Source organism: Microbacterium sp. TS-1 (genome assembly GCF_000509385.1).
GTDB classification, from domain to species: domain Bacteria; phylum Actinomycetota; class Actinomycetes; order Actinomycetales; family Microbacteriaceae; genus Microbacterium; species Microbacterium arborescens.
Genome location: NZ_BASQ01000001.1, coordinates 2,386,232 through 2,441,280 on the forward strand (window position 1 = coordinate 2,386,232; position 55,049 = coordinate 2,441,280).

Sequence of the window (55,049 nt, forward strand, 5' to 3'; positions counted from 1 at the left end):
CGAGGAGATCCCATGGCGCTCACCGCCCCTCTGCCCGACCTGCCGGAGGCGTCGCGACCCGACCTGGGACTCCTCGCGGCCCGAGTGGCCGAGAGCGGGCGCGTCTTCGTCGTCCTCGACGACGACCCGACCGGGACGCAGTCCGTCGCCGATCTGCCCGTCCTCGGGGCGTGGGATGTCGCCGACCTCGCCTGGGCGCTGTCATCGGGGGCACCCGCGGTATACGTGCTGACCAATTCGCGCAGCCTCGCGCCGGCCGACGCCGAGCGCATCAACCGCGAGGTCGTGCGCGCGGCTCTCGCGGCGGCCGAGACCGCCGGCGTCCGCGTCGATTTCGTCAGCCGCAGCGACTCGACGCTCCGCGGGCATTTCCCTCTCGAACCGGACACGATCGCCCACGAGATCGCTCGGTCGGGCTCGCCTGCGCCGACGAACGTCGTCGTGGTGCCCGCCTTCCCGGATGCCGGACGCGTCACGGTGCGCGGTGTGCACGGCATCCTGTCGGACGAGGGCTTCACCCCGATCGGCGAGACGGAGTTCGCCCGTGACTCCACGTTCGGCTTCCGCTCGTCGCGGCTTGCGGACTGGGTGGCGGAGAAGACCGACGGCGCGATCGCCGCCGCCGATGTCGTCGAGGTGACCGTCGACCACCTCCGGGCGGGAGTCGCCGCGGTCGCCGCCGTGCTGCGCGCCGCACCGGCTGGTGCGCCGATCGTCGTCGACGCCGTCGTGGAGGAGGACCTCGTGGAGCTGGCCCTCGGGCTCGAAGCGGTCGAGGCGGAGGGCCGCTCGTTCGTCTACCGGGTGGGGCCGCCGTTCGTACGCGCGCGCATCGGTCAGCGACGGCGGCCGCCCGTCGATGTCGCCGAGCTCGGCGTCGATCGCGCGGCGCGCGGCGGGCTGGTCGTCGTGGGGTCGCACGTCGGCCTGACGAGCCGTCAGCTCGCGGACCTCGTTCGTCACCGTCCCCTCGAAGCCGTCGTCGAGCTCGACGTGCCGCGGCTGCTCGATCCCGCGCAGCGCGCCGCCGAGCTCGATCGAGCCGGGGCGACCATCGCGACGGCTCTGCTGCGCGGCGACGTCGTGCTCCATACGAGCCGGACCCTCGTGCGAACCGACGACCCCGACGAGAGCCTCGACATCTCGCGCCGCGTCTCGGAAGCCGTCGTCGAGGTCGTCCGCGGGGTCGTCGCGGGGGTCACGCCCCGCTTCGTCATCGCGAAGGGCGGCATCACCTCGTCCGACGTGGCCACGCGGGGGCTCGAGATCCGCCGAGCCCGCGTGCGCGGCTCGCTCTTCCCCGGGATCGTGTCGGTCTGGGAGGCCGCCGACGGCCCGGCATCCGGAATCCCCTACATCGTCTTCGCCGGGAACGTCGGCGACGACGGTTCGCTGACCGCCGCGGTCGAACGGCTCTCCCTGACCCCCGCACATCCCGCTCGAGACCGAGGAGAACCGCAGGAATGAACGAGAACCCGAGCGTCGCCGTCCTGGGACTGGGGGCGATGGGCCTGCCGATGGCCGAGCGTCTCGCAGAGACCTTCACCGTCCGCGGCTTCGACATCGCCCCCGCCCGGCTCGGGCTGGCCGCCGAGTCCGGGATCGCCCCTGCTGGTTCCGCCGCCGAGGCCGCCACGGGCGCGCAGGTCGTCCTGGTGGCGGTGCGTGACTCCGCGCAGCTCGCGGATGTCCTGTTCGGGGATGCCGGCATCGCCGACTCTCTCGCGGAGGGGGCGGTCGTCGTCCTCACGAGCACCGTCGGAACCGAGGGCGTCGCGGATGTCGCGGTCTCGCTCGCGCAACGGGGCATCGGTCTCGTCGACGCCCCGCTGAGCGGTGGTCCGGCCCGGGCGAGGGAGGGCGATCTGCTGATCGTCGTCGGGGCGCACCCCGCCGCCCTCGCCGTCGCGAGGCCCGTCCTGGAGGTGCTCGCGTCGACCCTCACGATCGTCGGGGAGCGGGCGGGTGATGGTCAGGCGCTGAAGACCGTCAACCAGCTGCTGTGCGGCGTGCACATCGCGGCCGCCGCCGAAGCGCTCGCGCTCGCCGACCGGCTCGGGCTCGACCTCGACCGGACGCTGGAGGCGCTGCAGGCGGGCGCCGCGGCGTCGTTCATGCTCGGAAACCGCGGCCCGCGCATGCTGCAGGCCTGGGACGACGAGGGCGCCGAGGTGCTCAGCCGCCTCGACATCTTCGTCAAGGACATGGGGATCGTCGGGGCCGCGGCGCGGCGCGCGGGCCTCCCGGCGCCGCTGGCGGCGGCCGCCGAGCAGAGCTACCTGCTCGCGCAGGCCCAGGGCCTGGGTGAGAGCGACGACTCCTCCGTGATCCGCATCTCCGCCCCCGCGCGCCGCACCTGAGCTCCGATCTTGCGGATTCCTTGAGGTTGCTCGGTAGGCGCGTTGCGCATTCCTTGCGGTGCGTCGCCGAAGATCGAAGAACACCCGGCCACGGGGACGCTGCCCGAACGGCGTCACCGGGCCGGGTTCTCTCGTTGAGGGCTTTTCGCGGAACGCGCAAGTGCCTCGGCTTCTCGGGACGGTCGGCATAGCGTCGAGGCATGACCGACCAGAGCATCCCCACTCCCGACGAGCCGACTTTCCCGGCGCCCGCCGAACCGACCGTCCCCGTACCCACGGAACCGACCGCGCCGGCGCCCGGTGAGCCGTCGGCCCCGACCCCGCCCGCCTCGGCCGCGTTTGCAGCCGACAGCCTCGGCAGCGCCGACACCCCGGACAGCGCCGACACGCTGGGCGGAACCGACGGCGGTGGCCAGGGGTCGCCCGTGAAGGATCCCGAGAACTGGGTCACCGGCGACGAGCCCATGACGGGGCCGCAGCGGAGCTACCTCGACACCCTCGCTCGCGAGGCCGGCGAGGAACTCCCCGGCAACCTCACCAAGGCCGAGGCCTCGGAGCAGATCGACCGTCTGCAGGACGCGACCGGCCGCGGCGAGTGACTACGACCCGGCCGCCGTGTCCCGCGGCGGCCGGGACGATCGCACACGGAACCACAGGCTCAGCTCTCGGGCGGCGCGCAACGTCGCACTCGGGTCGTCCGAGCCCTCGAGGTCGTCGAAGGTGTCGCGGAACCCCGCGGGGGCGTCGCCGGTCGTCTCCGCAATCGGCTGATAGCCCATCGTCCACTCGCGGAACTCGCGCTGGGCGATGGGTTGCTCGATGAGCACCCGCATGTCGAAGTGACGTGGGTCCCGGTCGATCGTGGCGAGGAGCTCGCGCACCGTCCGCTCGGGGCCCTCGAGCACCTGGACGAACCGGCCGCCGCGGTACAGCAGCATCCCGGTCAGGTCTCGCGCCGCGTTCGATGCGCGGCTCTGCGCCAGGAGCTCGGCGAGATCGTCGTCGCCGAACGGGGTGCGTGCGTTGCTGGTGTAGAGGACCGACAGCAGGTCGTCGGAGGTCGAGGTCATCGGATCTCCCGGAGTTCGATGGGCGGCGTCTCGTCGGGGGTGTCGGGAGTCGCGCGGGCAGCGAGCGCGCGCATGGCCGCGGTCAGCTCGACGAAGGCCCCGGCGCAGGCGGACCGGGAGTCGTAGGCGAGATACCGCCCGTCGGGCTGGCGGTCGATGTAGCCGACGAACTCGCCGGTGCGGCTCCCGACGTGGAAGCCGTCCTCGACGCGGGCCCAGACGATTCCGGTTCCGGTCATCGGGCGGCCTGCGCGCGGGGCACCCACACGAGGGTGCCGGCGGCGATGAACGTCGCTGCGCCGATGACGTGGGCGGCCAGCCAGACCGGCTGGTCGAGCGAGAACGGATACACCGGGTTCCACAGCACCGCGATCGCCGCCATCGGGACGGCCCACCACCACTGTCGCGCCTGGATCGCGAACCACGCGATGATCAAAGCCAGGATCGCCGCGATGAACGAGATCACGATCGCGAACTCCCCGCCGATGAGCGGGATGCCGGCCACGAGGGCGGCGGCCCCCAGGATGCCGGGTGCGAGCGCGTTGCGCTGCCGCTGCGGCGGCTCGACGGGGCGGGAGGATCTGGATGCCATGCGGACGTTTCTCTCGGGACGGATGCCGCGGCGCTGCGCGACCGTTCGATCGTACGAGTTCAGCGTGCGGCGACGGCGGCGCTTGACGCGGCGGTCGAATCGGTCATGGGTGTGCCGGAGCCGGTCATGACCGGGACCGGGTCGGAGAGGAGGGCGGCGAACGCGGTCTCGGCGGCGCCCACGAGGAGCCGGTCGTCGCCCAGCTCCGCCGTGCGCATGAGCGGTGCGTGGCCGGAGATCGTCTGTCGCGCGACCGCCTCGGCGAACGCGTCGACGTCGCTCTCGACGAGCGGGGCGAGGAAGCCGCCGAGCACGACCACGGCCGGATCGAGGACGTTGACCGCGCTCGCGACGGCGGAGGCGAGGATGCGGCGCTGCCGCTGCACCTCGGCTCGGGCGGCGGGGTTCGCGGCGCCGTGGACGGCCGCGCGCAGCTCGGCGCCGTCCGCGCCGGGGAGCCCCAGCGAGGCGATCAGGCGGTGCTGGCTGACCTCGTCCTCGAGTGCGGCGTGCTCGCCGGAGCGGCGGTCGGCAGCGTCCTCGACGATCGCGGGATTGTGTCCGAACTCGCCGGCGAGACCGCGTGCGCCCCCGACCAGGGCGCCTCCGACGACGAGCCCGCCGCCGATGCCGCTCGCGCCGCCGTTGAGATAGATCACGTCCGCGACACCTCGCGCGGCGCCGAAGAGGTACTCGGCGTGCGCGCCGTAGGACGCGTCGTTGCCGACGGTCGTCGGGGTTCGCGTCGCGGCCGACACGAGGTCGGCGAGCGGCGCGTCCGTCCAGCGCAGGTGCGGGGCATGCACGACGAGGCCCGCGGCCGGCTCGACGAGACCGGGGACGGCGACGCCGATCCCGATGACCGTCGTCGTGGCGAGCGGCCCCGCGCGCCATTCCTCGATGGTCTCCGCGACGAGCGAGGCGAGCTCCTGCGGCGTGATGAGGCTGGTCGTGACGGCGCGCCGACGGGCCTGCACGCGGCGGTCGAGTCCGACCGCCGCGAGTGTCACGGCGTCGACCTCGGGGTTCACGGCGACGGCGACGACGTCGGGGCGCGCGGTGATGACGGGGGAGGGGCGGCCGATGCGTCCCTCGGCGGCGCCGGCGGTCTCGGTCACGAGGCCGAGGCGAGCGAGCTCCGCCGTGAGCGCGCCGATGGTCGAGCGGTTGAGTCCCAGCTCGGCGGTGAGCGCGGCGCGCGAGATCGGGCCGTCGCGATGCACGGCGACGAGCATCCGGGCGAGATTCACACGCCGGACGAGTTCGGCGGTTCCCGGCGCGACACTCACGGGATCAGCCTACGAGAACACAGTTTGTTGACGTAATAGACAAACCGACTTACGCTGAGGTCGCAGCAATCGAAGCGAAGGAGCACGCATGCGCACCCCGACCCCGGCCGACAAGTTCACGTTCGGCCTCTGGACCATCGGCTACAACGGCACCGACCCGTTCGGCGGTCCGACCCGGCCGCCCCTCGACGTCGTCCACGCGGTCGAGAAGCTCGCCGAGCTCGGGGCCGCGGGACTGACGTTCCACGACGACGACCTCTTCGCGTTCGGATCGAGCGAGAGCGAGCGCCAGACGCAGATCGACCGCCTCAAGGGCGCGCTCGCCGACACCGGGCTGACCGTGCCGATGGTGACCACCAACCTCTTCAGCGCGCCGGTCTTCAAGGACGGCGGGTTCACCTCGAACGACCGCGCGGTGCGGCGCTTCGCGATCCGCAAGGCGCTGCGTCAGATCGACCTGGGCGCCGAGCTCGGCGCCGAGACCTTCGTCATGTGGGGCGGCCGCGAGGGCGCCGAGTACGACTCCGCGAAGGACGTCCGTCAGGCGCTGGAGCGCTACCGCGAGGCGGTGAACTTCCTCGGCGACTACGTCGTCGAGAAGGGGTACAACCTGCGTTTCGCGATCGAGCCGAAGCCGAACGAGCCGCGCGGCGACATCCTGCTTCCGACCGTCGGTCACGCCCTCGCCTTCATCGAGTCGCTCGAGCGCCCCGAGCTCGTCGGACTGAACCCCGAGGTCGGGCACGAGCAGATGGCGGGCCTGAACTTCGCGGCCGGCATCGCACAGGCCCTGTACCACGGCAAGCTCTTCCACATCGACCTCAACGGCCAGCGCGGCATCAAGTACGACCAGGACCTCGTGTTCGGACACGGCGACCTGCACAACGCCTTCGCGCTCGTCGACCTGCTCGAGAACGGCGGCCCGAACGGCGGACCGGCCTATGACGGCCCCCGCCACTTCGACTACAAGCCGAGCCGCACCGAGGACGAGACCGGCGTCTGGGACTCCGCCGCCGCGAACATGCGCACTTACCTGCTGCTCAAGGAGCGGGCCGCGGCGTTCCGCGCCGACCCGGAGGTGCAGGAGGCGCTCGAGGCGGCCCGCGTTCCCGAGCTCGCCCAGCCGACGTTCGGCGAGGGGGAGAGCTACGACGACTTCGTCGGCGACCGCTCCGCCTACGAGGACTTCGACGCCGACGCGTACCTCGGGGGCAAGGGCTTCGGATTCGTCCGTCTGCAGCAGCTCGCGACCGAGCACCTGCTCGGCGCACGCTGACACCGGCGCCGCGAGAAGCCCCGTAACGCGAGAGAAGAGGATGCCGGCATGACGCTGGTCATGGGTGTCGACTCGTCGACCCAATCGTGCAAGGTCGTGATCGTCGATGCCGACACCGGTCGGGTCGTCCGGGAGGGGCGCGCGCCCCACCCGGACGGCACGAGCGTCGACCCCGAGTCGTGGTGGACCGCACTGCAGGCGGCGATCGAGCTGGCGGGCGGGATGGCGGACGTCGCGGCCTGGTCGATCGGCGGGCAGCAGCACGGCCTCGTCGCGCTCGACGAGCGGGGGGCCGTCGTGCGCGACGCGCTGCTGTGGAACGACACGAGATCGGCGCAGGCGGCATCCGATCTCGTCGCCGAATACGGCGCCGACCGGCTCGCCGAGCGCACCGGGCTCGTGCCCGTCGCCTCGTTCACCATCAGCAAGCTGCGGTGGCTGCGCGACCACGAGCCGGAGAACGCCGCACGCACGGCGGCCGTGGCTCTGCCGCACGACTGGCTGACCTGGCGCCTGCGCGGCTTCGGCCCGGTCGCCGACCGTGCGGCCGGGGCCGCCGCTCTGGCCGAGCTCGTCACGGATCGCTCCGACGCCTCGGGGACCGGCTACTGGAGCGCTGTCACGGGCGAGTACGACCGCGAGCTGCTCGTGTCCGCTCTCGGGCACGATGCCGTGGTTCCGCGGGTCCTCGCCGCCGACGAGTGGGTGGAGGACCGGGACGGCCGCCGAGTCGCGGCGGGCGCCGGCGACAACGCGGCATCCGCTCTCGGCGTCGGCGCGGGCGTCGGCGACGTCGTCGTCTCGATCGGCACGTCGGGCACGGTCTTCGCCGTGAGCGAGACGCCCGCGGTCGACGCGACCGGGACCGTGGCGGGCTTCGCGTCAGCCGACGGGCATCACCTGCCGCTCGTGTGCACGCTCAATGCCGCACGGGTGCTCGATGTCGTCGCCGCTCTGCTGGGGGTCGACCACGACGGCCTGTCGCGCCTCGCGCTGTCGGCCGAGCCCGGGGCGGGAGGGCTGACGCTCGTGCCGTACTTCGAGGGCGAACGCACGCCCAATCTGCCGGACGCGACGGCCTCGCTGACCGGGTTGACGCTCGCCTCGACCACGCGCGAGAACCTCGCCCGTGGCGCGGTCGAGGGGATGCTGGCAGGTCTCGGTGCCGGGCTCGACGCGCTGCGCGACCAGGGCGTGCCGCTGCGGCGCGTGCTGCTGGTCGGCGGGGGGGCGCGATCGGCCGCCGTGCAGCAGATCGCCCCCGCGGTGTTCGGTCTCGACGTCGAGGTGCCCGCGCCGGGCGAGTACGTCGCGCTCGGCGCGGCTGAGCAGGCCCGCCGCGTCGCCGCGGCGGGTGCCCGTTAGATCGCCTCAGACGTGGTCGCGCCAGGAGTGCTTCGGCTCGTAGCCCAGAAGCCTGCGCGCCTTCTCGGTGGAGAAGAGCGACTCGTTCGTTCCGAGGTCGCCGCGGATCTCGACGTCGGGGAACACCTCGGCCACGAGCTCCGCGTTCGGGCGTGACATGACGGTGTCGGCGGCGGCGATGAGGAACCGGTCGAAGCCCGTCGGCGCGTTCTCGAGCGCACGCAGAACCGCTTGGGCACCGTCGCGCGCGTCGATATAGCTCCACACGTTCCACTTGCGGCGCATCGGGTCGGCGTCGAACGAGGGGAACTCGGCGTAGTCCTCGGGCACCATGACGTTCGAGAATCGCAGCGCCGTGATCGACAGTCCGGGGTGCCAGCGTACGAGCTCGATCGCGAGCTGCTCCTCGAGATGCTTCACGAGCGAGTACACCGACTCGGGGCGGGCGGGATACTCCTCGTCGACGGGGATGTACGGCGGCGGCACATCGAAGGGCAGCCCCTGCACCGTCTCGCTCGAGGCGTAGACGATCCGGTCGATGCCGAGCCGGGTCGCGGCGTGGAAGACGTTGAAGGTCGCGGCCATGTTGTTGTGGAACGTCGCGATGTCGGGCCGGACGCCGGGCGCGGGGACGGCGCCGAGGTGCACGATCGCGTCGACGCCGTCGTGGCGGTCGCCGACCGAGCCGAAAGCGTCGACGACCTGGCCGTAGTCGGTCAGGTCGATCTGCACGAACGCGGGGCCGCGCCTGCCGATCACGTCGAAGCCGATGACCTCGTGGCCTGCCGCCGTGAGCTCACGAGCGACGACCGTGCCGAGTTTTCCCGATGATCCCGTCAGTGCGATCCGCATGAGAACAGCGTCGCACACGGCGGTGCCACCGGGGGCGGCTAGGCTCGTTCCTCATGGCTGCCGGGGCGACGATCCACACGTTCGATGCGACGCTCGCCGACGTCGACCGCGGCGTGTACGAGTCGTTCGCCCTGCGCGTCGCGCGGCATCCCTCCGAGACCGACGCCTTCATGCTGACCCGGTTGCTGGCGTACTGCCTCGAGTACGAGGAGGGCATCGACTTCACCGAGGGCATCGCCGCGAAGGACGAGCCCGCCGTGCTCGTGCGCGACCTGACGGGATCGATCGTCGCCTGGATCGAGGTGGGGGCGCCGGATGCCGCGCGCCTGCACCTCGGCAGCAAGCAGGCCGATCGCGTCGCCGTCTACACGCAGCGCAATCCCGGTCCGATCGTGGCCGCGTGGGCGGGGAAGAAGATCCACCGCGTCTCGGAGATCACCCTCCACAGCTTCGAGCCGGGTTTCATCGACACCCTCGTCTCGGCGCTCGACCGCCGCAACACCGTGACGGTCTCGGTCACCGAGCGCCACCTCTACGTCGAGCTCAACGGCGTCACCGCCGAGTCCGACGTCATCACTCAGCCCGCGGGCTGACTCGCCGCTTCGCCGGGCGCCTCCGGTGCGGCGGAGGACGCCGGCGCCTCCGACACGAAGACGTCGACGCCGGCATCCGTCAGCACGAACTGCAGCCCGGTGCCGAGGGGATATCGCTCGAGGAGCTCGTCGGGCTGATCCTCCCAGACGACGAAAGAGACGGCCGCGGGGAACGCGCCGGCGGAGCAGCCTTGGTAGAACGCCCCGCTGCGCGAGCCGTCACCGGATGTCTCATCGTCGATGCGCGCGACGGAGAGGCAGACGTCGTCGTTTCCCCGCCAGGTGTCGGTGGAGCGGAACACCGACAGGCCGAGGAACTTCTCGAACGACCCCGGCTCGACCCCGCCACTGTACGGCCGCATGAATGCGGGGATCTCCTCGCCCGTGGGCAGCAGCGTGGTGACGTGGGAGATTCTCGCATCCGGCGGCAACGCGGTCGCGGTCGATGCGCTGCGGGCCGTCGCGAACGCGGTGATCCCCACCGAGAGGGCGGCCACCGCGACGAGCGAACCGGCCCACAAGAGGATCGAGCGCAGCGGCCGCGCGCGGCGCGCCGTCGGTTCCGCGACGCCATCCCCCGGCTCGTCATGCCGCGGCTCGTCGGATCGGGCCGTTGGCAGGTCCGTGAGCGTGTCGATGGTCGACGGACGCACGGGCTCCGGATCGGGCTCGCGTGCGTGCGTGCGCGGTATCCGTTCCGCGCGTTCGCGCTGTTCGAGCTCCGTCAGTCGAGCCAGCGCAGCGGGATCGTCGGCGATGTCACCGCCCGGCGCGTAGGCGCGGAGGCGGAGCGCGCGGAGCTCGGCGGCCACACCCTCGTCCATCCCTGCATCGTGGCACATCCCGACATCGGTGGGGGCCTCGGCCGTTGGCCTCGGCCGTTGTCAAGCGTTCAGCGCATCCCGAGCAGATGCCGCTATTTTTGTGCGATGACGCATCGAGCCTCGAAGGCCTCCGACTCCGACAGTCCCGGCGCCCGGGTGACCCCGGGCGCGTCCCGTCTCGCGAGCGAGGTCCGCCGGTGAACGGCGACCTGCTCCTCAACATCGTCCTCGTCGTCGTCTTCGTGCTGATCGGTGGTGTGTTCGCCGCCACCGAGATGGCCCTCGTCACGTTGCGCGAGAGCCAGGTCAACGCGCTCGCCCTCCGCGGCAAACGGGGCGAGAAGGTGGCCGCGCTCGCGCGGAACCCCAACACGTTCCTCTCCGCCGTGCAGATCGGTGTGACGGTCGCGGGCTTCGCCTCGGCGGCGTACGGCGCCTCGTCGATCGCGCCCTCGCTCGCCCCGCTGCTGGTGTCGTGGGGGCTGTCCGATGCCGCCGCGATGACCGTGGCGACGATCGTGCTGACCCTGATCATCGCCTACCTCTCGCTCGTGCTCGGCGAGCTGGTGCCCAAGCGCCTCGCGATCCAGCGCAACGCCGCCTTCGCGTACGGTGTCGCTCCGGTGCTCAACGGCTTCGCGAAGCTCATGCGCCCGGTGATCTGGCTGCTCTCGCTCTCGACCAACCTGCTCGTGCGGCTGCTGGGGGGCGACCCGAACAAGACCGGCGAGGAGCTCAGCGACGAGGAGCTCCGCGACATCGTGTCGAGTCACGAGGGCCTTCCCGAGGACGAGCGGCGCATCCTCGACGACGTGCTGTCGCTGCGCGACCGTCAGCTGAGCGAGGTGATGCGTCCGCGACCCGAAGTGGTCTCGCTGCCGGGCGGCGAGACCGTCGGCGCGGCCGCCGCGCTCGTTCGCGATCTGCCGTACTCGCGGTACCCGATCATCGATCAGACCATCGACGATGTGGCCGGATTCGTCCACGTGCGCGACGTCCTGGATGCCGCGGGCACCGACGACACGCAGTCCCTCCAGTCGATCGTGCGACCGATCCGCTACTTTCCCTCGACCGCGCGGCTGCTGCCGACCCTCACGTCGATGCGCGCCGAGGGCAGCCAGATCGCGGTCGTCGTCGACGAGTACGGCGGCACCGACGGCATCGTCACCCTCGAGGACCTCGTCGAGGAGGTCGTCGGCGAGATCGTCGACGAATACGACACCGAGGCGATGCCGCATCCGCTCGCCGGCGACGGCGGACCGGTGGACGGGCGGCTGAACCTGCAGGACTTCGAGGAGGCCACCGGCATCTCGATCCCGCGCGGGACGTCCGACACCGTGGCCGGCTTCGTGATCGAGCAGCTCGGGCGCCTCGCGCGGGTCGGCGATCGCATCGAGGTCGACGGCGCGACGATCGAGGTGACGCGACTGGACCGTCGTCGCATCGCGGAGCTGCACGTCGCGCGCGCGTCGACGGAGGGCCCCGCGGTCGCATCGCCCGAAGAGTAAACTGGCGGTCGGCGTGTCGGGAAGTCTGGTCGACAAGGCCGGTGTCGAACGCCGGCGAAGGACGAGAGGTCTCCCCGCATGTACGACGCTTTGCCCCGCCGAGCCCGCCTGCGCCGCTGGCTGTCCCGTGAGACGACGGGCGGCGCGCTGCTTCTCGCGGCCGCGGCCCTCGCGCTGATCTGGGCGAACTCGCCCCTCGCCGCCTCCTACACCGCGTTGTCGGAGTTCACGATCGGGCCCGCGGCGCTGCACCTCGACCTCTCGCTGTCGACGTGGGCCGCGGACGGCCTGCTCGCGCTGTTCTTCTTCGTCGTGGGCGTCGAGCTCAAGCACGAGTTCGTCGCGGGCAGTCTCCGCCGCCCGCGCGAGGCGGCGGTGCCGGTGCTGGCGGCGGTGGGCGGGATGCTGCTGCCCGCGATCCTCTTCACCGCCGTGATCCTCGTCACGGGCGACACCGAGGCGCTGCGCGGGTGGGCGATCCCGACCGCGACCGACATCGCGTTCGCACTCGCGGTGCTGGCGATCTTCGGGCGCGGTCTCCCGCCGGGGCTGCGTACGTTCCTGCTGACCCTCGCCGTCGTCGACGATCTGCTCGCGATCCTGATCATCGCGATCTTCTACACCGCGACGATCCACATCGTGGCGCTCGCGGTGGCGCTCGCGACCGCGGCGGTGTTCGCCGTCGTCGTCCGGCAGCGATGGGCCCGGTGGTGGATGCTGCTGCCGCTCGGGCTCGTCGTCTGGGGCTTCCTCCACGCCTCCGGCGTCCATGCCACGATCGCGGGGGTGCTGCTCGGGTTCGCCGTCCCCGCCCGGCCGGTGCACGGCGAGAGCGTGGCGCGCACCGACACGTACGACGACCTCGTGCGTCCCTTCTCCTCGGGTATCGCTCTCCCCGTGTTCGCGTTCTTCGCGGCCGGGGTCAGCGTGGTCGGGACCAGCGATCCGCTCGCGGTCGTCGCGCAGCCCGTCGTGCTCGCGATCATCGTCGGCCTGGTCGTCGGCAAGGCGGCCGGCGTGCTGGGGACCACCGCGCTCGTCACCCGGACGACGCCGCTCCGGCTGCCGGACGGCGTCGGGATGCGCGATCTTCTGCCCATCGGGCTGCTCTGCGGGATCGGGTTCACGGTGTCGCTGCTCATCACGGGGTTGTCCTTCGCCGACGGCGTCCACACCGACGGCGCCCGGCTCGGCGTGCTACTCGGAACGCTGCTGTCCGCCGCGGGAGCCGCCGTGCTGCTCAGCCGGAGTGCTCGACGCGCCCGGGCGGCCGCCGCGGACGCGCCCGCCGGGCACACCATCGATGGCGACGGACCTGCGCTGGGGTACGACCGCGACGAGTGACCGACGGCGCAGACGTTCGTGTTCCGGATCATCCCCTCTCATGGATGGGCGAGCGCGTCAATCCCTCGGCGTGCGACGTGCGCGAGGCCCCGCCCGCGTCTTAGGATGCCGAGGTGCCCGATGTCCCGACGCCCACGCATTACTGGTACCCGTCGGACTCGGACGACCCCGGCACTCCTCGCGAGCGCGGCATCGCCGTGCTCCAGGCGTTCCGGCTCTATCGCGCCGCGGAAGCTGCCATGCGCCGCCGCACGCGGGATTCCATGTCGATGGGCGAGAACGAGCTGCTCGTGCTCCGCTATCTCATCAAGGCGCACGGCGAGGGGCGTCTCGTCGGGCCGACCGAGCTCTCCCGCTACCTCGGCATCTCGACGGCTTCGACGACGGCGCTGATCGACCGGCTGCAGAAGTCCGGCCACGTCACCCGTCAGGCCCACCCCAGCGACCGGCGCAGCGTCCATGTGGTCGCCACGGAGAAGTCGGACGAAGAGGTGCGCGAGACCCTCGGGCGGATGCACGAGCGCATGATCGCCGCCGTCGACGGCATGTCGGCGGAGGAGGCGCGCATCGTCATCGCGTGTCTCGGACGCCTGCAGCAGGCCGTCGACGAGGTCGACGCCCACGCGCCCGATCCGCGCGCCGTTCAGGCCCGCAGCGACCGCGCCTGACAGGTAGCTAGTCACCGGAGAAAGCCCGCGAATTGACATTCGTCAAGCGGGGAACCGCGTGACACCATGAGAACATGTGTTCCCTTCCGGTGACCCCGACCGAGGAGCGCTTCACCATCGAGGGCCAGGTGGTGACGTCGTTCTCGGGCGTGGTCTCGCGCCTGGCCGCCGCGCATCCGTCCCTCGCCGTCGTCGACATCGAGCGGGTCGTGCTGCGCGAGTGGGAGGCGTTCAGCGCCAGCCGTCCGGTGGTGGTTCCGATCGGCGTCGAAGAGGGTGCCGCCGAGATGCTTGCAGTCGAGACCTCGGCTCAGATCGACGGCTGACGGCCCCCGCGCCCACGGTCCGTCGTTTATCGGACCGTCTGTTGCGCGTTAGGCTCACTGCGTGGGCCGATTCATCTACGACACGCTGGGGAACTCCGTCGAGATCGACGACCGGACTCTGGCGCACCTGCGCATCGTCATCATGAACAAGCTGCGCCGTTCCGAGCCGTTTATGTTCGACATCGATCTGCCTCGCGGGGGTGAGCGTCGCAGCTACTGGATCCACCCGTCCGTGCCGCTGCAGTTCCACTTCTCGGGCAGCAGGCAGCCGCGCATCAACCGCCACTGGGTCGAAGAGCTCATGCAGGTCGCCAGCGGGCCGGCAGGCCTGACGATCGTCCCCGAGCCGGCCGAGGACGGCGCGCCCGAAGTCGGCTGAGCGGCGTTGCCCGCTCTGCGCTGCGGCCGGTCAGGATGCGGCGTCGTTGCCCGTCGGGGCGACCGTGTCGGGGTCGTCGACGTGCTCGGTGACCACCATGATGCCGCCGGACGAGTTCGCGGAGTTCGCCATCTCCTCGACCCACTCGCGGCTGAGCGTCGTCGGCTCGGGGTCGTCGAAGGCGAACCGGAGCGGGATCGAGGGGTGCAGCCAGATCGTGCTGCGTCCCGTGGGCTCGCCGTCGGGGTGTCGCCATGAGAGCGTGAAGCTCTCGCCGCGACGCAGCTTGGTGGCGATGACCACCTTGAGGTGCGCCAGCGTGCGGTCTTCGATGTGGATCGGCGATGCGCCGTCTCCGTAATAGATGGTGCCCACGAGCACCACATTAAACGTCCGCGGGACGAAGCCCAATCTCATTGTCAAGGGCTCGACGCTCCGTGGATCGCGGATGAAAGTGGGAGCCGATGATGATTGATCCGCGCCCCGATGACGAGCTCGAGCCCAAGCCCACCGGCTCGCTCGACGAGGACGTGTTCGCGGATCTGCCGGCTTTCGATGTCGTCGATGGTGAACTGATGCCGCGCGCTCCGAAGCGCGGTCGGTAACAATGGCGGGATGACGGCGAACGGGGCGCATACCGACGGCGGTGCGGGCGACGAGTTCGACGCGGCGGCCGCTGAACTGCTGGTCGTGGCGCCCGCCGACTTCGTCGCCGCCCGCAACGCTCGCGCGACGGAGGCGCCCGGGGCGCTCGGCACGCGCATCCGCGGGTTGCGCAAGCCGACGGTGGCGGCGTGGGCGGTCAACCTGCTGAGCCGCGACCCGTCCTTCCGCGAGGCGCTCGAACTCTCCGGGGCGCTGCGTGAGGCGCAAGACGACCTCGACGCGGCTGAGCTCGCCCGACTCGGCAAGCAGCGGCGCGCCCTGGTCGCGGCGCTCGCGCGCCGCTCCGCCGACCTGGCTGACGAGGCCGGTGTCGCGCTGTCGGCGGCGGCGCGCGACGAGGTGGAGCGCACCATCAATGCGGCCATCGTCGATGCCGTCGCGGGCGCGGTGGTGGGAGCGGGCCGGCTCGTGCGCACCCTCGAGCCGGGGTCGCTCGACTCCGAGACGCTGGCTGACCGCGTCGCGGGTTCGATTCCCGGTGTTGCCGAGGCGCCCGCGAGGCCGCGAGACGATCTCGCCGAACGGCGCGCGCGACGTGAGGCGGAGAAGCGCCGGCGCGAGGCGCAGCGCGAGGCGAGCGAAGCAGGCCGGGCGCTGGCCCGCGCGGAGGAACGCCGGTCGAGCGCGCGGGAACGGGCTGACCGGCTGCACGAGCGGGCCGAAGAGCTTCGGCGGGACCTCGCGCGGGTGTCCGAGGACGCCGAGCGGGCCGATGCCGCGGTCGACGACCTCGACGACGCCGTCGCGTCGGCGCGCGAGTCACTGGCGGCGGCGGAGCGCAAGGTGCGCGCGGCGGACGGCGACGGTCAATAGCATCGAGGGGTGCCGGAAGCTGCGACCGAACTCATCGCCGACGCCCGTCGTCGGCTGATCGGAGTTCCCCGGGAACGACTCGGGGTCCGCAGCGAGGGGCGGCGTCTGCTCGGCTTCGGCCGCGCCGCCCGCATCCTGCCGGTCGGGGATGCGTGGCATCTCGGGGTCCTGCTCATCGCCGATGATGAGGTGTTCGCGACAGGGGAGCTGCTGCGAGCCCGAGCCGAGGCGATCCGCGGCTACACCGCCGAAGCGCAGCGGGCTCGGTCCGAGCGTGCGGCAGCGGCGTTCCGCGGTGGTTTCGCCGAAGGCGAGCCGGTGCACCTGGACTGGTCCCCGATCGATCTCGACGTCGTCGATGCTGGCGGGGCTTCGGGGCCGCTCGCGCGCAGCCACGATGGGGTCGTCACCGTTGCGTTCGCGGCGGGAGCCCGCATGCCGCTGGCTTCGTACCTCGACGACCGGATCGCGCTGCTGCCCTGACGCGGTCGCGGCCGGGCAGCAGCGCGGTGACGGGCCTCAGTCGTCCGACGCGCCTCCCGTCGCGCGCAGGCGCTGCGCTTCGGCGCGCTCCTCGGACTCCTGCTTCCGAGTCTTCTCGATGCGGGTGGTGTCGCGAGGCGGCAGCTGGATGGTCTCCTCGGCGGGCATCCCCGCCTGCAGCTCGCGTCCGCGCTCGAGCTCGGCGTCGAACTCCGCGCCGAACAGGAGGGCGAGGTTCGTGATCCACAGCCACAGCAGGAACACGATCACGCCGGCGAACGACCCGTAGGTGCGCTCGTAGTTCGAGAAGTTCGCGACGTAGATGCCGAAGCCCGCGGTCGCGATGGCGAGCACGACGATCGCGATGACGGCGCCCGCACTGATCCAGCGGAACTTCGGCTGCTTCGCGTTGGGGCCGAAGTAGTAGAGCACGGCGACGAGCAGTACGACGATGAACGCGAGCACGGGCCACTTGGCGATCTGCCAGACGAGCACGGCGGTGCTGCCGAGTCCGATCGCGTCGCCGATCGCTTCGGCCACTGGCCCGGAGACGACGAGGAGGACGAGCGCGACGACGACGAGCGCGACCGCCAGAAGAGTGACGCCGAGCTGTTGCGGCTTCAGCTTGATGAAGGGGCGTCCCTCGTCGATCTCCCAGATCCGGTTCATGGCGCGACTGAATGCGCCGACGTAACCGGATGCCGACCAGAGCGCCAGGACGATACCGGAGATGAGGGCGAAGCCCGCCGCGGGAGAGGTGGCCATCTCTTCGATCGGGCCGCGCAGGGTGTCGGCGGCGCCGCCGGGAGCGACCTGGCCGACGATGTCGAGCACGGCGTCGGCGGCCTGCTGCCCCTGCCCGATGACGCCGAGGAGCGAGAACACCGCGAGAAGACCCGGGAACGCCGACAGTACGGCGTAGTAGGTGAGCCCGGCGGCGAGGTCGGGGCACTGATCGCGGCTGAACTCGCGGACCGTTCGCTTCAGCACGTGCTTCCACGAAGGCTTCTCGACGTCGGTGATGGAATCGGGCTTCGCGGGGTGCTCGGGGTCGAGTCCGGCGGTTCTCTGGTTGCTCATGTCTCCTCCTGGGGTCGTGCGCGCTGCGGGATGGTCAGCGGTGCGGGAAACGCGACCGTGCACCGGGTCGGCGGCGGATGCCGTCCCGGTGCACGGTTCGTGCAGCGCTCGCGCCGCGGTGGGTGTCAGCTGCCGCTGACGTTCTCTCGAGCCTCCTGGGCGCGACCGGTGACGTTGTCGACCCCGTCCTGAGCGTCGCTCTTGACGTGGGAGACCGCCTCGGTCGCGGTGTCCTTGACGGCTGCGGCGGCATCCTGCACCGGCTCCTTCAGGTCGGAGCCGACCTGCTGGGCGACGCTCTTGGCTTCTTCGACCAGGGGCTGGGCCTGCTCCTTGACGTCGGCTGCGATGCCCTTCTCCTTCGTGGATGCCGGGATGAGCGAGGCGACGAGCAGGCCGCCGGCGAACGCCATCAGGCCGACGGCGAGGGGGTTGCCCTCGGCCTTGGCACCCACCTTGTGCGCGGCGTCCGACATACCTCCGGCGACCGAGGAACCCGCGTCATGAAGCGACGAGCCGGCGTCGTCGGCCGCACCCATCACGCGGTCGCGCACGGACCCGAGGGCGCCCTTGATCTTGTCGGTCTGGCGGTGGGCGATCTTCGAGGGCGTCACCTTGTCGACGAGAGCGTCGGTGTCTTGGCTCAGCTCGCGACGCTTGCGCTCGATGTCAGCGCGGATCGCTTCCGGTGAATCAGTCATCGGTTCTCCTCATTTCTCTTCAATGCGTCGGGGATCTTGCCCAGGGTTTCGGCCGTCTGCGGGGCGCCCTGGACCCTCTCGAGCTGCTTGCGCCCGAGGGCGTACAGGACAGCCGCGATGATGCCCCAGATGACGGCGACGATCACGGCCGACCAGCCGAGGCCGACGAGGTGGCCGAGGGCCCACCAGAGCGCGATCGAGAGGAAGAAGATCGCCATGAGCGCCGCGTATCCCGCGCCGCCCAACATCCCGGCTCCCTTGCCCGCTCGTGTTCCCGACTCCTTCAGCTCGGCCTTGGCCAGGTTGATCTCCTGTCGCATCAGCTCCGACAGGTCGCGCGTCACCTCGCCCAGCAGATCGCCGAGCGACGTGGTGGCCGCCTGCTGCTCGGAGGGCGTGGGGTTATCGGTCATCTCGGGTCTCCCCGATGCCCTCGGTGTACGGCTCGTCGGCCGTGCGGCCGACGGAGCTGTCGTACAGCGGCGTGGGCTCTGCGGCATCCGGTGCGGAGCCGATCGGGTCGTCGAGCGGAGCCCCGACCGGGGCGTGCGACGGTGCCGACGGTGCGGCCGGGATGCCGGTGGCGGCGGCGCCCGGCGTGCCGATCGGCGCGTCGAGCGGCGCGTTCACCGGTGCGGGCGACGGCGCCGAGGGCGCGGCGGGCACGCCGCCGGACGTCGTGCCGGTGCCGGAGTCGTGCTCTTCTTTCGCGCCCTCGGCGAGAGCGCGAGTGAGGCGGCCGGCGACGACGCCTGCGATCAACGCGCCCGCGATGAAGACGCCCGGCTTGCGGCGCGCGAAGCTCTTCACCTCGCTGACCAGCGACCCCGGGTCGCGCTGCGAGAGCCAGTCGGATGCGCCGCTCACGCGGCTCGACACCTGACGCACGAGGTCGGTGGCGATGCCGGGGTTCTCGGAGTTCTGGGCCAGCGAGTCCAGCTCATCTCCGATCGAGCGCAGCCCGTCGGCGACGCGCTGCTGCTGCGACGCGGCCTGTTCGGTGAGCTGCTGTTTCGTCTGCGTGTACACCTGCTTCGCCTGAGACTTCGCCTCTGACGCGACGCCCGCCGCTTCCTGTTTGGCCGTCTCGACGACGTGACCGGCCTCGGCCTTCGCGGTGCCCGCGACCTCTCCGGCTTCGTGCTTCGCCGTCTCCGCCGTGCCCGACCCTGATCCTGCCTGCGAGCCGGACGTCGGCTCACCATAGTTCTGCGACATCGGTTCTCCTCTCGGTACCGCTTGCGTTCGTGGGGTGCCGATGTAACGCCTCACCCCCGCGTCTTGCCCCGGGGCTTGACGACGGCGAAGCGCTGTGGGATGGTCGCGCCTTCTGTACCGACGCTGCGCGAGACGGATCCGAATCCGGGGCCCCCGGGGTGGGTTCGGGCCCCGGGGCGGGTTCGGCGCACCTTCCGGCTGCGCGGGCGCGTTTCGGCACGCGCGCCCGCGCAGCCGGGAGGAGCGCCGCACGCCGTCGTCGCTTCCCGCTCACCCTGGCCCGCCACCGTGGATCAGAACGGTGGGCGCTCCGGGGCGGGTGGGTCTGTGGTCGTGAAGGCGACGAGGGGTGGTGGTGCGTCGTGGCGGTAGACCCGTCCGGTCGGTGAGGTCCAGACGAGCCTTCCGCGGGGGAGTTGTCGGACTCGCCAGCGGGTGTGGTGTTTGACGTCGTGGTGTCGTTTGCAGAGGTTGGCGAGGTTGCACACGTGCGTTGGCCCGCCCTCGGATGCGGCGATGGTGTGGTCGAGTTCGCAGCGGATGGCGGGTTGCCGGCATCCGGGGAATCGGCAGTGCCGGTCGCGGGCCCGCAGCAGTCGCACCATGGCGGCGGTCGGCCGGTAGGTGTCGCACTCCAGCACGGTCCCGGTGACGGGGTGGGTGAGGAGCCGGTCCCACGAAGTGGCGTTGCCCGCCAGCTCCCGCGCGGTTGCGGCATCGATGGGGGAGCGGCCAGCGAGGTCGGCCGGCCCCTCGTCTTGGCCCGTCAGCGTCAGCGCAGACACGGCGACCTGCACGTGTGCGCGGATGGCTCCGAGGGTTCCGTTGCCGTCTCCCGTGCCGGTGGGGTCGAGGGCGGGTGTGCCGGCGAGGAGGAGGTCACTGAGCACGTCGGCGCGGACCTGGTCGATCGTGCGGGCATCGTCGATGAACGACGACCCGTCGCAAATCGTCGCATCGGCATCGCGGCCGCCACCGTTGGCGTCGGCTCGTGCGTCGGCTCGAGCGTCAAGCGCGTCGGCTCGAGCGTCAGCGCCGATCGCGTCAACGCCCGCCGCTTCGGCCTGATGCCGCACGTTGATGATCTCCCGGGCCTGCCGCGTCAGCCGGTCGACAATCCCATCCGCGATCACCGTCGGCAGGGTTGCGATCAGGTCCGACATCCCATCCGCGCCTGCCTGCACCCGCACGCACCGCCCCGCCGCGGCCTCTTCATGCCGCTCCGTGAACGTCCGCGGGTGCATCCGCTCAGCCAGCATCCGCAGTGCGTCCCGGACCCGGTTCGGGGTCTCGCCCTCGCACCGCTCGATCGCAAGCCGTTCGAACTCTGCCCGCTCCTCCGCAGGCGCCAGGCATCCCGTCTCTTGAATGACCCGCACGTGACCCCGGACGATCCGCCCTGCCTCCCACGCCGCCATCGTCACCGGGTAGTTCTCGACCAGGTCTCGGGCCTCGTCGATGCGCCGCTGCAGCGTCCGGTCGGTCGCGACGAACACTCCCGCGAGCTCGGCGGCGATTCCGCGCAGCGCCATCTCGCGCGCCTTCACGCGCTCCGACGCCCCAGCGGCCTGCTTCTCCGCGAGAACCCCAGCGGCGGCGAGCACCCGAACCTCCTGAATCTGCACCGCGCGCGCGGCATCCGAGACCCCCTCGGCATCCGCGACCAGCATCGTGAGCGTATCGACGTCAGCGTCGCTGCCCATTCCGCTGCCTGTCGAGCCGCCGCGTCCGCTATTCGAATGCATGTTCGAATGCTGTCACGAACGTCAGACATTGCCGCACGACGTTCCACAGGTGCCGCAACCCCTCCATCGACGCCTCCCGAGCACGGCACCGACGTCCGAGCGCAGCAGGGTGGGGAGTTCTCCCCATCGACCTGGCGTGATCGGTGCCGATAGGTTTTGGGTGTCGGCTCCGGAGGGGGGTCGGGACATCTACTTTCAGGAGGGCCGTCATGGCTGATTTCGGTGCATCTTATGGCGAGATGGAGCAGGTTGCGAGCTCGCTGTCGCAGGCTCGTGATGACATTCAGGGTCAGCTGGACACCCTGAAGTCGCAGGTCGACACGCTTCTGGGCGATGACTTCAAGACGCAGCACGCGTCGGGCAAGTTCGGTGAGGGCTACTCCGAGCTCACCACGGGTCTGAAGAACGCGGTCGATGGCATCAACGACATGTCCGAGTCGCTGCTGGGCATGATGCGCGCGATTCAGGACCTCGACCAGCAGCTCGCCGGCAGCTGACCCGTTCGCTGTCGCGAAGGAGCAACCCGGGTGGCGCGAGTGACGGAGGAGACGCCGCAGGAACTGGCACAGCACGCGACCGACTGGGATCGAGTGTCGTGGTGGAAGCTCGAGGCCACCGCGTTCCGCTCGCACCCCGAGGTGCAGTTGGCGCTAGCCCGGTTGGCGCCGCGTGAGGTCTGGAGCTCGCTCGTGCCCGATCGTCCCGCTTTCGTGCAGCCGCTGCTCGCTTTCGCTCAGATCGCCTCCCTCGTGATCCCCGCCGTCGCCGCTTTCGCCTCGTTGCGAGCGGTGCTCATCGAGGGCGATCAACTGGATCTCGCGGTGGCGGGCACGGCGATGGGCGTCGCCGCCCTCATCGCGTTATTCGGGGTGCTGTCGCAGCGGGGCCGCCCCGAGAGCGTGCACCCGCGCACCATGCGCACGATCGGTATCGTCCATCTGATCTCCGCCTTGGCGGTGGTGGTCGTCGCGGTGCAGGCCTTTCTCGATGATCGACTCGTCAGCGCATGGGGCATCGCCGGCGTCCTGGTCGACCTCGCGCTCGGCGCCTCTCTGACCATCCGCCACCGGCGGATGCCGACGGATGAGAACCGCGACAACGTCAAGCGTGCCGGCGCAGGCGTGAAACGCCGGATCGACGCGCTGCCACCCGCAGCGGCGGCGGCGACCCTCACGGCGACCGGGGAGGCCGTCGACATCCTCACCTCGCGTGGGCTGATCAGTGCCTCCGATGCTGCGCGCGCGTCCCGCGCACCGTTGGGTCTGCTCGCGGCGACGATGACCGACGCGCCTGCCGGCCATCGATGATGGTCAGGACGCGGTCGATGACATCAGGCGGGGCAGTGAGCTGGCGGAGAAATCTGTTCGGAGTGACGATGACCGCCATGGCGGCCATCGTCCTGACGGGATGTGGAGCGACAGTGGCGCAACCGACGGGCGACGAGCTGTACCAGGAGGCGGAGAGCCTCTACTTCGATTTCCGCGAGACGACCAACGGCGTGCTGGCCGTCATCAATGACGGCCCGTGGGAGGTGCGGACGTACGGGATGACGCCATCCGGTGTCGGGTGCGGCGACGGCTGGAAGTTCGACCTGACGCGCACGACCACGATCGACCCGGCAGGGGTTGCCGGCAAGCGCGAGGCCGTCGCGCAGCACCTGGTGTCCGAAGGCTTCGAGGTCGACGGCATGGATCTCGATTCGGGCGAGGTCGCTTCTACGGACGTGATCGTCCGCGAGCAGGGCGTCTACTCCCTGCTGACGGTGACGCTGGTCGACAACGGGAACGTCGTCGTCACCGCCACGTCGCCGTGCAAGCCCGGCGACAAGTTCGAGCTCAGCCGGATGCTGTTCGGCAAGGGCCCCCTGCCTGAGGGGTATCTCCCCGACCAGGAATCTCCCTCCGACCCCTTATTCTTCGGCACCGACCGCGGCGAGCGCTGACTCCCACCGGGACGTTCCACTCGCCAGAATCTGCGGGCCCGAAGCCCCGTGCATCCGCATCTTGTGGCGAGTCGACCCGATGGCGGGGGCTTGTCAAGGGCACCGGGTCGTGTGATTGCGCCTGAGTAGTGTGAGCCACACGAACAGGGGAGATCACATGCAGGCATGGCCGGGTTCCGCGTATCCGCTCGGAGCGACCTACGACGGGAACGGGACGAACTTCGCTCTCTTCAGCGAAGGCGCCGAGAAAGTGGAGCTGTGCCTCTTCGACGAGGACGGCACCGAGACATGCGTCGAGCTGCGCGATGTCGACGCCTTCGTGTGGCACGCCTATCTGCCGAACGTGCAGCCGGGCCAGCGCTACGGATACCGCGTGCACGGACCGAACGATCCGGCCGACGGCAAGCGGTTCAACCCGAGCAAGCTGCTGCTCGACCCGTACGCCAAGGCCGTCGAGGGTCAGATCGACTGGGGACAGCCGGTGTTCGGCTACAACTTCGGCGAGCCGGACTCGTTCAACGACGAGGATTCGGCCGCTCACATGATGAAGGGCGTCGTCGTCAACCCGTTCTTCGACTGGGCGGGCGACCGTCAGCCGAAGATCCCGTACGCCGAGAGCGTCATCTACGAGGCTCACGTCAAGGGTCTGACGCAGCTGCACCCCGACATCCCCGAAGACATCCGCGGGACCTACGCCGGCCTCGCACACCCCGCCGTCATCGACCACCTCAAGAAGATCGGCATCACGGCGATCGAGCTGATGCCGGTGCACCAGTTCGTCAACGACTCCACGCTGCAGGAGAAGGGGCTGTCGAACTACTGGGGCTACAACACGATCGCGTTCTTCGCGCCCCAGAACACCTACTCGGCCACGGGCGACCACGGCCAGCAGGTGCAGGAGTTCAAGGCGATGGTCAAGGCGCTGCACGCCGCCGGCATCGAGGTCATCCTCGACGTCGTCTACAACCACACCGCCGAGGGCAACCACATGGGCCCGACCCTCTCGATGCGCGGCATCGACAACGAGGCCTACTACCGCCTCGAGGACGACGACAAGCGCTACTACACCGACTACACCGGCACCGGGAACAGCCTCAACGTCGGCAACCCGCACGCGCTGCAGCTGATCATGGACTCGCTGCGCTACTGGGTGACCGAGATGCACGTCGACGGCTTCCGCTTCGACCTCGCGGCGACCCTCGCGCGCGAGTTCTACGACGTCGACCGGCTGTCGGCCTTCTTCGAGCTCGTGCAGCAGGACCCGATCGTCTCGCAGGTCAAGCTCATCGCCGAGCCGTGGGACATCGGTCCCGGCGGCTACCAGGTCGGCAACTTCCCGCCGCAGTGGACGGAGTGGAACGGCAAGTACCGCGACACCGTCCGCGACTTCTGGCGCGGCGAGGCGTCGACCCTCGGCGAGTTCGCCTCGCGCCTGACCGGTTCGGCCGACCTCTACGAGCACGACGGCCGGTGGCCGGTGGCCTCCATCAACTTCGTCACGGCGCATGACGGGTTCACGCTGCGCGATCTCGTGTCGTACAACGAGAAGCACAACGACGCCAATGGCGAGGACGGCAACGACGGCGAGTCGCACAACCGCTCGTACAACATGGGCGTCGAGGGACCCACCGACGACCCGCACGTGCTGACGATGCGCGCCCGGCAGCAGCGGAACTTCCTCGCGACGCTGCTGCTGAGCCAGGGCGTGCCGATGATCTGCCACGGCGACGAGCTCGGCCGCACCCAGCAGGGCAACAACAACGGTTACGCGCAGGACAACGAGCTGACCTGGATCCACTGGGATCAGGTCGACCAGCCGCTCATCGAGTTCACCGCAGCCCTCGCGCGTCTGCGTCGCCTGCACCCCACGTTCCGGCGCAGCCGCTTCTTCGACGGGCGCCCGGTGCGTCGCGAAGAGGGCGCCCCGGTGCCCGACATCATGTGGCTGCGCCCCGACGGCACGGCGATGCAGCCCGAGGACTGGGACTCCGGTTTCGGGCGCGCAGTCGGCGTCTTCCTCAACGGCGACGGCATCCGCGAGCGCGACCGTCGCGGCGAGGACATCTCCGACGACCACTTCTTCGTGCTGTTCAACGCCGGTGACGACGAGGTGGAGTTCACCGTCCCCTCCGACCAGTACGCCGACCGGTGGGAGGTGCTGATCGACACGAGCGGCGAGCTCGTCGGCACCGAGCCCCTCGAGGGCGGCAACGCGCTGCAGGTCCGGGCCAAGTCGCTCGTCGTCCTGGGCGAGTACACCGAACCCGAGCCCGAGACCGACCACTCGGTCGCGGCATCGCTCGCGGCGTACACGACGCCGATCGACATCATCCCCGCTGAGGCGCCGACCCCGGAGCTGCCCGGCCGATGACCGCTCCGATCTCGACCTACCGGCTGCAGATCCGTCCGGCGTTCGACCTCGCGGCCGCCGCCGAGATCGCGGACTACCTCCGCGACCTCGGCGTCGACTGGGCCTACCTCTCGCCGCTCCTGGCAGCGGCGGAGGGGTCGGACCACGGCTACGACGTCGTCGACCCGACCATCGTCGACCCCCGCCGCGGCGGCGCCGAGGGGCTCGCGCGCTTCTCGGCCGCCGCCCGGGATGCCGGACTCGGTGTGCTCGTCGACATCGTGCCGAACCACCAGGGCGTCGCCGTCCCCGCTGAGAACCCCTGGTGGTGGGACGTCCTCCGCCACGGCCGCGGGTCGGCCCACGCCGAGGCGTTCGACATCGACTGGGAGCACGGCGGGGGCAAGGTCGGCCTGCCGATCCTCGGCTCCACGCTCCGCGAAGCCGTCGCCGCCGGTGAGATCGAGGTCGCGCCGGTGACGGCCGGCGAGGCGAATGGCGCCGAGGGCGTCGCCCGCTACTACGACCACGTGCTGCCGCTCGCCGACGGGACAGCACCCGCGGCCGCGACGACCGACCCGGCCACCGTGGACGCCGTGCTCGCCGCTCAGCACTGGCGTGCCGCGTTCTGGCGCGACGACGCGACCGAGCTGAACTACCGGCGCTTCTTCGCCGTGAACACGCTGGCCGGAGTGCGCGTCGACGTCCCGGCGGTCTTCGAGGCGAGCCACGTCGAGATCCTCCGCTGGCTGCGCGAGGGCTTGGCCGACGGTCTGCGCATCGACCACCCCGACGGCCTCGCCGACCCCGGCGGGTATCTCGAGCAGCTCGCCGAGGCGACCGGCGGCGCGTACGTCGTGGTCGAGAAGATCCTCGAGCACGCCGCCACCGACCATGCCGAGCAGCTGCCCTCCTGGTGGGCGACCGCGGGCACGACCGGGTACGACGCGATGGCCGAGATCGACCGCGTGCTCATCGACCCGGCGGGTGAGAGCCGGCTCGACGAGCTCGACGCGACACTCCGGTCGGCGGATGCTCCCGCGTCGTATGACGAGATCGTCCGCGAGGCCAAGCGTGCGGTCGCCGACACCCTGCAGGCCGCGGAGGTGGGCCGGCTCGTCCGCTGCCTGCCCGACGACGTGCGCGACGAGCTCGGAGAGGATGTCGCACGCGACGCGTTCGCCGAGCTCCTGACGAGCTTCTCGGTGTACCGCGTCTACCCGCCGGTCGGAGACGAGCTCGTCGCCGAGGCGGTCGCCGCGGCATCCGCATCCCGTCCCGATCTCGCCGACGCCATCGCGACCCTCGCCCCGCTGGTCACGGCGGGCGACACCGAGCTGAGCCGCCGATTCGGTCAGACGACCGGGCCGGTCATGGCCAAGGGCGTCGAAGACAGCGCGTTCTACCGGTATCCGCGTCTCGGCACGCTCACCGAGGTGGGCGGCGACCCCGGCGTCTTCTCGCTCGACGTCGCGGGCTTCCACCGCGCGCAGGCCCACCGCCAGGCGATGTGGCCGCACGCTCTCACGGCGCTGAGCACCCACGACACCAAGCGCAGCGAAGATGTCCGTGCCCGGCTGTCGGTCATCGCCGAGATGCCCGAGCGGTGGTCCGACGCTCTCGGACGCCTGCGGACGATCGCCTCGACCGGCGACGGACGCCTCGACGACCTGCTCTGGCAGGCCATCGTCGGAGCGTGGCCCGCGTCGCCCGAGCGGCTGCGCGACTACGCCGAGAAGGCCTCGCGCGAGGGCGGCATCATCACGACCTGGACCGACCCCGATGAGGATGCCGAAGCCCGCATCGCCGCGCTGGTTGATGCCGCCACCTCGGGCGAGGCCCGCGCGACGATCGAGGAGGTCGTCGGCGAGCTGACCGCGCCCGGGCGATCGAACTCCCTCGCCGCCAAGCTGCTGCAGCTGACCGCACCCGGGGTACCCGACGTCTATCAGGGCACCGAGCTGTGGGATCTCTCGCTCGTCGACCCCGACAATCGTCGCGACGTCGACTTCGCCGAGCGCCGCGAGCTGCTCGCGAAGCTCGACGGTGGGTGGCATCCCGAGATCGACGACTCCGGCGCGGCGAAGCTCCTCGTCGTGTCGCGGGCGCTGCGCCTGCGTCGCGATCGGCCCGAGCTGTTCACGCGGTACGCGCCGCTGCCCGTCGTCGGCCCTGCCGCAGAGCACGCCGTGGCCTTCGATCGGGGCGGTGCCGTGACCGTCGCGACGCGCCTGCCCGTCGGACTCGCCGCGCGCGGCGGATGGGGCGACACGGTCGTGATGGTTCCGCCGGGACGTCACACCGACCAGCTGACCGGCCGCGCCTGGGACGGCGGCGCCGTGCGGCTGGCCGACCTGCTCGGGACGTACCCGGTGGCTCTGCTGGCCGCCGAACGTCCGACCGGTGCACGTCCCACCGCCCAACGTCCCACCGCCCCAGAGGAGAACGCATGATCGAGGTATGGGCGCCGCGCCCCGAGCGGGTGCGGCTCCGTCGACCGGATGCCGCCGATGTCGAGCTCTCTCGTTCGGCGGACGGCTGGTGGTCGGCGGACGTCGACCTCGCCCCGGGAGACCGCTACGGCTTCGTCCTCGGTGACGGCGACGACGCGCGCCCCGATCCGCGCTCGCGCCGGCAGCCCGACGGCGTGCACGGCCTGTCGGCGGTCGATGACCCGTCGTCGTTCGCGTGGACCGATCAGGCCTGGACGGGGCGGACGCTCGCGGGTGGGATCATCTACGAGCTGCACATCGGCACCTTCACGAGCGCCGGCACCCTCGACGCGGCCATCGCTCGACTCGACCATCTCGTCGAGCTCGGCGTGACCCACATCGAGCTGCTGCCGGTGAATGCGTTCAACGGCACCCACAACTGGGGGTACGACGGGGTGCTCTGGTACGCCGTGCAGGAGAGCTACGGCGGGCCGGAGGCCTACCGGCGGTTCGTGGATGCCGCCCACGCGGCCGGTCTCGCCGTCATCCAGGACGTCGTCTACAACCACCTCGGACCATCCGGCAACTATCTGCCCGAGTACGGCCCCTACCTTCGCGACGGCCGCCGCAACACCTGGGGTGACAGCGTCAACCTCGACGAGGACGCGGTGCGCGAGTACATCATCGGCAACGCCGAGATGTGGCTCCGCGACTTCCACGTCGACGGCCTGCGGCTCGACGCCGTGCACGCGCTGCACGATGACGACAGCCCGCTCCACATCCTCGGCGAGATCGCCGACCGGGTCGACGCGCTCAGCACGCACCTCGGGCGCCCGCTCACGCTCATCGCCGAGAGCGACATGAACGATCCCGTCATGATCCTGCCGCGCGAGGCCGGTGGTCATGGGATGACGGCGCAGTGGTCGGACGACTGGCACCATTCCGTGCACGTCGCGCTCACGGGTGAGACGGTGGGGTACTACGCCGACTTCGACGCGCTCGATGCCGTTCCCAAGACCTGGAACGAGGGGTTCTTCCACGACGGCACGTATTCGTCGTTCCGGGGTCGCGAGCACGGGCGGCCGATTCCGCCGGAGTCGCCGTCGTGGCGGCTCGTCACCTTCGCGCAGGATCACGACCAGATCGGCAACCGTGCGGCGGGCGACCGGCTCTCGGCGACGCTCGACGCCGACCGGCTCGCCGTGGCGGCCGTCCTGACGCTGACGGCGCCGGGAACCCCGATGCTGTTCATGGGCGAGGAGTGGGGGGCGTCCACTCCGTGGCAGTTCTTCACCTCGCACCCTGAGCCGGAGCTCGCCGAGGCGACGGCAGCGGGCCGCAAGCAGGAGTTCGCCGAGATGGGGTGGGACGAGGACCTCGTGCCCGACCCCAACGACCCGGCGACGTTCCTGCGGTCGAAGCTCGACTGGACCGAGACCGACGAAGGCGATCATGCGCGCCTGCTGGCGCTGTACCGCGAACTGGGCCGACTGCGCCGCTCGGTGCCCGACCTGACCGACCCCCGGTTCACCGCGCGCGGCGCCGGAGCGACCGAGGGCGAGGGCGGGCGGCTCTACGACCTGCAGCGCGGACGCGCACGCGTGCTGGTCAACCTGTCGACGGAGCCGTGGCGGGTCGAGCTGAGCGGTGACCGCGTCTGGCTCGAGACGCTCCCGAGCCGGACCGCCGACGATCTGCTCGTCGTCGAGCCGAACTCGGCCGTCATCGTGGGGCCGGATCTGTCAAGCGGATGACCGGGCGCGGCGCCCGATCTACCGTGGGGGAATGAGCACCACAGCGCACCACGCCGCCCGGCCCCCGCGGACGCCGTCCGACCTCGTGCGGCAGATCGCCGTGATCTCGGCCGTCGTCTTCATGATCATCGCCGCGATGGTCGGGACGGGGCTCTTCGGCGGGACGAACGTGCGCGACCTGCAGGGCGGCGCGCTCGACGCCGACTCGACGGTGCTCGCGCCCGGGACGCAGGCGTTCAGCATCTGGTCGGTCATCTACCTGTTCATGATCGGCTACACCATCTGGCAGGCGCTGCCGTCGCAGCGCTCGCGCGACCGGCAGCGGCTGGTGGGATGGTGGATCGCGCTGACCGCCGTGCTCAACGGGGGATGGCTTCTCGCGGCGCAGTTCACGACGCTGCCGGTGACGGTCGTCGCGATCGTGGCGCTGCTCGCCGCACTCGGGTGGACGTTCCGTCTTCTCGTGCGCTCGCGGCCGCAGTCGGTCGGCGACCGCCTGCTCATGGATGCCACGGTGGGCCTGCACCTCGGGTGGGTGTCGCTGGCCACGGTCGCGAACGTCACCGCCTGGCTCAGCCGGACCGTGCCCGAGTCGTGGGGCATGCAGGCCGACGCGTGGGGTGTCGCCGTGCTCGTGGTCGTCGCCGCCATCGGCGTCGGCATCGCCGCCTTCTCGCGCGGACGCCCCTCGCCGATCATCGCGCTGTCGTGGGGTCTGGCGTGGATCGCGATCGCCCGCACGACCGATCAGCCCCACTCCGCACCGGTCGCCGTCGCCGCCGTCGCCGTCATCGTGGTGGTGGTGGCCGCCGCGGCGGTCACGGCCTGGCGCGCGAACGGTCGCGAGCACCGCGGCATCCTGCGCCGTCCCCGCACCGCCTGACTGCCGGTCCGCGTCGCCCGCCCGGCCGGCCGCGCCGATACATCCGTCGGACTCGTGGTGCTGGTGTCGCCGCGATCGACGTCGGAGGCGACATCCGCACCGCCGATCCGACGGCTGTATCGCACCCGCCGTCAGAACGCGGCGGCGAAGGCGGCGAGGAAGCGGCTCGGCTCGGTCACGGGCGCCGCGAGTACTCGGGCCGCGACGCGGTCGTAGTCTGCCGCGTCGAAGTAGCCGTCGTTGCGGTACACCGTCATGCGCTCGGTGAAGTCTCGCGGTGTCGGCTCGGGGTGGAACTGCGTGGCGTACAGGCGGTCACCCACCCGGTAGGCCTGCACCGGGCAGTCGTCGTTCGTGGCGAGCAGGACGGCTCCGGCGGGCAGCGTCTCGGTGCCCTCCTTGTGCGCGGTGAGCGCGGTGAAGGTCGGGCTGAGGGAACCGAGCAGGGGGTCGGCGCGGCCGGCATCCGTCAGGGTCACGTTCGTCGGTCCGGTGTCCTCGGGGTAGTCGCGTGAGATCGTGCCGCCGAGGTGGGTCGTGGCCACGCCGATGCCGAAGCAGGTGAACAGCGCCGCCGTCCGCCCGGATGCCGCCGCCTCGGCGATGCGCGCGAGGTCGGCCTCCAGTCGCAGCTGTCCCTCCGGCTTCGCCGCCGGATCGTCGGTGGCGTTGAACGGACTGCCGCCGACGACGAAACCGCGCCAGCGGTCGAACGCGTCGTCGGGCAGCGGATCGCGCGTCAGGTCGACGCGCTCGAGCCCGGATTCATCGAGGCCCATGGCGGTGCGGAACGACGCGTACTCCGCCTCCGCGGCCTCCTGCTGCGGGCGCACGCAAACGTACACGAGCGGGGCCATGCCGAAAGTCTATGGTCCGCACCGAACCCGGCCGGTGGGGATGACCTTCCGTGACGGGCGGGGGACAATGGCCCGATGACCGTCCGCGTGATCATCACCGACCCCGCCGAGCTCCTCGCGACGCTCGACCGGCTGGACGCCGTCGCCGCACCCCGGGGCTGGCGGGTGCGCCGGCCGGCCGACGCGGCGGGGGTCGAGGCGCGGGCGCGGGACGCTCGCGCGGCCATGCGGCTGCCGGCTCCGGTCGTGGTCGATCTCGAGACGGATCCGGATGCCGCCGCAGCGGACGATCCGATCGACGCGGCCGCCCTGCTGGCGCGCACGCCCGTGCGCGGAGCGATCCCGGACGGAGCGCGGCGGCTGCACGGGGCGTGATCCGCGGCGCTCATGGGGCGCGTGCCGGCGTGTCAGCGCGTGAGCGCCGCAGCGTATCAGCGCGACGAGTTCGCGGTGCGGCCGCGGACGATGCCGATGAACGTCTCCACGAGCGGGGTCGTGGCCTCGGCCCGCCAGGCGAGCGCAACGGTCGAGGTGGGAGCGTCGACCACGGGTCGGTAGGTCGCGTCCTTGCGATGGTGCAGCCGCGCGAGCGACATGGGCACGAGCACGATCCCGACACCTGTCGCCGCCGTCGCGACCGCATCCTCCGTCGTGGCCAGCTGGGCGAAAGCCGGAGCGTCGGCGCCGGGCACCTCGAGGTCGAGGGCGTCGTCACCGGGGACCATCACGACCTCTCCCGCGAGATCGGCGAGGGTCAGCTCATCGGCGGCGGTGAGCGCGGAATCGACGCTGCACACGGCGACGGTGGTCTCGTCGTAAAGCGGGATCACGCTCAGCCCGTCGCGGTCGATCGGCAGCCGCACGAGCGCCGCGTCGACGTCGCCGCCCGCGAGGGCCGCAGCCTGATCGGCGAATCCGACGGTGACGAGGTCGAGCGGGTTGCCCGGCATCCGCTGCTTCCACACGTCGATCCACTTGCCGGGCGTGGCACCGGGGGCGGCGCCGAGGCGGAAGGCGCCGAGCGCGCTGAGGTCCGGCGCAGCGGCATCCGTCTCGCGCCGGCTTCCCGAGGTGCGGTCGGTTCTGCGGGCGGCGGGCCGCTGTCCGGATGCCGCGGCGCCAGGGCGCCCGGGGGCACCGCCGCCTCGGCCGCCGCTACGCGCGGGGCGGCCCGAGGAACGTCCGGGTGTCATGCCTGAAGCGTATCCCGGGGCAGACACGATCGGCGGGCCCGCGCGCTGCGGGCCCGCCGATCGTCGACGCTGCGGCGGCTACCGCTGGCGGGTCACGCGGCCAGACGGAGCCCGCGCTGGTCGGTAGCCACGTGCTCGCCGTCGGCGATGTTCTCGTCGTCGCCGATGAGAGAGCCGCCCGCCACGTGCGCGTGCGCGCCGATGAACGCGCGGATGCCGATCTTCGCCCGCGGACCGATGGCGGCGCCGGAGCCGACGTGCGCGTGCGGCGCGATCTCGACGTTCGGGCCGATGACGGCCTCGCGCTCGATCCACACGCCGCGGCCGATGTGAACGCCCGCCGCGACCTGGACTCCGGGTTCGACGTAGGCGCCTGCTTCGACCAGTGCGGTCGGGTGCACCTTGGCCCCGTTCGCGATCAAGCCCCGACCGTTCGCGTGCTTGCGATAACGCAGCGTCTCTCCGCGGTCGTTCTCGATGTCGATGTAGTTCTTGCCCACGATCCCCTCCGACAGTTCCGGGTCCGGTACTGAGTACTGGAAACAACCCCGCGACCCGCGTTTTCATTCCCACGAATCATTCGGAGCGGCAGGTCGACCGGTTTGCTGGAACAAGCGTGCGATGCGCAGCCGCTGAGGTCGAAGGGGTGTGCGAGCTGACCTTCGCGCGATAACATGCCCGGCTCGCGCCGCGGTGACCCCCGCGGGCGCCGCCGTTTGCGAGGATGGGCGGGTGGAGCCTTCTCGTGCACCGTCGACAGGACCGTCGCTCGTCTTCGAGGCCGCGCTGACGCGCCACACCCGCGCGGAGGACCTGCTCGGGATCGTGACCGGCACGTTCGTGGCATCCCTCGGGCTGTACCTCCTGCAGTCGTCCGGCTCGGTCACCGGCGGCACCGCCGGCCTCGCGCTGCTCCTTGGCTACGCGACCGGATGGTCGTTCCCGGTGCTGTTCGCTGTCGTGAACGCGCCGTTCGCGGCGCTGTCTCTGTGGAAGAAGGGTGTGTCGTTCACGATCCGCACTTTCGTCTCGATCGGCCTGGTCTCGGCGTTCACCTTCGTGCACCAGCACCTGCTCGAGTTCGCCAGCATCGAACCGATCTACGGCACGCTCGGCGGCAATCTGCTCGCCGGCGTCGGGCTGCTGATCCTGTTCCGGCACCGTTCGAGCCTCGGCGGAGTGAACATCATCGCCCTCGTGCTGCAGGAGCGAATGGGCTTCAGCGCCGGATGGACCCAGATGATCTTCGACGTCGTGATCATCGCGTCCGCGTTGCTGGTGCTGCCGTGGCCCGCCGTGCTGCTGAGTGCCGCCGGCGCGGTCGTGCTGAGCGTCGTGCTCGTGCTGAACCACCGCCCCGGTCGGTACATCGGCCGCTGAGCGCTCTGTCGCTCGGCGTGCGCTCAGGTCTGGCCGCGCGTCAGGTCTGGCAGCGTGGGCACCAGAAGATGTTGCGCTCGCTCGTGGGCAGCGCTCCGATCTCGCCGGCGCGGATCAGCGTCCCGCACCGGCGGCACGGCTTGTTCTCGCGGCCGTAGACCCACATCCGCTGGCCGGGCCGGTCGTTGCCGGTGAAGGTGCGCGCCGCGCGATCGCGATTGGCGTGGATCATCCGGTACCCGGTCTCGAGCACGGCGGTCGCGTCGATCCGGGTGGCAGGGGTCGTGGGCAGGATGCCGCGCACGAAGAGCAGCTCGTTCGCGTAGACGTTTCCGAAGCCGGCGACGTTCCGCTGGTCGAGCAGGGCGACGTGGGCGGCGCGTTCATCCGTGCCCACGCGCCGCGCCGCTTCGGCCAGGTCCCAGTCGGGACCGAGCAGGTCGGGCCCGAGGTGGCCGACGAGGCGGTCCTCCTCGGCGGTCGGGAGGACCTCGACCATCGCGAGCTCGAAGCCGACGGCATCCCGGTCGCGCGTTCCGACGATCGCGCGTGCCTGGAAGGCGGGCGCCCGCCAGCGCTCACCGTGCCGGTAGACGTGCCAGCGGCCCTCCATCTTCAGGTGCGAGTGCAAGCTGAATGCGCCCATGCGCAGCAGCAGGTGCTTGCCGCGGGCGATGGACGACGAGACGGTCTCGCCGCGCAGGTCGGCTGTCGCACTGCCGGGAACACGGACGTCGAAGCGCGTGACCTCCTGACCGACGAGCGCCTCACCCAGCTTCCGCGCCGCCCGGAAGACGGTGTCACCCTCAGGCACGCTCGCCGCTTCCCGACATCGCCGCCCGTGAGCCCGCGGTCAGCCGGCGCAGCGTGAGGCCGCGCGACGACTCGACGAAACCGCCCGCACGCAGCGCCCGCCCGGTCGGGGTGTTGTAGACGAACTCGCCGTTGACCTGCTCGACGGTGAGTGTGTCGAGGCGCCGTGCCTGAGCCGTTCTCACGAGATCGGCTGCGGCCGCGGTCAGCACCTCCTCGTCGTCGGTGAAGGCGAGCGCCGAACGCCCGCCGCGCTCGAGATAGAGCACGAGCGCACCGTCGACGAGCACCACGACGCCGCCGGCCTTCCGGCCCGGTCGATGCGAGACGCCCTCGAGCGCCGGCCAGCCGAGGGCTGCACCGTAGGGATTCGCCGGGTCGGTCGCGGCCAGTGTGACCGCGCGCCGCGGCGGCGGATCGGGGAGCGCTGCGAACTCACGCAGGCGGTCGACGGTGACGGATGCCGCGAACTGCGCGGCGCCGAGGGTCTCGATGACATAGCCGCGGCGGCAGTGGCCCGCCTCTTCGAAGCCCGCGAGAACGCGATAGACCTGCGCGAAACCGCCGGGAACACCCTCGGACTGCACGCTGCCCCGGGTGACGACGCCGTAGCGGTCGAGCAGGAGCCCCGCCGATGCCGTGACGCGGAGCGATGGATCGGGCTCGACGGCGGGCAGGAGCGACCACCGCCCGCCGAGCGTCGACGGGCGCGGCGCCGCCGGCGTCGAGGGACGCGCCAGAGGTGTGCCGCGGTACAGGCGGGACCGCGGTGTGCGGCGGGCGCTGCGGTGAGCCTGCGATCCGCCCGAGAGGAGGGAGCGCACCGGCGTGAACGTGTCGTTGGTCAGCCGGCCCGCCCACGCGAGACGCCAGAGCGCGTCGAGCACGCTCTGCTCGTTGGGGGCGCCGATCGCGGCGACGAGCTGCCCCGCGAACCAGCCGCCGCCGACGGCGAGAGCCTCGAGGATACGGACGTCGAGATCGCCTGCGGTCGACGACTCGTCGGCCTCGGAGTCGGCGTCGGCCAGCGCGAGCGTGAGGGGAGCCATGTCGGCAGGATGGAGCGCGATCCAGCCGTCGCGCCCGGGCAGAGTGCCGTGCCCGGACCACACGACCTCGCCGGTGGCGGTGAGCTCGTCGAGCATTCCCGGCGCGTAGTCGCGCACCCGCGAGGGAAGGATGAGCGACTCCCACGCGCTCGCGGGAATCGGGACACCGGCGAGCTGCTCGATCACGGCGGCGACGCCGTCGACGCCCTCCAGCGGCCGGGTGACGTGCTGCCACACGGGCAGGAACCGCGCGAACGCCTCGGGCGACACCGGCTCGACGCTGCCCCGGATCGCCGCGAGCGACCGCATCCGCAGCCGGCGCAGCACCTCGGAGTCGCACCATTCGAGGTCGTCGGCCTCGCTGCCGGAGGTCTCGGGCAGGAAGTAGCCGCTCGCGATGCGCCCCTGCGACTCGAGCCGCTGCAGCGTCTGACGCGCCACGGCGGTGCCGATGCCGAGCCGCGTCGCGACATCCGCGGTGCGGAACGGCCCATGCGTTCGTGCATGGCGTGCGACGAGATCGGCGAGGGGGTCGACGACCGGCTCGAGGAAGGCGGTGGGGATTCCCACGGGGAGCGCCGCGCCCAGCGCGTCGCGCAGGCGTCCGGCATCCTCGATCGCCGCCGTCCGCTGCACGCCTGCGATCGTGACCGGGATCGCGCGGCGGGCGGTCACGAGCTGTTGCAGCAGGTCGGCGGCCTCGGCGACGCGGTGCGCGGGAGGGGAGCCCCCGTCCGCAGGAGCGGGCGCGGCGTGCGCGTCCTCCGCTGTGCCGGTCTCCTCCGCTGTGCCGGTGCCGGCGGACTCTTCGAGGCGTGCTGCGACCTCGTCGGCGGCGAGCGGGCCCAGGATGCGGAGCAGATCGGCGACGCCCTCGACCCCGCGCGCGCGTCTGTCGGGGGCCAGGCGCTGCGCCTCGCGCTCGAACTGGGCGATGACCTCGGGGTCGAGCAGCTCGCGCATCTCGACCTTGCCGAGCAGCTCCGAAAGCAGCGCGGGATCGACGGACAGGGCCGCGGCGCGGCGTTCGGCGAGCGGTGAATCGCCCTCGTACATGAACGCGCCGACGTAGCCGAAGAGCAGATCGCGAGCGTACGGCGACGGCTGCGACGTGGTCGTCTCGACGAGACGGATGCGGCGGTCGGCGATGCTGCGCGTGATGCGGAGGAGTGCCGGCAGGTCGTAGACGTCCTGCAGCACTTCGCGGAGCGTCTCGAGGATGATCGGGAACGACGGATGCCGCCGCGCGACCTCGAGCAGCTGCGCTGACCGCTGCCGCTGCTGCCACAGCGGCGCGCGCTTGTTCGGGTTCAGTCTCGGCAGCAGCAGGGCGCGGGCCGCGCACTCCCGGAAGCGCGAGGCGAACAGCGCGGAGCCGCCGACCTCGTCGGTGACGATCTGTTCGAGTTCGTCGGCGTCGAAGACGAAGAGGTCGGCGCCGGGCGGTTCGGCAGCCGCGTCGGGGACGCGCGCGATGATGCCGTCATCGCTCGCGACGGCCGCGCCTTCGACCCCGAGACGCTCGCGGATGCGTGCGTTGACGGCCAGCGCCCACGGAGCGTGCACGTGCATGCCATACGGGGAATGCAGGATGACGCGCCAGTCGCCGACCTCGTCGCGGGAGCGCTCGACGGTCAGCGTTCGGTCGGTGGGCAGGCTACCGGTGGCCTCGCGCTGCTCGGCGAGGTGAGCCAGGAGGTTCTCGATCGCATAGTCGTCGAGCCCCGATTCGCGCAGCCGCTCGGACGCCTTCTCGGGGCCGGCTGCCGACACCTCGCGGCTGAACTTCCCCAGCGCCTCGCCGAGCTCGGCCGGGCGCCCCAGGCCGTCGCCGTGCCAGAAGGGGAGCTTGCCCGGTTGGCCGAACGCGGGCACGACGTTGACCCGGTCATGCGTGATCTCGACGATGCGCCAGCTGGTCGTACCGAGAGTGAACACGTCGTTGACGCGCGACTCGTAGACCATCTCCTCGTCGAGCTCGCCGACGCGCGCGTTACGGCTTTCGCCGGCGACGAAGACCCCGAACAGGCCGCGGTCGGGGATCGTGCCACCGCTCGTGACAGCGATGCGCTGCGCGCCGGGGCGCCCCGTGAGCGTGCCCTGATCGCGGTCCCACACCAGCCGCGGGCGCAGCTCGGCGAACTCGTCGGAGGGGAAGCGGCCCGCGAGCAGATCGAGCGTCGCTTCGTACGCCGAGCGGGGGAGCGTGCGGAAGGGCGCGCTGCGCCGAACCGTCTCGAACCAGGCCTCGACCTCGATCGTGCCGGTCGCGCACGCGGCGATCGTCTGCTGAGCGAGGATGTCGAGGGGGTTCTGCGGAACCGCGATCGCCTCGATCTTGCCCGCCAGCATCCGCTCGGTGACGACGGCGGTATGCAGCACGTCGCCGCGGTGCTTGGGGAACAGCGCCGCGCGGCTGACCTCGCCGACCTGGTGGCCGGCGCGTCCGACGCGCTGGAGTCCGGATGCCGCCGACGGCGGCGCCTCGACCTGGATGACGAGGTCGACCGCGCCCATGTCGATGCCGAGCTCGAGGCTCGAGGTCGCGACGACGCAGCGGAGCACGCCCGACTTGAGCTCGTCCTCGACCTGAGCGCGCTGCTCCTTCGACACCGAGCCGTGGTGCGCCTTCGCGAGCACCGGCTCGGCGCCGGCGGAGGCGCCGGCCTGCGCCCCCCCGTTCGCCCCTCCGGACGCCGCTTTCGCGCCGCCCGGAGCCTCCGCTCCGTGGGCCCACATGCCCGCGGGGACGGCGGGCTCGGGAAGGTCGCCCCCGAGACGCTCGGTGTAGATCTCGTTCAGGCGTCCGGTCAGGCGCTCGGCGAGGCGACGCGAGTTCGAGAACACGATCGTCGAGCGGTGCTGCAGGATGCGGTCGACGATCGCCTCCTCGACGTGAGGCCAGACCGACCCGGTGACCTCCGTCGCCTGCGGCGCGCGGTACCAGGCCCCGTCGCCATCGTCGTCTTCGCCGTCGTCGTCCCCGTCGTCGCGGCCGCCCGGAGCGCTGGCGGCACCCGCATCCTCGGCGCCGGGCGGGGCCGGGGGATGCAGCATGTCGGGGATCGGCACGACGACATTGAGATCGAACGCCTTCGACGCCTTCGGGGCGACGATCTCGACCGGAGCGGCGCCGCCGAGGAAGCGCGCCACCTCGTCGATCGGACGCACGGTGGCCGAGAGGCCGATGCGCTGCGCCGGCTTCTCGAGCAGCGCATCGAGGCGTTCGAGGCTGACGGCAAGGTGCGCACCGCGCTTCGTGGCCGCCACCGCGTGCACCTCGTCGACGATGACGGTGTGGACGCCGCGCAGCGTCTCGGATGCCTGCGACGTGAGCATCAGGTAGAGCGACTCGGGCGTCGTGATGAGGATGTCGGGTGGTCGGGCGACCAGGGCGCGCCGGTCGGCTGAGGAGGTGTCGCCCGATCTCACTCCGACCGTCACGTCGGGGACGGGCTGACCGAGGCGGCGCGCCGACTGTCCGATGCCGACGAGGGGCGACCGCAGGTTGCGCTCGACGTCGACGCCCAGCGCCTTCAGCGGTGAGACGTACAGGACGCGGGTGTCGGCCGGCGCGGCATCCGCCTTTCTGCGCTTCGCCGGTTTGTCATCGACGGGGCCGGCCGCCACCTTGTCGCGGAAGATGCGGTCGATCGCCCACAGGAACGCCGAGAGCGTCTTGCCCGACCCGGTCGGGGCGACCACGAGGGCGTGCTTGCCGGCGGAGATGGCCTCCCACGCACCGGCCTGCGCCGACGTGGGCTGGGAGAACGCGCCACGGAACCAGTCCGCGGTGGGCGCGGAGAATCGGGCGAGCACATCGGCCATGCCTTCATCTTCGCGCGGACCTCCGACATCGGCGCGGCCTTGCGCCCGCGGCATCCGCCATGCCAGCCCCGCCCGGCCCCGCCCGGAGCCCCCCCGGTGCCCCGCATTGTCCCGCTCAGCCCCGCGAGGTCCCAGTTGAGCCGGGAACAGGACGGACGTTCCCGGCCCAACTGGGACGTCGACCGGCCCGGCCTAACCGGGGCCTCGACTCACGACACAGGCGCGGCCTCGGACAGCAGGCCGTCGCGCAGCTCGAGGGTCAGAGTGGGTGCGAGGCGCGAGAGGAAACCGTCGTCGTGGCTGACCACCAGCACGGCGCCGCGGTAGGCGGCGAGGGCCTCGACGAGCTGGTCGACCGTGTCGAGATCGAGGTTGTTCGTCGGCTCGTCGAGCACCAGCAGCTGCGGCGGGGGATCGGCCAGCAGCTCGCAGGCCAGCGCCAGCCGGAACCGCTCCCCGCCCGACAGCGCCGCGACCGGGCGCAGGACGGTGTCGCCGCGCAGCAGGAACCTCGCGAGTCGGTTCCGCAGCTCGACGTCGGTCGAGCCAGGGGCCGCCTCGCGCACACTGTCGAGCACCGTCGCGTCGTCCCGCAGCCCGTCGACGCGCTGCGACAGGTAGCCGACGCGGTCGGTGTGCGCGACCGCCGTGCCGTGACCCCTCAGATCGGAGGTGTCGGGGCCGGCAGAGCGGCCATCGGATGCCGCAGCGCCGGATTCTGAGGAGTTAGCGCTCGCCGACCGCACCAGCATCTCGAGAAGCGTCGTCTTCCCCGCGCCGTTCGGCCCGATGAGCGCCACCCGCTCGGGCCCCTGAACGACCCACGAGCGCTCGCCGTCGCCGATCGTCGCGAGGCGCCGGCCCGCCGCGACGCCGGGATCCGGCAGGTCGATCCGGACGGTGTCGTCGTCGCGGACCCGCCGCCCCGCCGCATCGAGCGCCGCATGAGCCGCTGCTTCCCGTTCGGACGCCTCGCCGCGCGCGCGACCGGCCGACACCTGTGCGGCCGATGCCCGGTTGCCCGAGATGATCCCGGGCACGCGCTTCTCGCGCTGCGCTTTCGCTCCCATCGCCGACCGCCGCGCGAGCTTCGTCTCGGTCTCGACCCGGTCGCGCCGCTCGCGCCGGAGGGCTGCGGCTGCGGTGGTCTCGGCCTGACGAGCCGCCGCCTGCTCGGCATCCCGCCACGCCCGCCATTCGGAGTACGGCCCGCCGAAGGTATCCAAGGCCCCGCCGTAGAGCTCGGCGGTGTCGTCCATGAGCTCGAGCAGCGTCGTGTCGTGGCTGACGACGATGAGCGCACCCCGCCACCCGCGCACGAGCTCGCCGACGCGGTCGCGGGCGTCGCGGTCGAGGTTGTTCGTGGGTTCGTCGAGCAGCGTGATCTCGGCTCCGTGCAGCCGTACGCCGACGAGCGCGGCGAGCACGGCTTCGCCCCCGGAGAGCTCGCCCACGCGCCTGTCGAGCGCGCCCGCCGGCAGACCGGCCGCCGCCAGCGCGGCCGTGGCTCGAGCCTCGGCATCCCAGTCGTCGCCGATCGTGTCGAAGTGGCGGGGATCGACGTCGCCCGACTCGACGGCGCGCACGGCGTCGACGACGGCGGCCACCCCGAGCACGTCGGCGACCCGCCGGCCGACGTCGAGGGTCAGGCGCTGCGGCAGCAGTTCGACCCGTCCGGACCTGGCGACCGAGCCGGAGGTCGGCGCGAGCTCGCCCGCGATCAGCCGCAGCAGCGTGGTCTTGCCCGAGCCGTTGCGACCGACCAGGCCGGTGCGTCCGGCGCCGAAGGTTCCCGAGACGTCGCGGACGGCGGGGGTGCCGTCGGGATGGATGAGGGTGATGCGGTCGAGGACGACCGCGGGTGCGGAATGGGGCATGACTGCCTCCTCGGATGTCGTCGGGCGCGGGCACGACCGACACCGAAGACACCCCGACCGGGGCGGAACGGTCCGGCGGCCAGCGCGGAAATCGAAGAATGCGCTGGCCAGGTCGGACGCCCGAGGGGTCGACGGATCAGCGCGGGATCACAGCGCGGTCGCGTCGAAACCGATCAACGGTCGTTCCTCACACTCGGGACAGGGGCCCGGGCAGTCTACGCCGCGGGGAGCTGTTTGTGCAGGAACGTCGCGATATCTCGCAGCTCTTCCGCCGAGACGGCGTGCCCGAGATCGGGATACACGCGGCCGCTCAGGTCGACCCGGCCGGGCAGCCACTGCGCCGTGTGCGCGATGAGAGCGGGCGGGATGACGTCATCGAGCGCCCCGCGACCCCAGAACACGGGCGGGCGCCGTGCGGCGAGCTCGGCGTCGGTGTCGAGGTCGGTCGGGTTGGCGTAACCCGACAGGATCACCGCGAAAGCGTAGTCGTGCGGGCGCACCCGAAGGGCCTCGATCGCCATGACCCCGCCCTGCGAGAAGCCGAGCAGCCCGACGGATGCCGCGTCGGCGCGCTCCGCGTCGATCCACTCGGTCAGGGCGCGCGCGGCGGCCGTCGTGGCCTGCGGATCACGACCGTTCAGACCCTCGATCGGGTACCACGACCATCCCGGCGTCGGGAAAGGCGGGGCGAGCGGGGCGCGCACCGCCGCCACGACGTATTCGGCGGGCAGGTGCGGGGCGAGGGCGAATAGATCGTTCTCGTCTGAGCCGTAGCCGTGCATCATGACCAGCAGCGGGCGGCCGGCGCGCTCGGCCGGAGCGGCCGACCAGCGGACGGCGGCGGGATCGAGAGCCGGGACCGACGACATGCGACCATCCTGCCAGCCCCTTCCGACACCGCCGAGGGTCATTGGTATACATGAGGCATGGCCGTGCGCACCCCCGACCCCGATCCCGACGAGCGCGGCGAGTCGTCGCTCCCGGCCGATCCGCTGCGCGGAGCCCCCGGGGGCGGCGCCGCGAACCCGGCGTGGCTCAGCGACGTCGAGCTCACCGAGGCCCGCCGCCGGCTGCCCATGCTCTACGTCGAGGCCGTGCCCGTGCGCACCGACGGTCTCGGTGCCGTCACGCAGGTCGGCATCCTGCTGCGCGCCACGCCGGTCGGCGAGATGACGCGCACGATCGTCTCGGGCCGCGTGCGCTACGGCGAGACGATCCGCGACGCGCTGTTCCGTCACGTCGAGAACGACCTCGGCCCCATGGCCTTCCCGCTCCTGCCCGCGTCGCCCACCCCCTTCACCGTCGCCGAGTACTTCCCGATCCCCGGGGTCAGCCCGTTCCACGACGACCGCCAGCACGCGGTATCCCTCGCCTTCGTCGTGCCGGTCACCGGCACCTGCGAGCCCCGTCAGGACGCGCTCGAGGTCACCTGGCTCGACCCCGCCGAAGCGGCGTCCGATGCGCTCGCGGCCGAGATGGAAGGTGGTCGCGGCACCCTCATCCGGCTCGCGCTCGCTTCGGTGGGCGCGCTCCGCTGAGGCGCGTCCTGCGTAGGCTCGGGGCATGACCGATCCGCAGCCCCTCGTCTTCCCCGCCGACCACGCCGGATGGCTCGCGTTCGCCGCCGAGCGCCCGGATGCCCGCATCGCCCGTGTCCGCGAGGTCGACGCCCAGCTGATCGCGGGGCGCGACCTGTCGCCGCTGGCGCGCCTGCAGCTGTGGAACGAGGCGTCGATCGCGATCGCCGAGGCCGCCTCTGAGGCATCCCTGCTGAGCGAATCGCATCCCGACGCCGACGTTCGCGACGCAGCCGAGGCCCGCGTGCAGGCGATCGACGCCCTCCTGTCGCAGCGGGCGCTCGACCCCTTGCTCTTCGCCGTCTTCGACGGGCTCGCGACCGACGGGCTGGATGCCGCCGCCCGCCGCCTGCTCGCCCACATCCAGCGCGACTTCCGCCGGGGAGGCGTCGACCGCGACGAGGCGACCCGCGAACGGCTGCGCGCGCTCGCCGAGCGCGACACCGAGCTCTCGCTGCAGTTCTCGCGCAACATCCGCGACGGACGCCGCGAGCTGAAGCTTCCCGCCGATGCGCTCGAGGGCTTGCCGCAGGACTTCGTCGACGCCCACCCCGCCGACGACGAGGGCCTCATCACCCTCACGACCGAGTACACCGACCTCATGCCGGTCCGCGAGTTCGCGGTGCGCCGGTCGACGCGCACGGCGCTGCTGTCGGTCTACAACGACCTCGCCTGGCCCGACAACGACCCCGTCCTCGCCGAGCTGCTCGCCGTGCGCGCCGAGCGCGCGGAGCTGCTGGGCTACGGCGACTGGGCCGACTACGAGACCGAGACGCGCATGATCGGCTCGAGCGCGGCGATCCGGTCGTTCCTCGACGACATCGACGCGGCGACGCGCGAGGCCGCCGCCGCGGAATACGACCGGCTGCTCGCGCGGCTGCGTGTCGACGAGCCCGACGCCGACGCGGTCACCGCGGCCGACCTCTGGTACCTCCTCAGCGCGCTCAAGCGCGAGGACTACGCCGTCGACGCGCAGGAGGTGCGCGCCTACTTCGCGTTCGACAACGTCCTGGCGGGCGTGCTCGACGTCACGGCGCGGCTGCTCGACGTGTCGTACGTGCCCGTCGAGGCAGGCGCCTGGCACGCGGACGTCCGCAGCTACGACGTCGTCCGCGCTGATCGCCGGCTGGGGCGCATCCACCTCGACCTCCACCCGCGCGAGGGCAAGTACAACCACGCCGCGTGCTTCAACCTCGCGCCCGGCATCGCGGGACGCTCGCTTCCGGAGGGCGTGCTGCTCTGCAACTTCTCGCGCGGACTGCTCGAGCACGACCAGGTCGTGACGTTCTTCCACGAGTTCGGACACCTCGTCCACGGCATCCTCGGCGGCGCCGACGCCGTGTGGGCCGACTTCAGCGGCATCGAGACGGAGTGGGACTTCGTCGAGGCGCCGAGCCAGCTGCTCGAGGAATGGGCCTGGGATGCCGGTGTGCTGGCGACGTTCGCGCGCAACGCCGACGGCGAGCCGATCCCCGCCGACCTGGTCGAGCGGATGCGGGTCGCCGACGCCTTCGGTCGAGCGCTCGAGGTGACCCGCCAGCTCGGGCACGCCAATGTCTCGTACGGTCTGCACGTCGAGCGGCCGAGCGATCTGCAGGCGGCCGTCGAGGGCTGGTACCGCGCCTCGTCGCCGGTGCACCCGCTGCCGAACGGACACACGTATGCCGGCTTCGGGCACCTCACCGGATACGGCGCCTGCTACTACACGTATCAGTGGAGCCTCGTCATCGCCCGCGACCTGCTCTCGGCGTTCGGCGACGACCTCATGGACCCCGCCGTCGCGACCCGCTACCGCGAGCGCATCCTCGAGCCGGGCGGCAGCCGCGACGCGGCCGACCTCGTCGCCGACTTCCTCGGTCGCCCGTACTCGTTCGACGCCTACCGAGCCTGGCTCGCGGGCGCCTGAGCGGAGGCCTCGGCGGCGGTTCGTCAGCCGGTGCCCGCGCGGGCGTAGCGGTCGGCGAGGAGCGCGAACGCGTCGGCGAGCTCGGGCGGACCGACGACCTCGAGCTCGGCGTCGAACCGTCCGAACGCCGCCGCGAGCGCGGTCCACGACCATGACCCGGCGTCGAGTCGGCAGCGTCCGTCGTCGAGCGGGGTGACCGTGCCATCGCCCGCGAACGGCGCGACAGCAGACGCCGGCAGGTCGAGCACGACGGACCCGCGACACGGCCATGCTGTCGAATCCGACCCGCGGAAGCGTGCCGACACGAACGCGTCGACGTCGCCGCCGGGCAGCGCGCGCCGCGTGAAGGGGGCGCCGGCCGGGAGCCGCGGACGGACCCGGTCCACCCGGTGCAGGCGCCAGTCGTCGCGGTCGAGGTCCCACGCGACGAGGTACCAGCGGCCGTGCGACGCCACGAGATGGTGCGGCTCCGCGCGCCGGGCCGGCGCGGATCCGACGGCATCCGCATCGCGCGCCTCGCCGTAGTCGAACCGCACCGTGACACCGTCGCGGATGGCGTTCGCCAGGGTCGACAGAACCTCGAGCGAGACGTCCGCCGCGACGGCATCCCCCGGACGGCCCACGACGGTCGGGGCCAGCGCGTCGAGCCGATGCCGGAGCCGGGAGGGCATGACCTGCCGGATCGTCGCGAGCGCGCGTGCCGCGGCCTCTCCGATGCCCGCGCCCAGGGCGGGAGCGGTTCGCAGGGCGAGGGCCGCCGCGATGGTCTGATCCTCGTCGAAGAGGAGCGGCGGCAGCTCGCTGCCGGCTTCGAGCCGGTAGCCGCCGTCGAGGCCGGTCGTCGCCCGGATGCGGTATCCCATGTCGCGGAGGCGCTCGACGTCCCGCCTCACCGTGCGATCGCTGACACCCAGTCGCGACGCCAGCACTCCGCCCGGCCAGTCGCGGCCCGCCTGTAGGAGCGACAGCAGGGTCAGCAGCCGCGAGGTCGTCGTCATCGCCCCACCGTATCCGCCGTTGCGGACAGAACCTGACCGCAAGGGCTGTCAGGGTGAGGTCGTCGAGCCGATCGGGCCGGCCCTTTCCTCAGGAGCAGCGATGACCATCCAGACCACCCCCCACCTCAACTTCCGCGGAGACGCCCGTCAGGCACTCGAGTTCTACGGCGCCGCCTTCGACGGGCACGTCTCGATCACGACGTACGCCGAGGTCGGCATGCCCGCCGATCTCCCCGGCGCGGATGCCGTCGTCTTCGGACTCGTCGCCGGGAACACCGGCTTCCGCGTGATGGCGTACGACATCCCGGGCAGCGCCGAGGGATCGATCGCCGGCGGCGGTTCGACGCGCCGTCAGGACAACGCCACCATCACCGATCAGGCGTTCTTCGTCTCGGTCGGTTCCGAGAGCCTCGACGAGCTCCGCGGCCCGTGGGACGCGCTCGCCGCGGATGCCGTCATCGTCGAGCCCCTCGCCGCGTCGGCGTGGAGCGCGGGCTTCGGCATGCTCACCGACCGGTTCGGCGTCACGTGGAGCTTCAGCGTCACCCCCGCCTGAACGCCCGAGAGCCGCGGTCGGATCGATTCCGCCGCGGCTCTCGTCGTGCGTCGCGCGGATGCCCGCCGCCGCGGGAGGTCGTCAGGCGGTCGTCAGACGCGCGAGCTCGGCGACGAACGCATCGACGTCGGATGCCGACGTGTCGAACGAGCACATCCATCGCACTTCACGCCGGGCCTCATCCCAATCGTAGAAACGGAACGACTCGCGCAGCCGATCGGCGACGCCCTCGGGCAGCACGGCGAAGACGCCGTTGGCCTGCGTCGGCTGCGTGAACTCCACGCCCCGCACCGAGCCGTCGGCGATACCCGCCTCGACCGCCGAGCGCAGGCGCTGCGCCATCCCGTTCGCGTGCTCGGCGTTGCGGCGCCACAGGTCGTTCTCGAGCAGCGCGACGAGCTGGGCCGAGACGAAGCGCATCTTCGACGACAGCTGCATGTTGAGCTTGCGCAGGTAGGTGAGCCCCTCGGATGCCGCGGGGTCGAGAACGACGATCGCCTCGCCGAGCATCGCGCCGTTCTTCGTGCCGCCGAAGCTCAGCACGTCGACACCGACATCGCGCGTGATGGCGCGCAGCGGCAGGCCGAGGGCCGCGGCGGCGTTCGCGATGCGGGCGCCGTCCATGTGCAGCCGCATCCCGCGCTCGTGCACGTGGTCGGCGATCGTCCGCAGCTCGTCGGGCGTGTAGAGCGTGCCGAGCTCGGTCGACTGGGTGATCGACACGACGAGCGGCTGCGCGCGGTGCTCGTCGCCCCAGCCCCACGCCTCGCGGTCGATGAGCTCGGGGGTGAGCTTGCCGTCGTCGGTGGGGACGTTGAGGATCTTGATCCCGCCGACGCGCTCGGGAGCGCCGCCCTCGTCGACGTTGATGTGCGCGGTCGACGCGGCGATCACCGCGCCCCAGCGCGGCAGCATCGACTGCAGCGCCGTGACGTTGGCGCCCGTGCCGTTGAACACGGGGAAGGCCTCGGCACCCGCGCCGAAGTGCTCGCCGACGAGGTCCTGCAGCCGGGCGGTGTACACGTCCGAGCCGTAGGCGGTCTGGTGGCCGTCGTTGGCGGCGGTGATCGCCGCGAGGACCTCCGGGTGGATGCCGGAGTAGTTGTCGGACGCGAAGCCGCGCACCGAGGTGTCGTGCAGGGAGGTCATGACCTCATCCTTTCAGCCTCGGGCGCGGCCTCGGTCCGGTTCGCGGTCAGCCGCGGATGCCGCGGGTGGAGGCGATCACGTCGCGCATCTTCTTCTCGAGCGCCTCGTAGAACATCGACAGCGGGAACTCGTCGTCCAGCACGGCATCGGTGTAGCCCTTCGGCGCGCCCGCGAGCACCTCGTCTGGGAGACCTCGCGCCCACACCGACGCCGGGTGCGGTTCGAGCACCGAGCGCACGAGGTCGTACGCCGCGAGCCAGTGCGCGGTCTTCGGACGGTCGATCGACTCCCAGTAGAGGCGGTCGATCGCATCTCCCAGGGCGACCACGGCATCCGGGACCTCCTGCCACTCGAAGGCGAGCGCGGTGTCGGTCCAGTGCAGCACGCCCCGGCGATGCAGCCACGCGAACAGCAGCTGGCCGCCGAGCCCGTCGTAGTTGCGCACGCGCGTGCCGGTGATCGCGAACCGGAAGATCCGGTCGAAGATCACGGCGTACTGCACGAGCCGCGAAAGACGCAGCAGCTCGGCGTCGACCGGGTCGAGATCCGCCTCCGCGCTCAGTCTCCGGTCGAGCGCGACGCACTCGCGGAACGCCGTCAGATCGCACCGCAGCTCTTCGAGGGAGTACAGGAAGAACGGCATCCGCTGCTTGATCATGAACGGATCGAACGGCAGATCCCCGCGCATGTGCGTGCGGTCGTGGATGAGGTCCCACATCACGAACGCCCGCTCGGTGAGTGCCTGGTCTCCGAGCATCTCGGCCGCTTCGGCGGGCAGGTCGAGCTTCGTGATCTCGGAGGCGGCACGCACGACGCGCCGGTAGCGGGCCGCCTCGCGGTCCTGGAAGATCGCGCCCCACGTGAACGGCGGGATCTCGCGCATCGCGACGGTCTCGGGGAACAGTACGGCCGAGTCGGTGTCGTACCCGGACGTGAAGTCGAGCAGCCGCAGCGAGACGAAGAGCCGGTTCGGATACATCGTCTCGAGGCGGCCGATCGCCTCAGGCCAGATCGTCTCGACGAGGAGCGCCTCGACGTGACGGTTGCGCGACCCGTTCTGGGTGTACATCGGGAAGACGACGAGGTGACGGATGCCGTCGACGCGGTGGAGCTGCGGCTGGAACGCGACGAGCGAGTCGAGGAAATCGGGCACGCCGAATGCCCCCTCCGTCGAAGCCGCGCCGTCCGGATGATCCGGCCGCGCCCATCGTTCGAAGTCCCGGATCGACGCGGCGAGGTAGTCCGCGTCGTGCGGGAAGCGCGGTGCGAGCCGGCCGATCGCGGCGGTGATCGCCGCGACGTGCCGCCGCGCCGTGTCGTGATCCCCGGGATCGGGCACGGATCCGTCGGCGGCCTGCAGCTCCTGCAGCGCCGTCGCGGCGTCGCGCAGTGCGATCCAGGCGGGGTCGTGCTCGACGCCGTCCGCGAGCGCGAGGCTCAGGGCGTCGACCGCGCCGCCGTCCTCGACGACCTCGGGCTCGCCGATGATCGTCTTCGTGGCACCGGGGGTGGGGTGCGTCTGAGCGATGGACATGGGGAACCTCCGATCTACGAGGTACGGCTCCCGCGCGGGAGCGGTGGTCAGGTGGCGTCAGCCTAACCGGCTGCCGGGCTTTCGGCGACGGTGGTGGCGATGCACCGTGCCGATACACCCGTCGGGCGGGCGGGGCTGGTGTGGCCTCGGCGGCGCTCTGATGCGACACCAGCCCCGGCGGTCCGACGAATGTATCGACCACCCCGAGCTTGACCTCAACTGAGATTGAGGTTTTACCGTTCGAAACATGACCACGACCGAAACCGACTCCTTCACCGAGCGGTTCCCCGCCGCTCTCCTCGACCGCCTCGCACGCATCACCGGCGACGAGAAGCACAACTCCGCGGCGCACTCGACCCTCGATGCGCTGTGGGTGCTGCACGACCGCGTGCTTCGCGCCGAGGGCGGCGACCGCTTCTTACTGTCGAAGGGGCACGGTCCCGCCTCGTACTACGCCGTCCTGGCCGCCCGCGGCCTGATGCCCGACGCCTGGCTCGACGATCTCGCGGGCGTCGACTCGCCGCTCGGACACCATCCCGACCGTCTGCTCATCCCCGCCGTCGAGATCTCGTCCGGGTCGCTCGGGCATGGACTGCCCATCGCGGTCGGCTTCGCCCGCGGCCTCGACATCGCCGGCGCCGACGGACGTGTGTTCGTGCTGATCGGCGACGCCGAGCTCGACGAGGGCAGCAACCACGAGGCGATCGCCGTCGCCGGGCGCGTCGCCCTCGCCCGGCTGCACGCCATCGTCATCGACAACTCCTCGGCGTCGCTCGGATGGCCCGGCGGGATCGCACGCCGGTTCGCGATGGAGGGATGGGATGCCGCCGAGGCCGACTCGCACGATCACGCTGCGCTCGCCGCGGCATTGGAGGCGAGCGGCACAGCGCCGCGCGTCACTGTCGTCCGTACCGCTGCGAAGGGATCCTGATGCGCGCCCGCTTCTCCACCGTCATGTCCGACCTTTTGGCCACCGACGACCGCGCGACACTCGTGCTCGCCGACATCGGGCCGCTCGATCTCGCCGCCGGAACCCCGGCCGCCGACCGTGTCGTCAACGTCGGCATCCGCGAACAGGCGATGATCGGGGTCGCCGCCGGGCTCTCGCTCGCAGGTCTCCGCCCCTTCGTCCACACTTACGCCCCGTTCCTCGTGGAACGGCCCTTCGAGCAGATCAAGCTCGATCTGTCCCATCAGGATCTCGGGGCGGTGCTCGTGTCGATCGGCGCGAGCTACGACGCGGCCGCCGAGGGGCGAACGCACCAGTGTCCCGGCGACATCGCCCTGCTGAGCACCCTGCCGGGATGGCGGCTGCACACGCCGGGGCATCCCGACGAGGTCGAGACGCTCGTCCGGGCTGCGGCATCCTCCGACGATCGCCAGTACATCCGGCTCTCGACGCAGAAGAACCTGAGGGCGTTTCCGACGGACGGGCGTGTCCATCTCGTGCACGAGGGAACGGGCACGCTCGTCCTGGCGATCGGTCCCCTTCTCGACGCCGCCCTCGAAGCGGCGGCCGGCGAGGGGTACGCGGTCGCCTACACCGCGACCCCGGTGCCCCTGGACCGCGGCGGCCTGCGAGAGCTGAGCGCCGGGTTCGACCGGGTCGTCGTCGTCGAGCCCTTCCTGGAGGGGACGACCGCCGCCACGGTCGGCGCCGCGCTCCGCGGCAGTGGCGTCCTCATCGAGCACGTCGGTGTCGGGGTGGGAGAACAACGGCGCTACGGCACCCCGGCAGATCACGCCCGCTTGCAGGGCCTCGACGCGCCGGGGATCAGGAGGCGCCTCGACCGGCTCTCATGACGAGGGGGTCTCGTCGTCGTCGAGCACGTGCCGGAGCACGGGGGCGACGCGACGCGGCCCGCTGCCCTCGGCGCCGAGCGCGTCGCCGGGGTTCAGCAGATCGCACGAGCGCATCGAGAGACAGCCGCAGCCGATGCATCCCACGAGCTCGCGCTCGAGCGACTCGATCGCCGCCCGCCGTTCTTCGAGGCGGATCTTCCACGCCCGCGAGACCCGCTTCCAGTCGTCGCTGCTGGGTTCGGCCTCGGTGGGCAGGGACGCGAAGGCGTCGGCAACCTCGGCGAGCGGGATGCCGAGGCGCTTGGCCACGAGGATGAGCGAGATGCGGCGCAGCATGTGACGGCTGAACCGGCGCTGATTGCCGGCCGAGCGGGTCGAGCTGATCAGCCCGTGACGCTCGTAGAAGTGCAATGCGGACACGGAGACCCCGGTGCGCGCGCTCACCTCGCCGATGGTCAGGAGATCGTTGGACCGCATCACGCCTGCGACTCTACGATGCGCCGATGCGCGACGAAGCGGCGATACATCTGCCGGGCGGGTGGGGCTGCTGTCGCCTCCGCCGTCGCGTACGCCACTCCGGCACCACCGGTCCGACAGATGTATCGCCGTCTGCCTGTCGCGCACCACTGTCAAGGCGTGGCAGGCGCCGCCCGGCCCGCGTTAGCGTCGCAGCATGCCCGCCGACAGCCCCACGTCCGACAGCCCTGCGTCCGACAGCCCCGCGTCCGACAACCGCTCCGACGGGCCGGGCGCTGACGGGCCGGGCCCCGACGGGCGCGGCGTCCTGCTGATCACGAACTCCCGGGCGGGGGCGTCCGTGGTCCGGCCCGACCCGCTGCCCGAGATCCGGCGGCGGCTGCCCGAGGCGCGGGTCGAGAGCCTGGGCGAATCCTCGATGGACGAGGTCGTCTCCGACGCGATGCGCGGCGACGACGCGCCGAGCGCACTCGCCGTCCTCGGCGGCGACGGGTCGGTCTCGCGCGCCGCGCACCTCGCGCGTCGTCACGACCTGCCGCTGCTCGTCCTGCCCGGCGGTACCTTCAACCACTTCGCCCGTGCGGCCGGCCTCGAGACGATCGAGGCCGCCCTCGACGCGTTCGCGGCCGGCGCGGTGCGCAGCGTTGTCGTCGCCGAAGCGGTCGTCGACGACGGCGATCCCGTCACCGTCCTCAACGCGGTGTCGCTCGGCGCCTACCCCGAGATGCTCGCCGAACGGGAGAAGCGCACGAGCCTCGGCAAATGGTGGGGCGGCGCCGTCGCGGCGTGGCGCGAGATGCACGGAGCCCACCGCATCACGATCGTGCGCGACGGGCGCCGCGCGGTCGTCTGGTCGGTCTTCGCCGGCCTCGGGCGCAATGACCCGCGGCGTATCGCGATGATGCGTCGCGCGAGCCTCGACGAGCCCGTGCTCGATGTCCGGCTCCACCACGCCCGGGGCACGCGGCTGCGGGCGGTGACCTCGCTGGCTTTCGGCCGCCGCACTCTCGCCGTCATGCGCGCGCTGCGGCTCATGCCGCCGGCATCCGACCTCGAGCGGGCCGTCGTCTCCGAGCTCGAGCTGACGGTCCGGCCGGGCGGCGCGACACCGGTGCTCGCACACGACGGCGAGCTGACCGAGACACCGACGGGCTCCTACCGGCTCCGGTTGCGAGCGGTCCCCGACGGCCTGCGCGTGTACGCGCGCTGAGAGCGCTCCGCCGGATACATCGCCAGAGGGATGCCGCGCCCCCGGGGCTCGCGTACCGTCATAGCGTGTTCCGTCCGCTCCGCCGCTATCAGCTCTCCGTCGACGTCTCGGTGGCGGTCGCATTCGCGGCGCTCATGCTGCTGTTCACCTGGGTGGGCGTCGTGGGCGTCGGCATCCCGAACGATCGCGTGTCCGCATTCGTCGCGATCCTCCTCGTCGTCCCGTTCGGCGCTGCAGTGGCGCTCCGCCGCCTCTCGCCGCCGGTCGCGCTGGCTCTGGCGTGGGTCGGCGCGATTCTGCAGATGCTGGCGCAGCTCCCGCCGCTGCCGGTCGACATCGCGATCTTCGCGGTGCTCTACACATGCGCGGCCTACGGCACGAACCGGGTCTTCTGGCTCGGGTTCGCGTCCTCGATCGCGGGTGCTCTGGCCATCACCGTGTACTTGCTCATCCCGACGGCGGCATACTCGATCACCGCGGGCGGCGACGAGCTCATGTTCTACCTCATCACCGGCTCGATGCTCTTCATCGCGGCGGTCTTCGGTCTGCTCCTGGCGTGGACGGTGGGAGCGCTCGTCCGCGTGGGCCTGCGTGCGCGCGGCAACGCGGAGGCTCAGCGGCAGGCCGAAGAGCGCGCGACGGCGGAGTTCGAGCGCAACCGCATCGCGCGGGATATGCACGACGTCGTCGCCCATTCGCTCGCCGTCGTCATCGCGCAGGCCGACGGCGCGCGCTACGCCGCCGCGGCCGATCCGGATGCCGCTGCCGAGTCGCTCCAGACGATCTCCTCGACCGCCCGCTCCGCCCTCGCCGACGTGCGCATGCTGCTCACGCAGCTGCGCCACAGCGAGGGCGAGGGCCCGCAGCCGACCATCGCGGAGCTCGAGGTCCTGTACGCCCAGGTGCGAGCCGCGGGTCTCGACCTGCGCGTGGACATCGATCCCGCCCCGCCGGGCGAACCGCCCGCGGCCGTGCAGATCGCGGTGTACCGCATCCTGCAGGAGGCCCTCACGAACGCGATCCGGCACGGCGCGGGAGGTACCGTGGATGTGTCCCTGTCCTGGCTGCCCGACCGCGTGGAGGTCCGAGTGAGCAACCCCCTCCCGCCGGCGAGCGAGGCGACCGGCCCGGTGCGTACGGGCGGACACGGTCTCATCGGCATGCGCGAGCGCGCCCAGCTCATCGGCGGCAGCATCGAGGTGGGTCCCCGGGGTGACGCCTTCGTCGTCGCGGCGACGTTGCCCATCGGGGGCGCCGCGTGAGCGTCATCCGGGTCGTCCTCGTCGACGATCAGGCGCTCTTCCGTGCCGGCATCCGCATGGTCGTCGCCTCGCAGCCCGACCTGGAGGTCGTCGGCGAGGCGTCGGACGGCGCGGAGGCGATCGGCGTCGTGCGCGCGACGCGACCCGACGTCGTACTGATGGACATCCGGATGCCGGTCATGGACGGCCTCACCGCGACCGCCCAGCTGCTCGACGACCCGGTCTTCGACGGTGCGCCGCCGCGCATCGTGATGCTGACCACCTTCGACCTCGACGAAGCGGCCGCGCGAGCGATCCGCCAGGGGGCGAGCGGCTTCCTGCTCAAGGACGCCGACCCCGAGTTCCTGCTCGCCGCGATCCGCACGGTGCACTCCGGCTCGTCGGTGATCGCGGCCTCGGCGACGCGCGAGCTCTTCGCGACCTTCTCGGCGCCCGAGCAGAAGCCGGTTCCGGCTGCCTTCGCCGAGCTGACCGACCGTGAGCGCGAGATCTTCGGGCTGGCCGCCCGCGGGCTGTCCAACGCCGAGATCGCGCAGCGGGAGTTCCTCTCCGAGGCGACGGTGAAGACCCACATCAGCCGCATCCTCGCCAAGCTCGCCTTGCGCGACCGCGTGCAGCTCGTCGTCTTCGCCTTCGAGCACGGGCTCGCCTGACCCGCGCGGGCGGATGACGCGGGCGGATGAGGGATCATCCGCGAGATGTACGCACCCGCGACGACGGACCGATGCCGGGGACCGGCGGGGTTCGTAGCGTCGGAGACATGCAGATCTCGACCACCGACCTCGGCCTCGCCGCCCGGGTCCAGAACCTCTCCAAGACCTACGGCGCCGGCGAATCGGGGGTGCGCGCCCTCGACGGTGTCTCGGTGGGCATCCGTCGTGGCGAGTTCACCGCCATCATGGGCCCCTCGGGCTCGGGCAAATCGACCCTGATGCACATCATGGCCGGACTCGACGCGCCGACGTCGGGTCGCGCGTGGATCGGCGACACCGAGATCTCGGGCCTGTCCGATCTCGATCTCACGATCCTGCGGCGGCGACGTGTCGGCTTCGTGTTCCAGTCGTTCA

At 71.6% G+C, this 55,049-nt stretch carries 55 protein-coding genes (1 of these 55 cut by a window edge); 32 read left to right on the plus strand and 23 right to left on the minus strand.

Annotation, left to right across the window (positions count from 1 at the left end; all coding sequences use genetic code 11):
• Window positions 1-12 precede the first annotated feature (12 nt).
• From MTS1_RS11145 to MTS1_RS16840, 3 genes are all read left to right on the plus strand, one after another.
• Window positions 13-1,467 (plus strand): four-carbon acid sugar kinase family protein, encoded by a 1,455-nt coding sequence (locus tag MTS1_RS11145; protein WP_023953869.1) that lies wholly within the window; start codon window positions 13-15, stop codon window positions 1,465-1,467.
• On the plus strand, window positions 1,464-2,360 hold the full coding sequence (locus MTS1_RS11150) for an NAD(P)-dependent oxidoreductase (RefSeq protein WP_023953871.1): 897 nt from the start codon (window positions 1,464-1,466) through the stop codon (window positions 2,358-2,360). The genes MTS1_RS11145 and MTS1_RS11150 overlap by 4 nt, the downstream gene beginning before the upstream one ends.
• Window positions 2,361-2,749: 389 nt before the next feature.
• Complete coding sequence (locus tag MTS1_RS16840; RefSeq protein ID WP_036305609.1) at window positions 2,750-2,959, plus strand: DUF3072 domain-containing protein; 210 nt, start codon at window positions 2,750-2,752, stop codon at window positions 2,957-2,959.
• On the opposite strand, the gene MTS1_RS11160 is transcribed toward MTS1_RS16840, so the two are convergent.
• The 4 genes from MTS1_RS11160 to MTS1_RS11175 are packed head-to-tail and all read right to left on the minus strand — an operon-like array spanning window position 2,960 to window position 5,311.
• Window positions 2,960-3,430, minus strand: coding sequence for a BLUF domain-containing protein (locus MTS1_RS11160; RefSeq protein WP_023953875.1), 471 nt, complete (start codon window positions 3,428-3,430; stop codon window positions 2,960-2,962).
• Window positions 3,427-3,669, minus strand: coding sequence for a hypothetical protein (locus tag MTS1_RS11165; RefSeq protein WP_023953876.1), 243 nt, complete (start codon window positions 3,667-3,669; stop codon window positions 3,427-3,429). Before MTS1_RS11165 ends, MTS1_RS11160 begins: the two co-directional genes overlap by 4 nt.
• Entirely contained in the window at window positions 3,666-4,022 is a 357-nt protein-coding gene (locus tag MTS1_RS11170) for a DUF6804 family protein (protein WP_023953879.1), read from the minus strand. Before MTS1_RS11170 ends, MTS1_RS11165 begins: the two co-directional genes overlap by 4 nt.
• A 59-nt stretch (window positions 4,023-4,081) precedes the next feature.
• Window positions 4,082-5,311 (minus strand): ROK family transcriptional regulator, encoded by a 1,230-nt coding sequence (locus tag MTS1_RS11175; RefSeq protein WP_023953881.1) that lies wholly within the window; start codon window positions 5,309-5,311, stop codon window positions 4,082-4,084.
• Window positions 5,312-5,399: 88 nt separating this feature from the next.
• On the opposite strand from MTS1_RS11175, the gene xylA reads away from it, so the two are divergent.
• Both xylA and xylB read left to right on the plus strand, forming a co-directional pair.
• Window positions 5,400-6,587, plus strand: a complete 1,188-nt coding sequence (gene xylA, locus MTS1_RS11180) for a xylose isomerase (RefSeq protein ID WP_023953882.1) — start codon at window positions 5,400-5,402, stop codon at window positions 6,585-6,587.
• Window positions 6,588-6,635: 48 nt separating this feature from the next.
• Window positions 6,636-7,952 carry a xylulokinase gene (gene xylB, locus MTS1_RS11185; RefSeq protein WP_023953884.1) on the plus strand — a complete coding sequence of 439 codons (1,317 nt, stop codon included), beginning with the start codon at window positions 6,636-6,638 and terminating at the stop codon, window positions 7,950-7,952.
• 6 nt (window positions 7,953-7,958) lie between these two features.
• Here xylB and MTS1_RS11190 read toward each other — a convergent pair whose 3' ends face one another.
• Window positions 7,959-8,804, minus strand: a complete 846-nt coding sequence (locus MTS1_RS11190; protein WP_023953886.1) for an NAD(P)-dependent oxidoreductase — start codon at window positions 8,802-8,804, stop codon at window positions 7,959-7,961.
• 53 nt (window positions 8,805-8,857) lie between these two features.
• Here MTS1_RS11190 and MTS1_RS11195 point away from each other — a divergent pair, with 53 nt between their 5' ends.
• A complete protein-coding gene (locus MTS1_RS11195) occupies window positions 8,858-9,397 on the plus strand; it encodes a YaeQ family protein (protein ID WP_023953888.1) in 540 nt (179 codons plus the stop codon).
• Here the strand turns inward: MTS1_RS11195 and MTS1_RS11200 are convergent.
• On the minus strand, window positions 9,382-10,221 hold the full coding sequence (locus MTS1_RS11200; RefSeq protein WP_023953890.1) for a hypothetical protein: 840 nt from the start codon (window positions 10,219-10,221) through the stop codon (window positions 9,382-9,384). The two genes, MTS1_RS11195 and MTS1_RS11200, sit on opposite strands and share 16 nt — an antisense overlap.
• 197 nt (window positions 10,222-10,418) lie before the next feature.
• Between MTS1_RS11200 and MTS1_RS11205 the strand changes: the two genes are divergently transcribed.
• The 5 genes from MTS1_RS11205 (at window position 10,419) to MTS1_RS11225 (ending at window position 14,446) form a co-directional block, all read left to right on the plus strand.
• Entirely contained in the window at window positions 10,419-11,729 is a 1,311-nt protein-coding gene (locus MTS1_RS11205) for a hemolysin family protein (protein WP_036304769.1), read from the plus strand.
• Between the two features lie 78 nt (window positions 11,730-11,807).
• A complete protein-coding gene (gene nhaA, locus MTS1_RS11210) occupies window positions 11,808-13,073 on the plus strand; it encodes a Na+/H+ antiporter NhaA (protein ID WP_023953895.1) in 1,266 nt (421 codons plus the stop codon).
• A gap of 113 nt (window positions 13,074-13,186) precedes the next feature.
• Entirely contained in the window at window positions 13,187-13,741 is a 555-nt protein-coding gene (locus tag MTS1_RS11215) for a MarR family winged helix-turn-helix transcriptional regulator (protein ID WP_023953896.1), read from the plus strand.
• 74 nt (window positions 13,742-13,815) lie between these two features.
• Window positions 13,816-14,067 (plus strand): hypothetical protein, encoded by a 252-nt coding sequence (locus tag MTS1_RS11220; RefSeq protein ID WP_023953898.1) that lies wholly within the window; start codon window positions 13,816-13,818, stop codon window positions 14,065-14,067.
• 61 nt (window positions 14,068-14,128) lie between these two features.
• Entirely contained in the window at window positions 14,129-14,446 is a 318-nt protein-coding gene (locus MTS1_RS11225) for a hypothetical protein (protein WP_023953900.1), read from the plus strand.
• 30 nt (window positions 14,447-14,476) lie between these two features.
• Here MTS1_RS11225 and MTS1_RS11230 read toward each other — a convergent pair whose 3' ends face one another.
• Window positions 14,477-14,821: a hypothetical protein gene (locus tag MTS1_RS11230; protein ID WP_036305622.1), complete on the minus strand. Its 345-nt coding sequence runs from the start codon at window positions 14,819-14,821 to the stop codon at window positions 14,477-14,479.
• 89 nt (window positions 14,822-14,910) lie between these two features.
• On the opposite strand from MTS1_RS11230, the gene MTS1_RS16635 reads away from it, so the two are divergent.
• The 3 genes from MTS1_RS16635 to MTS1_RS11240 are packed head-to-tail and all read left to right on the plus strand — an operon-like array spanning window position 14,911 to window position 16,408.
• Complete coding sequence (locus tag MTS1_RS16635; RefSeq protein WP_023953904.1) at window positions 14,911-15,051, plus strand: hypothetical protein; 141 nt, start codon at window positions 14,911-14,913, stop codon at window positions 15,049-15,051.
• A 10-nt stretch (window positions 15,052-15,061) separates the two neighbouring features.
• Window positions 15,062-15,925, plus strand: a complete 864-nt coding sequence (locus MTS1_RS11235; RefSeq protein ID WP_023953906.1) for a hypothetical protein — start codon at window positions 15,062-15,064, stop codon at window positions 15,923-15,925.
• A gap of 9 nt (window positions 15,926-15,934) precedes the next feature.
• Window positions 15,935-16,408 (plus strand): hypothetical protein, encoded by a 474-nt coding sequence (locus MTS1_RS11240; protein ID WP_023953908.1) that lies wholly within the window; start codon window positions 15,935-15,937, stop codon window positions 16,406-16,408.
• A 36-nt stretch (window positions 16,409-16,444) separates the two neighbouring features.
• Here MTS1_RS11240 and MTS1_RS11245 read toward each other — a convergent pair whose 3' ends face one another.
• From MTS1_RS11245 to MTS1_RS11265, 5 genes are all read right to left on the minus strand, one after another.
• A complete protein-coding gene (locus MTS1_RS11245; protein WP_023953910.1) occupies window positions 16,445-17,488 on the minus strand; it encodes a YihY/virulence factor BrkB family protein in 1,044 nt (347 codons plus the stop codon).
• Between the two features lie 125 nt (window positions 17,489-17,613).
• Window positions 17,614-18,189: a DUF3618 domain-containing protein gene (locus MTS1_RS11250; RefSeq protein ID WP_023953912.1), complete on the minus strand. Its 576-nt coding sequence runs from the start codon at window positions 18,187-18,189 to the stop codon at window positions 17,614-17,616.
• Window positions 18,186-18,602, minus strand: a complete 417-nt coding sequence (locus MTS1_RS11255) for a phage holin family protein (protein WP_023953914.1) — start codon at window positions 18,600-18,602, stop codon at window positions 18,186-18,188. Before MTS1_RS11255 ends, MTS1_RS11250 begins: the two co-directional genes overlap by 4 nt.
• Window positions 18,592-19,407: a CsbD family protein gene (locus tag MTS1_RS11260; RefSeq protein ID WP_023953916.1), complete on the minus strand. Its 816-nt coding sequence runs from the start codon at window positions 19,405-19,407 to the stop codon at window positions 18,592-18,594. Before MTS1_RS11260 ends, MTS1_RS11255 begins: the two co-directional genes overlap by 11 nt.
• 293 nt (window positions 19,408-19,700) lie before the next feature.
• A complete protein-coding gene (locus tag MTS1_RS11265; RefSeq protein WP_052007670.1) occupies window positions 19,701-21,152 on the minus strand; it encodes an HNH endonuclease signature motif containing protein in 1,452 nt (483 codons plus the stop codon).
• 209 nt (window positions 21,153-21,361) lie between these two features.
• Here MTS1_RS11265 and MTS1_RS11270 point away from each other — a divergent pair, with 209 nt between their 5' ends.
• From MTS1_RS11270 to MTS1_RS11300, 7 genes are all read left to right on the plus strand, one after another.
• Window positions 21,362-21,649, plus strand: coding sequence for a WXG100 family type VII secretion target (locus MTS1_RS11270; protein ID WP_023953920.1), 288 nt, complete (start codon window positions 21,362-21,364; stop codon window positions 21,647-21,649).
• Window positions 21,650-21,679: 30 nt separating this feature from the next.
• The gene (locus tag MTS1_RS11275) at window positions 21,680-22,459 is read left to right on the plus strand and encodes a hypothetical protein (RefSeq protein WP_023953923.1); all 780 of its coding nucleotides are present in this window, start codon (window positions 21,680-21,682) and stop codon (window positions 22,457-22,459) included.
• 68 nt (window positions 22,460-22,527) lie between these two features.
• Window positions 22,528-23,094, plus strand: coding sequence for a hypothetical protein (locus MTS1_RS11280; protein ID WP_023953925.1), 567 nt, complete (start codon window positions 22,528-22,530; stop codon window positions 23,092-23,094).
• A 157-nt stretch (window positions 23,095-23,251) separates the two neighbouring features.
• The gene (gene glgX / locus MTS1_RS11285; protein ID WP_023953927.1) at window positions 23,252-25,465 is read left to right on the plus strand and encodes a glycogen debranching protein GlgX; all 2,214 of its coding nucleotides are present in this window, start codon (window positions 23,252-23,254) and stop codon (window positions 25,463-25,465) included.
• A complete protein-coding gene (gene treY / locus MTS1_RS11290) occupies window positions 25,462-27,897 on the plus strand; it encodes a malto-oligosyltrehalose synthase (RefSeq protein WP_023953929.1) in 2,436 nt (811 codons plus the stop codon). The genes glgX and treY overlap by 4 nt, the downstream gene beginning before the upstream one ends.
• Window positions 27,894-29,630 carry a malto-oligosyltrehalose trehalohydrolase gene (gene treZ, locus MTS1_RS11295; RefSeq protein WP_023953931.1) on the plus strand — a complete coding sequence of 579 codons (1,737 nt, stop codon included), beginning with the start codon at window positions 27,894-27,896 and terminating at the stop codon, window positions 29,628-29,630. The genes treY and treZ overlap by 4 nt, the downstream gene beginning before the upstream one ends.
• A 31-nt stretch (window positions 29,631-29,661) precedes the next feature.
• Window positions 29,662-30,513 (plus strand): tryptophan-rich sensory protein, encoded by an 852-nt coding sequence (locus MTS1_RS11300; RefSeq protein WP_036304773.1) that lies wholly within the window; start codon window positions 29,662-29,664, stop codon window positions 30,511-30,513.
• Window positions 30,514-30,644: 131 nt separating this feature from the next.
• Here the strand turns inward: MTS1_RS11300 and MTS1_RS11305 are convergent, their stop codons facing one another.
• Complete coding sequence (locus MTS1_RS11305; RefSeq protein ID WP_023953936.1) at window positions 30,645-31,370, minus strand: GMP synthase; 726 nt, start codon at window positions 31,368-31,370, stop codon at window positions 30,645-30,647.
• Window positions 31,371-31,445: 75 nt separating this feature from the next.
• Between MTS1_RS11305 and MTS1_RS11310 the strand changes: the two genes are divergently transcribed.
• The gene (locus MTS1_RS11310; RefSeq protein WP_023953938.1) at window positions 31,446-31,745 is read left to right on the plus strand and encodes a hypothetical protein; all 300 of its coding nucleotides are present in this window, start codon (window positions 31,446-31,448) and stop codon (window positions 31,743-31,745) included.
• Between the two features lie 56 nt (window positions 31,746-31,801).
• Here MTS1_RS11310 and MTS1_RS11315 read toward each other — a convergent pair whose 3' ends face one another.
• Window positions 31,802-32,563 carry a LysR family substrate-binding domain-containing protein gene (locus tag MTS1_RS11315; RefSeq protein WP_023953940.1) on the minus strand — a complete coding sequence of 254 codons (762 nt, stop codon included), beginning with the start codon at window positions 32,561-32,563 and terminating at the stop codon, window positions 31,802-31,804.
• Between the two features lie 92 nt (window positions 32,564-32,655).
• A complete protein-coding gene (locus tag MTS1_RS11320; RefSeq protein ID WP_023953942.1) occupies window positions 32,656-33,063 on the minus strand; it encodes a UDP-3-O-(3-hydroxymyristoyl)glucosamine N-acyltransferase in 408 nt (135 codons plus the stop codon).
• Between the two features lie 232 nt (window positions 33,064-33,295).
• Here MTS1_RS11320 and MTS1_RS11325 point away from each other — a divergent pair, with 232 nt between their 5' ends.
• Window positions 33,296-33,943, plus strand: coding sequence for a YitT family protein (locus MTS1_RS11325; RefSeq protein ID WP_023953944.1), 648 nt, complete (start codon window positions 33,296-33,298; stop codon window positions 33,941-33,943).
• 40 nt (window positions 33,944-33,983) lie between these two features.
• On the opposite strand, the gene MTS1_RS11330 is transcribed toward MTS1_RS11325, so the two are convergent.
• The 4 genes from MTS1_RS11330 to MTS1_RS11345 all read right to left on the minus strand — a co-directional run bounded on the left by MTS1_RS11330 (window position 33,984) and on the right by MTS1_RS11345 (window position 42,379).
• Entirely contained in the window at window positions 33,984-34,757 is a 774-nt protein-coding gene (locus MTS1_RS11330) for a DNA-formamidopyrimidine glycosylase family protein (RefSeq protein WP_023953946.1), read from the minus strand.
• The gene (locus MTS1_RS11335) at window positions 34,750-39,633 is read right to left on the minus strand and encodes a DEAD/DEAH box helicase (RefSeq protein WP_023953948.1); all 4,884 of its coding nucleotides are present in this window, start codon (window positions 39,631-39,633) and stop codon (window positions 34,750-34,752) included. Before MTS1_RS11335 ends, MTS1_RS11330 begins: the two co-directional genes overlap by 8 nt.
• Before the next feature lie 209 nt (window positions 39,634-39,842).
• The gene (locus MTS1_RS11340) at window positions 39,843-41,510 is read right to left on the minus strand and encodes an ABC-F family ATP-binding cassette domain-containing protein (RefSeq protein WP_023953951.1); all 1,668 of its coding nucleotides are present in this window, start codon (window positions 41,508-41,510) and stop codon (window positions 39,843-39,845) included.
• A gap of 215 nt (window positions 41,511-41,725) precedes the next feature.
• Entirely contained in the window at window positions 41,726-42,379 is a 654-nt protein-coding gene (locus MTS1_RS11345; RefSeq protein WP_023953953.1) for an alpha/beta hydrolase, read from the minus strand.
• A gap of 57 nt (window positions 42,380-42,436) precedes the next feature.
• Between MTS1_RS11345 and MTS1_RS11350 the strand changes: the two genes are divergently transcribed.
• Both MTS1_RS11350 and MTS1_RS11355 read left to right on the plus strand, forming a co-directional pair.
• On the plus strand, window positions 42,437-43,048 hold the full coding sequence (locus tag MTS1_RS11350) for an NUDIX hydrolase family protein (RefSeq protein ID WP_023953954.1): 612 nt from the start codon (window positions 42,437-42,439) through the stop codon (window positions 43,046-43,048).
• 25 nt (window positions 43,049-43,073) lie between these two features.
• A complete protein-coding gene (locus MTS1_RS11355) occupies window positions 43,074-44,993 on the plus strand; it encodes a M3 family metallopeptidase (protein ID WP_023953956.1) in 1,920 nt (639 codons plus the stop codon).
• Between the two features lie 23 nt (window positions 44,994-45,016).
• On the opposite strand, the gene MTS1_RS11360 is transcribed toward MTS1_RS11355, so the two are convergent.
• Window positions 45,017-45,991: a YafY family protein gene (locus MTS1_RS11360; RefSeq protein WP_023953959.1), complete on the minus strand. Its 975-nt coding sequence runs from the start codon at window positions 45,989-45,991 to the stop codon at window positions 45,017-45,019.
• A 100-nt stretch (window positions 45,992-46,091) separates the two neighbouring features.
• Here MTS1_RS11360 and MTS1_RS11365 point away from each other — a divergent pair, with 100 nt between their 5' ends.
• The gene (locus MTS1_RS11365; protein WP_023953961.1) at window positions 46,092-46,547 is read left to right on the plus strand and encodes a VOC family protein; all 456 of its coding nucleotides are present in this window, start codon (window positions 46,092-46,094) and stop codon (window positions 46,545-46,547) included.
• Between the two features lie 81 nt (window positions 46,548-46,628).
• Here MTS1_RS11365 and MTS1_RS11370 read toward each other — a convergent pair whose 3' ends face one another.
• Together MTS1_RS11370 and MTS1_RS11375 are read right to left on the minus strand one after the other, a co-directional pair.
• On the minus strand, window positions 46,629-47,696 hold the full coding sequence (locus MTS1_RS11370) for a low specificity L-threonine aldolase (RefSeq protein WP_023953963.1): 1,068 nt from the start codon (window positions 47,694-47,696) through the stop codon (window positions 46,629-46,631).
• A gap of 46 nt (window positions 47,697-47,742) precedes the next feature.
• Window positions 47,743-49,230 (minus strand): DUF6421 family protein, encoded by a 1,488-nt coding sequence (locus MTS1_RS11375; RefSeq protein ID WP_023953965.1) that lies wholly within the window; start codon window positions 49,228-49,230, stop codon window positions 47,743-47,745.
• Between the two features lie 247 nt (window positions 49,231-49,477).
• On the opposite strand from MTS1_RS11375, the gene MTS1_RS11380 reads away from it, so the two are divergent.
• Complete coding sequence (locus MTS1_RS11380) at window positions 49,478-50,161, plus strand: thiamine pyrophosphate-dependent enzyme (protein ID WP_023953967.1); 684 nt, start codon at window positions 49,478-49,480, stop codon at window positions 50,159-50,161.
• The gene (locus MTS1_RS11385) at window positions 50,161-51,033 is read left to right on the plus strand and encodes a transketolase family protein (protein ID WP_023953969.1); all 873 of its coding nucleotides are present in this window, start codon (window positions 50,161-50,163) and stop codon (window positions 51,031-51,033) included. Before MTS1_RS11380 ends, MTS1_RS11385 begins: the two co-directional genes overlap by 1 nt.
• Here the strand turns inward: MTS1_RS11385 and soxR are convergent.
• Window positions 51,028-51,510: a redox-sensitive transcriptional activator SoxR gene (gene soxR / locus MTS1_RS11390; protein ID WP_023953971.1), complete on the minus strand. Its 483-nt coding sequence runs from the start codon at window positions 51,508-51,510 to the stop codon at window positions 51,028-51,030. The genes MTS1_RS11385 and soxR overlap by 6 nt on opposite strands.
• Before the next feature lie 196 nt (window positions 51,511-51,706).
• Here soxR and MTS1_RS11395 point away from each other — a divergent pair, with 196 nt between their 5' ends.
• From MTS1_RS11395 to MTS1_RS11410, 4 genes are all read left to right on the plus strand, one after another.
• Window positions 51,707-52,720: a diacylglycerol kinase family protein gene (locus MTS1_RS11395; RefSeq protein ID WP_023953973.1), complete on the plus strand. Its 1,014-nt coding sequence runs from the start codon at window positions 51,707-51,709 to the stop codon at window positions 52,718-52,720.
• A 65-nt stretch (window positions 52,721-52,785) separates the two neighbouring features.
• Window positions 52,786-53,982 (plus strand): sensor histidine kinase, encoded by a 1,197-nt coding sequence (locus MTS1_RS11400; protein ID WP_023953975.1) that lies wholly within the window; start codon window positions 52,786-52,788, stop codon window positions 53,980-53,982.
• The gene (locus MTS1_RS11405) at window positions 53,979-54,635 is read left to right on the plus strand and encodes a response regulator transcription factor (protein ID WP_023953977.1); all 657 of its coding nucleotides are present in this window, start codon (window positions 53,979-53,981) and stop codon (window positions 54,633-54,635) included. The genes MTS1_RS11400 and MTS1_RS11405 overlap by 4 nt, the downstream gene beginning before the upstream one ends.
• 107 nt (window positions 54,636-54,742) lie before the next feature.
• A protein-coding gene (locus MTS1_RS11410) for an ABC transporter ATP-binding protein (protein ID WP_023953979.1) crosses the window boundary here: on the plus strand, window positions 54,743-55,049 show its 5' portion. 455 nt of this gene lie beyond the right edge of the window; only the first 307 of its 762 coding nucleotides appear in the window; its start codon is at window positions 54,743-54,745; its stop codon lies off the right edge, out of view.

What these genes read in the sequence shown, in the direction of transcription:
- MTS1_RS11340 (WP_023953951.1), bottom strand. Translation starts at nt 41,510, where the DNA reads ATGCCCCATTCCGCACCCGCGGTCGTCCTCGACCGCATCACCCTCATC.
- MTS1_RS11145 (WP_023953869.1), top strand. Translation starts at nt 13, where the DNA reads ATGGCGCTCACCGCCCCTCTGCCCGACCTGCCGGAGGCGTCGCGACCC.
- MTS1_RS11305 (WP_023953936.1), bottom strand. Translation starts at nt 31,370, where the DNA reads ATGGCCCCGCTCGTGTACGTTTGCGTGCGCCCGCAGCAGGAGGCCGCG.
- MTS1_RS11195 (WP_023953888.1), top strand. Translation starts at nt 8,858, where the DNA reads ATGGCTGCCGGGGCGACGATCCACACGTTCGATGCGACGCTCGCCGAC.
- MTS1_RS11165 (WP_023953876.1), bottom strand. Translation starts at nt 3,669, where the DNA reads ATGACCGGAACCGGAATCGTCTGGGCCCGCGTCGAGGACGGCTTCCAC.
- nhaA (WP_023953895.1), top strand. Translation starts at nt 11,808, where the DNA reads ATGTACGACGCTTTGCCCCGCCGAGCCCGCCTGCGCCGCTGGCTGTCC.
- MTS1_RS11310 (WP_023953938.1), top strand. Translation starts at nt 31,446, where the DNA reads ATGACCGTCCGCGTGATCATCACCGACCCCGCCGAGCTCCTCGCGACG.
- MTS1_RS11220 (WP_023953898.1), top strand. Translation starts at nt 13,816, where the DNA reads ATGTGTTCCCTTCCGGTGACCCCGACCGAGGAGCGCTTCACCATCGAG.
- MTS1_RS11385 (WP_023953969.1), top strand. Translation starts at nt 50,161, where the DNA reads ATGCGCGCCCGCTTCTCCACCGTCATGTCCGACCTTTTGGCCACCGAC.
- MTS1_RS11270 (WP_023953920.1), top strand. Translation starts at nt 21,362, where the DNA reads ATGGCTGATTTCGGTGCATCTTATGGCGAGATGGAGCAGGTTGCGAGC.
- MTS1_RS11255 (WP_023953914.1), bottom strand. Translation starts at nt 18,602, where the DNA reads ATGACCGATAACCCCACGCCCTCCGAGCAGCAGGCGGCCACCACGTCG.
- MTS1_RS11395 (WP_023953973.1), top strand. Translation starts at nt 51,707, where the DNA reads ATGCCCGCCGACAGCCCCACGTCCGACAGCCCTGCGTCCGACAGCCCC.
- treZ (WP_023953931.1), top strand. Translation starts at nt 27,894, where the DNA reads ATGATCGAGGTATGGGCGCCGCGCCCCGAGCGGGTGCGGCTCCGTCGA.
- MTS1_RS11380 (WP_023953967.1), top strand. Translation starts at nt 49,478, where the DNA reads ATGACCACGACCGAAACCGACTCCTTCACCGAGCGGTTCCCCGCCGCT.
- xylA (WP_023953882.1), top strand. Translation starts at nt 5,400, where the DNA reads ATGCGCACCCCGACCCCGGCCGACAAGTTCACGTTCGGCCTCTGGACC.
- MTS1_RS11315 (WP_023953940.1), bottom strand. Translation starts at nt 32,563, where the DNA reads ATGACACCCGGACGTTCCTCGGGCCGCCCCGCGCGTAGCGGCGGCCGA.
- glgX (WP_023953927.1), top strand. Translation starts at nt 23,252, where the DNA reads ATGCAGGCATGGCCGGGTTCCGCGTATCCGCTCGGAGCGACCTACGAC.
- MTS1_RS16635 (WP_023953904.1), top strand. Translation starts at nt 14,911, where the DNA reads ATGATGATTGATCCGCGCCCCGATGACGAGCTCGAGCCCAAGCCCACC.
- MTS1_RS11360 (WP_023953959.1), bottom strand. Translation starts at nt 45,991, where the DNA reads ATGACGACGACCTCGCGGCTGCTGACCCTGCTGTCGCTCCTACAGGCG.
- MTS1_RS11190 (WP_023953886.1), bottom strand. Translation starts at nt 8,804, where the DNA reads ATGCGGATCGCACTGACGGGATCATCGGGAAAACTCGGCACGGTCGTC.
- MTS1_RS11375 (WP_023953965.1), bottom strand. Translation starts at nt 49,230, where the DNA reads ATGTCCATCGCTCAGACGCACCCCACCCCCGGTGCCACGAAGACGATC.
- xylB (WP_023953884.1), top strand. Translation starts at nt 6,636, where the DNA reads ATGACGCTGGTCATGGGTGTCGACTCGTCGACCCAATCGTGCAAGGTC.
- treY (WP_023953929.1), top strand. Translation starts at nt 25,462, where the DNA reads ATGACCGCTCCGATCTCGACCTACCGGCTGCAGATCCGTCCGGCGTTC.
- MTS1_RS11235 (WP_023953906.1), top strand. Translation starts at nt 15,062, where the DNA reads ATGACGGCGAACGGGGCGCATACCGACGGCGGTGCGGGCGACGAGTTC.
- MTS1_RS11265 (WP_052007670.1), bottom strand. Translation starts at nt 21,152, where the DNA reads ATGCATTCGAATAGCGGACGCGGCGGCTCGACAGGCAGCGGAATGGGC.
- MTS1_RS11250 (WP_023953912.1), bottom strand. Translation starts at nt 18,189, where the DNA reads ATGACTGATTCACCGGAAGCGATCCGCGCTGACATCGAGCGCAAGCGT.
- MTS1_RS11300 (WP_036304773.1), top strand. Translation starts at nt 29,662, where the DNA reads ATGAGCACCACAGCGCACCACGCCGCCCGGCCCCCGCGGACGCCGTCC.
- MTS1_RS11370 (WP_023953963.1), bottom strand. Translation starts at nt 47,696, where the DNA reads ATGACCTCCCTGCACGACACCTCGGTGCGCGGCTTCGCGTCCGACAAC.
- MTS1_RS11280 (WP_023953925.1), top strand. Translation starts at nt 22,528, where the DNA reads ATGACCGCCATGGCGGCCATCGTCCTGACGGGATGTGGAGCGACAGTG.
- MTS1_RS11355 (WP_023953956.1), top strand. Translation starts at nt 43,074, where the DNA reads ATGACCGATCCGCAGCCCCTCGTCTTCCCCGCCGACCACGCCGGATGG.
- MTS1_RS11365 (WP_023953961.1), top strand. Translation starts at nt 46,092, where the DNA reads ATGACCATCCAGACCACCCCCCACCTCAACTTCCGCGGAGACGCCCGT.
- MTS1_RS11335 (WP_023953948.1), bottom strand. Translation starts at nt 39,633, where the DNA reads ATGGCCGATGTGCTCGCCCGATTCTCCGCGCCCACCGCGGACTGGTTC.
- MTS1_RS11160 (WP_023953875.1), bottom strand. Translation starts at nt 3,430, where the DNA reads ATGACCTCGACCTCCGACGACCTGCTGTCGGTCCTCTACACCAGCAAC.
- MTS1_RS11150 (WP_023953871.1), top strand. Translation starts at nt 1,464, where the DNA reads ATGAACGAGAACCCGAGCGTCGCCGTCCTGGGACTGGGGGCGATGGGC.
- MTS1_RS11200 (WP_023953890.1), bottom strand. Translation starts at nt 10,221, where the DNA reads ATGGACGAGGGTGTGGCCGCCGAGCTCCGCGCGCTCCGCCTCCGCGCC.
- soxR (WP_023953971.1), bottom strand. Translation starts at nt 51,510, where the DNA reads ATGCGGTCCAACGATCTCCTGACCATCGGCGAGGTGAGCGCGCGCACC.
- MTS1_RS11245 (WP_023953910.1), bottom strand. Translation starts at nt 17,488, where the DNA reads ATGAGCAACCAGAGAACCGCCGGACTCGACCCCGAGCACCCCGCGAAG.
- MTS1_RS11350 (WP_023953954.1), top strand. Translation starts at nt 42,437, where the DNA reads ATGGCCGTGCGCACCCCCGACCCCGATCCCGACGAGCGCGGCGAGTCG.
- MTS1_RS11170 (WP_023953879.1), bottom strand. Translation starts at nt 4,022, where the DNA reads ATGGCATCCAGATCCTCCCGCCCCGTCGAGCCGCCGCAGCGGCAGCGC.
- MTS1_RS11260 (WP_023953916.1), bottom strand. Translation starts at nt 19,407, where the DNA reads ATGTCGCAGAACTATGGTGAGCCGACGTCCGGCTCGCAGGCAGGATCA.
- MTS1_RS11345 (WP_023953953.1), bottom strand. Translation starts at nt 42,379, where the DNA reads ATGTCGTCGGTCCCGGCTCTCGATCCCGCCGCCGTCCGCTGGTCGGCC.